A 54,983-nucleotide genomic window follows, 5' to 3' on the forward strand; every position below is an offset into this window, starting at 1 on the left:
ACCCCCGCCCCCGAAGGCTCCACCATCACCGTCTACTACTCCAGCGGCCTCATCGAAGTCCCCGAAGTCCTCGGCGAAAGCCAAGCAGTCGCCGAAGCACGACTAGAAGACGCAGGCTTCAAGGTCAACGCCGTTGGCCAGTACACCACCGAGGCGCCGGCCGGCACGGTGATCGAGCAGGTGCCGAGCTCAGGAACGCGCCGTGAACGTGGTTCCACGGTGACGATCGAGATCGCCCGCACACCCGAACCGGAGCCCACGCCGGAGCCGACGGAGACACCGACGCCGACGGAGACGCCGACGGAGACACCGACGCCGACTGAAACGCCGACGTTCCCGTTCCCGACGGACACGCCGACCGACCCTCCGGACGACGAGTGAGCCTCGCCCGAGTCACCCGACCCCGATGGCACACCTCGAAGGGAACCTAGGGGACGCTGGCGACGCGTACCCGCGGTCTAGCGGCTGACCACCGGAGCGAGGCCGGCCGACCGTGCCACGGCGTCGGCCTCGCCACACACCTGCAGCCAGTTGGCGAGCATTCGGTGCCCGCCTTCGGTGAGGACGGACTCGGGGTGGAACTGCACGCCCTCGCAGGCCAGCTCGCGATGCCGGAGTGCCATCAGGACGCCTGATTCCGTACGCGCGGTGACCTCGAGAACGTCCGGCACCGACCCGGGCTCCACGGCGAGCGAGTGGTACCGGGTCGCGGTGAACGGATCGGGTAACCCGGCCAGGACTCCGACACCGGAGTGGTGGACCAGGCTGGTCTTGCCGTGCAGCAACTCGGGTGCGCGGGTCACTGATCCGCCGTAGGCGACCGCGATGGCCTGCAGACCGAGGCAGACGCCGAACACCGGGATCCGACCAGCGGCGTGGCGCACGACGTCGATGCACACCCCAGCCCGCTCAGGGGTGCCCGGGCCCGGAGACAGCAGGACGCCGGCGAACCCGTCGACGTCGCCCGGCACCAGGTCGTCGTTACGTCGTACCTCGCACTCGACCCCCAGCTGGTAGAGGTACTGAACGAGGTTGAAGACGAACGAGTCGTAGTTGTCGACGACGAGGATGCGTGCGGTCACCAGGCCATTGTGCTCGGCCGACCTACTCGTCAGACGGCTGGGCGTCCTTTCGTTCCTCGGCGTAGTCGAGGTTGAGCGGCCCGTCGAAGGCGGGCACCTGGATGTTCGGGGAGGTCTTCAACGACCAGCCAAGGTGGTATTTGGCCGCATAGTCTCGATAGATGTCGACTTCCGGCGATTCGCCAAGGGCTTCGACCATGCCTTCGGCGTCACCGATCGCCTCGATGTGGTACGGCGGCGAATAGACCCATCCGTTGATCCGGACGGTGTTGCCGACGCAGCGGACCGCCGAGGTCGAGATGACCCGCTGGCCCTGCAGGGTCACGGCCTCGGCCCCGCCCGCCCAGAGGGCGTTGACCACACCCTGGATGTCCTGCTGGTGGACGACGAGAGCGTCCGGGTCGACATCCTCCGAACGGCTGCTCACGGGCGCGTCGTCGAGGGTGACGCTCACGCCGGGTCCGGAGAGCGCGGTGAGGCCGGCCGCGGGAGCGAGCTGCTCCGCCTGCTTCTGCATGCTGTCGGCGTTGACGCCGCCGAGTTGGCTGTTGAGGAGGTCGTTGACCTCTTCTCGGAGTTCGGACCGGTCCGCGTCGAGGGTGCGGTTGCGTTGGACCTGGGCGCGGGCGAGGTCGGCGACGTCGGTCTGGCGTTCGGCACGCAGGTCGGTGCCGTCGGCGCTGACGGCGCTGGTCGCACCGAGGAACCCCGCCGCGCCGAACGTGGCGGCGGCGAGTAACCGGGTCATGATGCGGGTGGATCGGCTGGTCGGGTGCGCCGTGGTCTCGCTGGACCCGGCGGCTGGACGTGCCGGTGGCCCGGCCCGTTGCTCACCCACGTGCCCTCCGTCGTTGTCGCGGCAGCCGTGGAGACTACGCTAGCGGACATCGCGGTCAACTGACCCGAGCCCAAGACGTCACATGCGGAGGTCGGCGACGTGCCTGAGTCGCGCAACCGTAAGAAGCAGGCGTTCACGCCTCCACCCCGGAAGGCGGCCCCCAGCAGACTCCACGGTGGCCGCTGGGTGGCGCCGGTCATGTTGTTCTGCTTCCTGGCCGGTCTTGCGTGGATTGTGACGTTCTATCTCGCCGGCAGCCAGATCCCGGGCATGAGTGATCTCGGCAACTGGAACATCCTGGTGGGCATGGGCCTGATCACGATCGGCTTCGTCGTCGCCACTCAGTGGCAGTGACCGTGCAATGACAACGGTGTAGTTCTCCACCGCGCCGTCCCCAGCTGTGGACAACCTCCCGCCAAGGCAGCGTTCGAGGCTTCGTCCACACTCCCGGCGTACACCGCCCATAGGTCGCTGACCTGCGAAGATGTCCTATGCGAAGACGTGGTCACCGCGAGTTATCCCCAGTTTCCACAGGCTCCTGGGGAGAACTCCGTCTCCAGGTGGATGTGCTGGTCAGGACGTGAGTTGGGCGGTACGCCAGAGGATGAGGGCGAACGACGCGAGCAGAACCGCCGACAGGCCCAGGCCACGCAGTCCCGGCCGCCTGGGCATGTAGGCCAGGACCGCCGCGACGGCCATCCCGGCGACGAAGCCACCCAGGTGTGCCTGCCAGGACAGGAAGCTCCGGAACAGCACGTTGAGGACGATGTTGATCACCAGGACGCCGACGAACCAGCTCATGTCGGCCCGCAGCTTGCGGGCGAGCACGACCATCGCCCCGAACAGTCCGAACACCGCACCTGAGGCACCGACGACCGGGACGCCCGGCGGCGTGAACGCGTAGGCGACGGCCCCGCCGGCGATCGCCGAGATCACGTAGAGGTTCACGAACAGCTCGCGACCCAACAACTGCTCGAGCATCGGGCCCAGGATCCACAGCGAGAACATGTTGACCGCGAGATGCCAGATCTCGAGGTGGACGAACGCCGACGTGACGATGCGCCAGTAGCCGCCACCCGAGACACCCGGGACTTCGCCGCCGTTGACGCCGACGAACGAGTCGCCGCCCAGGAGCACGAGCCACTGGGACAACACCGGACCGAACAACAGCACCGCGACGAAGACGGCGACGTTGATCCCGATGATGACCTTGGTGGCTACCGCACCTTCACCGCGGACGACGCCACCGAAGCGCGTACGCGGCGCCCGCACGGTCCGCGCGCCCTCGCGTACGCATTCGACACACTGGAACCCGACGGCGGCCTGTCGCTGGCAGTCCGGGCAGATGTGACGCCCGCACCGCTGGCACCGGATGTAGGTCTCGCGTTCGGGATGCCGGAAGCAGGCCGGCTGCTCCTGCGGCGCCGAACTGCCACTCTCAGCTGGCTCGTCCGGTCGCGGGTGGTCGGTCATGGGACCTCCTTCGTCGGTCCCACGACCAAGGTGCTCTGCCTATTGCTGACCTCACTTCGTTCGGTCATCGCAGGCCGTCACGCCGCGCGGTGTTCGATCTCGACCGACTCGATGACCACGGTCTTGATCGGGCGGTCCATCGGCCCGGTCTCCACGGTGCTGATCCCGTCGACGACTCCCTGGCTCGCCGGGTCGGTGACCTCGCCGAAGATCGTGTGCTTGCCGTTGAGGTGCGGGGTCGGCCCCACGGTGATGAAGAACTGCGAGCCGTTGGTGTTGGGTCCGGCGTTCGCCATCGCCAGCAGGTAGGGCCGGTCGAAGCGCAGGTCGGGGTGGATCTCGTCGGCGAACCGGTAGCCGGGCCCGCCGGTGCCCGTCCCGACCGGGCAGCCTCCCTGGATCATGAAGCCCGGGATGACCCGATGGAACGTCAGTCCGTCGTAGAACCGCTTCGTCGTCTTCTCACCCGTCGAGGGGTCGACCCACTCGCGGTCACCCTCGGCAAGGCCGGCGAAGTTCTGCACGGTCTTCGGCGCGTGGTCGGGTAGCAGCTTGATCTGGATGTCGCCCGCCGAGGTCCGAAGTGTCGCGAAGGTCTCGTCCGTCACGAGAATGTCCCCTTGTCTGCAGCTCATTGCCGTCGAGTGCGATCCTTTCACGGCAACGTACAAGGTGGTTTCGGGGTGCCCTTTGCGCGAGGCCAGGTGTGCGGTGCCTGTGCGGTGGTATTCGGTCTGTGCTGCATGCGTCGGACAAGGTCCCTCATGGAGGGGCATGATCGGGAAGCAACGTGGGAAGGCATCACGCACGGGGTACCGGTACAGGAACCGACGGACCAGCCCACACTTCCAGCTGCGGGACGAGGAGGCGCAACCTGATGGGACGCCACAACAAACGGGGCGGCAAGGCCCCGAAGGCCCTGAACAAAGCCAACTTGGCCGCCGAGCACGCGTGGGAGAAGGTCAACCCGGCGATGACGAACGCACGGCAACGGATCGCTCCGGCTGTCGACGAGGCCAGGACCAGGATCGCGCCCGCGATGGACCATGCGCGAAACATCCTCGCCGAGGACGTCGCCCCCAAGGTGAGCACCGCCATGTCCTCGGCGGTGGCGGCCAGTGAGCCCTACCGTGCCGAGGCGAAGAGGCGGGGGACCGCCGCGGTCGCCGCGCTCAAGGGCGAGGTGGAGACCCGCCGGCGCAGGCGCCGCTGGCCCGGGCTGCTGTTCATCGCGGCGCTGGGCGCGGGTGCGGTGGCGGCGTACCGATATCTCAAGGGCGGTACGGACCGGCAGTGGGAGCCGATGCCGTCGACCACGCCGCCGTCGCGTTCGGACAGCGCCGGGCCGTCCGGGCCGAGTCGGGGTGCGGCGCAGGAGTCCGATCCGGCCGGCGCGGCACCTGACGAGGCGGTCGCTGACGAGGCGGCTACGAACCCGCCGCCGACCCGGCCGACCACCCCTGACAATCCGACGACCCACACCGAGACGGCCACGAGCGGCTCGTCCGAAGGCGGGGCGGTTCCTCCACAGAAGTCGGGGGACAGCGGGAGTGGAGCGAGGTCGGGTACGTCGTCGCCGAGTCAGGCCGCACGTCGGCGTTCGCCCCGCTCGTCCGGTTCCGGCGGGTCCGCTGGATCGGGTGGATCAGGCGGCGCCGGTGGGTCGAGTGGCCCCGGCAGGTCCGGAGGATCGACCGGTACCGGCGGGCGTTCGGCCGGCAACCGGAACCGCCCGAACAACGGCTGACTCCGCCGCCGGGACCTGACGGCAACGACAACGCTCCCGGGGGACGCCTCGGCCCGGTGCGCACGGACCACACCCGGCCGACACAGTTCCCGAGTACGCGTCACGCGGGCGCGGGGATGGGTCCGTCGAGCAGCGGGTCACCGGTGGCGCGCTGCCAGCGGACGAGCGTGTCCGCCAGCTCGCGTTCGACATCGGCGACCTCGGGTTTCCCGGCGAGGTTGTCGCGTTCCCACGGGTCGGCCGTGAGGTCGTAGACCTCGACCGCGGCCCGCTCCACCAGGTGGGCGTCACCCATTCCGGCTCTGGTCGCGCTCGCTTCGATGTCGCGTGGAAGCAGGAGCCGTGGACCCGGCTCGGCGTTGTGGATGTACTTCCACCGATCCGTGCGTACGGCCCGCATCGGGTCGTACGCATCGTGGTAGGTCTTCTCCGCGAACACCTCCGCCCGCACCGGGATGTCGGAGCCCCGCAACCACGTCGCGTGGCTCACGCCGTGCAGGCCGGCCGGCTGCGCTCCACCGGCGAGGTCGATCAGCGTCGGCAGGACGTCGACGTGTGCGGCCAGCCGACTGGTGGGTTCGCGCCGGTACGCCGACCCGTCCGGTGGGCGCATGAGCAACGACACCTGGATGCCCGGGTCGTACAACGTCGACTTCGCACCCGGGAAGGCCATTCCGTGGTCGGTGGTGAAGACGATCCAGGTGCGGTCGAGCAGGCCTTCGGCGCGCAGAGTCTCGACGAGCCGGCCGACGGCCCGGTCGGCGACCCGGATCGATCCGTGGAACGCCGCGAGGTCCTCCCGGGTGTGCGGATTGTCCGGGAGGTACGCCGGGACGGAGACGGTCGCCGGGTCGTCCGGCGGATAGAGGTCGGCGGGGTAGGGGCGGTGGACCTCGAAGAAGCCCACGACAGCGAGGAACGGCTCGCGGCGCCGGTCGGGTGCCGCCAGCCACGTCGTCGCCTCGTCGACCACCGTGTCGGCGCGCTGCCAGCCGGTCGCGGGATCGCGCCCTTCGTACACCTCGTCATAGCCCAGTCGCGACGGGTCCTGTGACTCGTGCTGCATGCCGAAGTTCGCACTGTGGTAGCCGAGCCCACGCAGGTGCATCGGCATCGTCTCGATCCCGGGTGCGTACTCCCAGCCGAGATGCTGCAGGCCCATCATGCCGTTGGCGTGCGGGTAGCGGCCGGACATCAGCGCCGACCGTGCCGGGCTGCACAGCGGCGTGGCGCAGAACGCCCGATCGAAGCGCACGCCCTCGGCCGCGATCCGGTCGACGGCGGGGCTCGGAACGCCAGGCACGCCGTAGGTGCCGAGCCGGGTGCCGAGATCATGCCAGTGGACGAGGACGATGTTCGGTCGCTCGATCGAGGTCACGGACCGAGGCTAGCCGCCGGCGGCGGCATGGCGGCACCCCGGCAACGGGTTCACGGGCGCGTTCGATCAACATGGCCGGGTCATCGCGTGGTCGTGACCAGTCCCGATCCCGATCCGGGCGGCCGGATCGTCAGCGCGCGAGCCGGCCGAGCAGGGCGGACGCGGCGGTGATGCCGGCAACGGCCGCGACGACGAGCACCCCGAAGTCGAGCCAGAGGTTCGCGGGCGTACCGATCAGGAGCCCACGCAGGGCGTCGACCTCGTAACTCAGGGGGTTGGCGTGGGCGATCCAGCGCACCCAGTGCGGCATCACGTCGATCGGGTAGAGCGCGTTGGACGCGAAGAACAACGGCATCGTGATCGCCTGCCCGATCCCCATCAACCGGTCACGGTTGAGCACCAGCCCGGCGATCGTGAGCGACAGGCACGAGAAGAACGCCGCACCGAGGACCAGGGCGACGAACGCCCCGAGGATCCGCAGCGGGTTGGGGGTGAACGTCACGCCCAGCACCAGGGCGAGCAGCAGGACGATGACGCCCTGTACCGAGGCGCGAACGCCCGCCGCGAACGCCTTGCCGGTGACCAGCGCGGCCCGAGGCGTCGGCGTGACGAGCAGCTTCGCGAGGACACCCGCGTCGCGTTCCCAGATGATCTGGATGCCGTAGAAGATCGCGATGAACAACGCCGACTGGGCGAGGATCCCGGGGGCGAGATAGTCGAGGTACGGCACGTCCCCGGTGGGGATGACCCGCAGCTGGCTGAACGTCGTACCGAAGATCGTGAGCCACAACGCCGGCTGGATCACCCGCGTGACGAGCTCGGTGCGGTCGTGGCGGAGCTTCTGCAGTTCGAGCAGGCACAGGGTCGCGACCCGGCTGGGCAGCCGCCATCCGAGCGAGCGCCCGGCGATGCGGGCCTCAGCCGAGTCGGCGGGCGGTGCGGCGGGTGCTGCGTACGGCACGGAACCCCCCTTCCGGGTTGTCGTTGTCGGTGAAGGTGTCGCCGGCGTGGTGGCGGAACACGTCCTCGAGCGACGCGTCCGGACCGAGGGCGGCCTTCAGCTCGGCCGGTGCCCCGACGGCACGGAGCCTGCCCAGGTGCATGAGACCGAGCCGGTCACACATCTGGTCGGCCTCGTCCATGTAGTGCGTGGTGACGAGGACGGTCATGCCGGTGTCGGCACGGAGTTCTGCGACGCGCTCCCAGACGGTGCCGCGGGCGATCGGGTCGAGGCCGATGGTCGGCTCGTCGAGGACCAGCAGGCGCGGCCGGTTGATGAGAGCCTGGGCCAGTTCGAGCCGGCGGATCATGCCACCGGAGTACGTACCGGCGAGCCGGTCGGCCGCGTCCTGCAGACCCATGACCTCCAGCGACTCGTCGACCTGGCGGCGGCGGTCGCGGCGAGGTACGTCGAAGAGTCGGGCGAACAGCATGACGTTCTCACGGCCGGTGAGGGCGGCGTCGGCGGACAGCTGTTGGGGCACGTAACCGAGGAGCCGACGGATGGCGATCTTGCGGTGGCGCACGTCGTAGCCGAAGACGCTGGCCTCGCCTTCCTGGACCGGCAGCAGGGTCGTGAGGACGCGGAGCGTGGTGGTCTTGCCGGCACCGTTGGGTCCGAGGAGGCCGAACACTTCGCCCCTGCGTACGTCCAGGTCGAGGTCGGCGACGGCCACCTGCTCCTTGAAGCGGTAGGTGAGGCCACGGATGACCACCGCGAACGCGCCGTCCTCGTTTGTGGGGGCCGCATCGCTGGTGATGAGGGTGTCGTCGGTCACTGGCTGCCCCCTCGTATTGCTTCCTGGGCGGACTTGGTGGCTGCCTTCGTCACGCTGGTGGCGCTGGTGGCCGCCTCGAGGTGGTGGGTGAGGGCGGCGAGAGCGGGTACGACGGCGCTGAGGACGGCGCGCTGGTCGGCGGGCAGGGTCCGCAGGGCCGCCGCGACGGCATGGCTGCGGCGGTCGCGCCAGGCTCCGAGCCGTCCCTCCGCCGCAGCGGTGAGCTGAAGGCGGGCCACCCGACGATCGCTGGCGTCGGCGTCCCGGCGCAGTAGCTCGGCCGCGGAGAGCTGGCGGACGAGTGTGCTCACCGTGTTGGGTGCGACCCGCAACGTGGCGGCGGCGTTCGCGACCGAGATGCCTGGTTCGCGGCGGACGAGGCGTAGCAGTTCAGCCTGCGCGCCGGTCAGCGGCCCGAACGGCCAGTCGGGACCGCAGCGCAGCAGACCACGACGGAGTGCGCCGATGCCGCTCAGGAGCTCCTCGGCGAGTGTCAGTTCGGCTTCGTCCTCGAGGGTCGGGGAGGGCTCTCTCGAGGTGTCAGCCACCGCGGCCTGCTCGAGGGGAGTGCCCTCGATCGCTTCCTGGACCGGAGCCTCGTTGGGTACCGATGACACCACCCCCGCAGAATAGCTCTGTCGCAGAGGTATTGCGAGAGAACTGCGGGCCCATTGGCGCAGGGCGCTCCCCACGCGAAAGCGTCGGGTCGAGATCAGCGGGAGTCGAGTGCCAGGCGCACGGCGAGGCCACCGAAGATTGCCGCCGAGGCGCGGTCGAGCCACCGGCGGACACCGATACGCCGCAGCACCTGCTCGGAGAGTGCTCCGGCCGCCACTCCTGCCGACGCGTCGACGGCCAACCCGACCACGATGAACGTCCCGCCAAGCACCAGGAACTGCATAGTCGCCGGCCAACTGCCCGCACCGGTCGTGAGGAACTGTGGGAAGAACGCGAGGTAGAAAAGGATCACCTTCGGGTTCGCGAGGTTCGTCAACACAGCCATCGCATAGACGCGGGACACCGATCGGGGGCGCTCGAGCCGCTCGACCGTCATCGCCTGGCGCGTACGACTCGAACGCCACGTGGTCACGGCGAGGTAGACGAGGAAAACCGCGCCCGCGATGCGTACGCCCTCCAGGAGGGTCGGTGCCGCCTGCATCAACGCGCCCAGACCCAACGCGGCCGCCACCGTGTGGCACGCCAGCCCGGTCGACATGCCGAGCGCCGCGACCACGCCAGCCCGGCGGCCACCGGTGATGGCGTTGGCGACGATGAAGAGCATGTCGGGGCCGGGTACGAGACTGACGAGGGCGACGGCGACGACGAATCCGATGAGCAGCGCATGGTTCATGCGCCCATCCTCTCCGACTGCCCCGACAACCCGACTGCCCCGACAACCCGACTGCAGACAATGGCCCATGTGACCTCAGCGACGAACCGGAGGTCGGACCCGCGCAGCCGGAGTGGCTCACACAGGGCCGGTCGCTGCGGGCCGAAGTCCTTCTGGCGTTGGAGTTGTGGCGCGACAACCTGGCGTTCCGCGACGTCCTGCGTACGCATCCAGACGCCGTCACGGAATATGCGGCCGCCAAGCAAGCGGCCATCCGCCGGGAGAGCCGACTGCGGGCGTACGCGGCGGCCAAGGCCCGGACCGTGCGGGCACTCCTCGAGCGCGCACGGCCATCGTCTCGACGTTTCAGGCGGAGATTGCTTTCAGGCTGAGATTTGCCTCGTCGCTAAGGAAGGTGTGCCGAGTCGTCGTGTTCGATGATGTTGATGAGCATACCGCCAGGTGCCCGGACGAAGAACCGCACCCTGCCGTCCGGCTCATGCGTCAGCGGGTAGGCGATGTCGTAGTCACGGAACTTCGCCTCTTCGTACGCCTCGCGTGCGTCGGGCACGTGAATGGAGATCGCCGGTCCGTCGTCCTGTGTCAGTTGGACCTGCGCCAGAGGATTGTCGCGCGAGCGGAGGTTGACGACTCCACGATGGTCGAAACCCATGCGTAGGCCGAGGAACTCGATCAGGAAGTCCCGGGTCGCGTCGGTGCTGTCGACCCGCAGGTTGGGGACAATCGCGGTGACTTTCATTGGCGGATGCTATCCGCCGGAGGCACCCACGTCGGTAACGTTCCGACGCATGGACATCGGAGTGGCGGCGCTTCGCGAGGCAACCGAGGAAGCGGTGGAATGCTTCGCCCGCCTGTTGCCACAACTGTCCTCGTCCGCGCCTTCCCTGACCCGCGCCAGCCTCGAGAAGATCATCGCGTGTCCCACGAATACCGTGCTCGCGGCGCGAGGCGACGGACGCCTGGTGGGCGCGCTGACCCTGGTCATGATCCCGATTCCTACCGGGGTACGTGCTTGGATCGAGGATGTCGTCGTCGACACCGACATGCGCGGCGTGGGCATCGGTGCGGCTCTCACATCGGAGGCCGTACGGATCGCAGCGGAGGCAGGCGCCCGGACAGTCGACCTGACGTCGCGCCCGTCGCGGGCGTCGGCGATCCGACTGTACGAACGGGTCGGCTTCGTCCGGCGGGACACCAATGTCTACCGTCACTGTTGGATCGTGATTTCTGCTGTCGTACAAGGGGTTCTGCTAGCGACGCGGTTCTTCGCTCACCTGCTCAGGTATCGCTGACGGGCACCCCGCGACGACGGGAAATTGCCGTGTGGTCCCGAATCATCCCCGGCGAACCCTGTCGATCCGACGGCCCGCCGTTCGTATAAGAGGTGTGAGTAGGGCCGGCATCACGGCCACGAAACACGCCCAGCGCCTCAAGAGCGCGCCAGGCGGGTCATACGGCCCCGGACGAAACGGACAGCGCCGCCCACCCGGCGCCGAAGGAGGAGGACAAAATGGCGAAATACCTGCTCAGCATCTACCAACCCGATGGTGATCCACCGCCGCCCGAGGTCCTCGAGCCGATCATGCGGAACATCGAGGCGGTCAACGCCGAACTTCGGGCAGCCGGCGCCTGGGTGTTCTCCGGCGGCCTGCACTCTCCGGGCGCCGCAACCGTGGTGCGACTCCAGGACGACGACGTGCTCACGACCGACGGCCCCTACACCGAGGGCAAGGAACACATCGGCGGATTCACCGTCATCGAGGCGCCGGATCTCGACGCCGCGCTCGAGTGGGGCCGCAAGCTCGCCCGGGCGATCACGCTCCCGATCGAGGTGTGGCCGATGCGGTACGGAACCTGCACGTGAGATGCCGATGACGCCCGACCCACCGGACGCAACCGACCCACCGGACGCAACCGACCCACCGGAGGCAGCCGACCCACCGGTGTCCGCCGCCGAGATCGACCGCGTCTTCCGTGAGGGGCACGGCCGTGCGGTCGCCGTCCTGGTGCGCGTCTTCGGTGACATCGACATCGCCGAGGACGCGGTCCAGGACGCCTTCGCCGCGGCCGTCCAACGATGGCCGGACACCGGGCTCCCCCCGAGCCCCGCGGGATGGATCATCACCACGGCCCGCAACCGGGCGATCGACCGGCTCCGCCGGGAGTCCTCACGTGAGGACCGCCACGCCCAGGCCGCCCTCCTCCACGCCCGCGAGGAGTCTTCGGGCTACGCCGAGGAGGGACCAGTGCACGACGACCGGCTACGCCTGATCTTCACCTGCTGCCACCCGGCGCTCGCCACCAGCGTCCAAGTGGCGTTGACGCTCCGGCTGCTGGGCGGGCTCACCACGGCGGAGATCGCCCACGCGTTCCTCGTACCCGAGCCGACCATGGCGCAGCGACTGGTTCGCGCCAAAGGCAAGATCCGCGACGCCAGGATCCCGTACCGCGTCCCCCGCGATGCCGACCTTCCCGACCGGCTCCGTTCCGTACTCGCAGTCGTCTATCTCGTCTTCAACGAGGGCTACACCGCGAGCTCGGGCGACCGGCTCGTGCGCGAGGACCTCTGCGGTGAGGCCATCCGGCTCGGCCGGCTGCTCGCCGACCTCATGCCCGACGAACCGGAGGTCATCGGCCTGCTCGCGCTGATGCTGCTGATCGAGTCACGGCGCGCCACCCGTACGACAACGGACGGCGACCTCGTGCTGCTCGCCGCCCAGGACCGCGGACGCTGGGACCGTGAGCTGATCGCCGAGGGTCAGTCCCTCGTACGACATTGCCTGCGGCGCGACCAGCCCGGTCCGTACCAGATCCAGGCGGCGATCAACGCCGTCCACAGCGAGGCGACCACCGCCGAAACCACGGACTGGGCGCAGATCCTCCAGCTGTACGACCATCTGCTGGCATTGACCCCCACGCCGGTCGTCGCGCTCAACCGCGCCGTCGCAGTGGCCGAGGTCGAAGGGCCCGCGGCCGCACTCGCCCTGGTCGACGGCCTCGGTCTTGAGCGCTACCACATGTTCCACGCCATCCGCGCCGATCTTCTCCGCCGCCTGGGCCGCACCGTTGAGGCCGCGCAGGCGTACGACGCCGCGATCGCCCATACCCAGAACGCCGCCGAGCGCACCTTCCTCCAGCGCAGCCGGCAGACGCTCGCCTGACGGTCGCCTGACGCACGGATCCACGTGAGGTATGAAGGGAAGAGGGGGTGTCGCGGTATGCCTGGCGTGCAAAAGCGGTCAGAGGACCCGGCGGAACGAATCCGTGAGATCGAGGCGATGTTGGCCGCGATTACGGCATTCGAGGTCACCATGCTCGATATGTCCGGACGTATCGCCAGTTGGAGTGCTGGTGGGGAAGCCCTGACCGGCTACACGGCGGCGGAGGTCCTCGGCCAGCCCGCCTCGATGTTCTACGCCGATGACGACCGGCCCGAGATCGAGCGCCGCCTGCGGACCGCGCAGGACGTCGGCCGGTCGGAGTTCCAGGGATGGCGTTGGCGCAAGGACGGCGACAAGTACTGGGCCGGTGTGGTTCTCGCGCCGGTTCGCCGCGACACCGGTGAATTGACCGGGTTCGTCTCGGTCACCCGTGACGAGACCGAACGCCGCGACATCGAGGAACGCCAACAGCGGCAACGGGATGAGATCCTCGAGCTGTCGACGCCGGTCGTCCAGGTCTGGGACGACGTACTCGTCCTCCCCATCATCGGCACCCTCGACTCTCGCCGCGCGGCCCGCCTGACCGAAGGGCTGCTGGCGACGATCGCCGAGACGCAGGCGAAGGTCATCATCCTGGAGGTCACCGGCGTACCCACCATCGACTCCGTCCTCGCCCAGCACCTGCTCAACACGGTTCGCGCAGTCGCCCTGATGGGCACGGTGAGCATCCTGAGCGGCGTACGTGCGGAGGTGGCCCAATCCATGGTGAACCTCGGCGTCGACCTCGGGCAGCTCCGGTCGCGCTCGACCCTGCGTGACGCCCTGCAGTTGGCGTTGCGGTTGTTGGAGGACCAGCCGAGTACGCCCGGCAGCGGGCATCCGGGCGGCGACGACGCGGAGCGGTTCGGCCTCGGCCACAGCACAGAGCGGCCCTCGTGGCCGGGAGGCGTCTGATCCCAGGACGTTCGGGGGCTTATGTCGACTGGCGTCACCAGCCCCGTGGTCTGCCCATCCGGCGTACGCAGGACTGTCGGCGACCCGTGCCAGACTTCGCCGGCATGCGCACCGCGCTGGTTCCACCCCGCCTCGAGCACGGGGACCGCGTCCGCTTCGTTTCGCCGGCCAGTCCGCCGACCCGCGATGGGGTCAAGCGCGGCGAGGAACTGCTGACGGGCTGGGGACTCAGGGTCGAGATCGGCGAGCACGCCTTCGATCAGGTGGGTTATCTCGCGGGAGCGGACGAGGATCGTCTGGCCGACCTGAACGAGGCCATTCGCGACCCGGGCGTTCGCGCGATCTTCGCGACCACGGGCGGCAAGGGTGCCTACCGGATCGCCGGTGACCTCGACTTCGCCGCCGCCCGACGCGACCCGAAGCCCCTTGTCGGATTCAGCGACATCACGCACCTGCATCTCGCGTTGTGGCGGCGGTGCCGGCTGGTCGGCCTGACCGGCCCGTTCGTCAACTGGTACGACGAATACACCGGGCCGGCATCGGCGGAGTCGCTGCGGCGGGCTCTGATGACGACCGACCCCATCACGGTCCACCAGGACCCGGCCGAACCCACCGCCGCGGTCACGGTCGAGGGCAGCGCCAGCGGTTTCCTCATGGGCGGGAACCTCAGCGAGGTCCGCGGCGAAGTCGGCGTCGAGCTGCCCAGCCTCGACGGCGCCATCCTGTTCATCGAGGACGTCAAAGGCACGGGGCTCGGCCAGGTCGACCGGGAACTCACCCAGCTCATGAAGTCAGGCTCATTCGACGGGCTCCGCGGAGTCGCGGTCGGGCAGTTCCCGGGTTTCGAGGAGACGGTTCGAGGAGGGTGGACGATCATCGACGTACTTCGTGACCGGCTCACCAGGCTTGGCGTTCCCGTCCTCGGCGGGCTGCCTATCGGTCACGCGCACAACCCGCATCTGCCCACCCTGCCGCTCGGCACCAACGCCACCGTCGACACGGCGGCCGGCACCCTGACGGTCGCCGCAGGTGTGCGGTAGCCCGGACCACGACCTAACGAGTGGGCCGCTCGGCGGCGAGGGCGACCCTTCTGGTCGCGGTGACGTAGCGATTCGTCACCCAGTCCTGGATCCGTCGGATCACCGGGTCGCCGAAGCGGCTCAACGGATTCGCCGGACGGGAGAACGCCGTCACCTCCAGGACCACGGAGCCATCGGGCTGGCGCGACACCACGAAGGACTCCTCGCCGGACTCGGGATGGCCGGGCAAGGTCCCATAGGCGAAACCCCGCCGATTCTCCTCGCGTACGACATAGATCACCCGGCACGGCGCCACGACTCCGACGTTGCCGACGCCGAACACGACCGCGACAACGGCGTCAGGCTGCGCGACAGGATGGCTCGGGTGGACGCGAAGGCCCGCACCCCGATGCAGCTGCCAGGACAGGACGGCCTGCCCGCAGCGCTCGAAGACGTCGTCCCCGTGCCCCAGTTCTGCCCTCCGGACCACATGCCGGTAGCCGGCCGGTAGCTCGCTCGCGGTGGCGCCGACCTCCGGGTAGGTCACCTCAGCCTCGGCGAGTTCCGCGAGTGGTGGAACGCGCAGCATCACCCACACACCACCAGTCTTGCCGAAACAGGGTCGTAGGGTCTGGTGCATGGCATCTCTCGTACGACACGTGACCATCGACTGCGCCGACGCCTACCAGCTGGCGTCGTTCTGGGCGAAGGTCCTCGACAGTGCGGTTTCCGACGAGGACAAGCCGGGTGACTCTGAAGCGCTGGTCACCACGACGGGCGCCGCCTTGCTGTTCGTCACCGTGCCCGAGCCCAAGGGCGTAAAGAACCGGGTGCACCTGGATCTCCAGCCGCAGGACCGCACCCGCGACGAGGAGGTGGAGCGGCTGCTTGCCCTGGGCGCGACGCTGGTCGGCGACCACCGCGTGCCGGACGGCAGGGGTTGGGTGACCCTCGCCGATATCGAGGGGAACGAGTTCTGCGTGGAGCGCGGCGCCGCCGAGCGTTCTGGCTGATCGCTGCGTTCGACACCCTTCGGCGGCGACCTGAGGGAGTGGAGTCATGACCCTCACGCGGGGACACGTTGCTGGACTTCAGGGATCGCACCGGTAACACTCTCCCCGTGGCGATGATCCTTCCTGCCCAGGACGACTGCTCGTTCTGCGTCTTCCTACTCGGGCACCGCCCGTACACCATCCTGGAGCGCTCCGCCACGGTTGCCCTCCTGGTCACGAGGGAGCAGCGCGGTATCGGCCACCTGCTGGCGATTCCGACTGCTCACCGGCCCACCATGCTCGACCTCCAACCAGACGAGTTCGCGCCGCTGCTGGAACTGACCCAGCGGGCAACGGCCGCGATAGTAGGAGCCTTCGACGTCGAAGGCGTAGCCGTGTGGCAGAACAACGGCGTGTCAGCGCGCCAGTCCGTTCCGCACCTGCACATTCACGTGGCCGGGACGTTGCCCGGCGGAGGAACGGAGTGGGGCGAGGTCCCGAGACTTTCGATCGCCGAGACCGACGGCATCGCAGATCGGCTGCGCCCCCACCTCTCGCCGGGCACGAACTCACCGCAGCACAGAGAGTTCGCCGTCTGACATCTCGTCGGGAGAGTGCATGCCGGATCCCGTCATCGGTCGGCTGCTGCTGATCACCGGAGCCAGCGCCGCCGGCAAGACGATTGTGGGCCACGAAGTTGCCTCGTTGCTGTCACGAGCCGTGCACATCGACGGCGACGCCATACAGCGCTTCGTCGTCTCCGGCGCCGTTCCGATGGATGTGCCACCGCCACCAGGAGCCGTTGAGCAGTTGACGTTGCGCTACGCAGCTGCCATGACCGTGTCCAGCCTGTACCGCCGAGCCGGCTTCGACGCCGTGATCACCGACAACGTATTCGAAGCCCACCTCACCGGTCTACTTTTCGTGGCTTTCGCCGATGCACCGAGCGAACCGGTACACGTCGTCGTGCTCGACCCGCCACTCGAGGTCATCAGGAAGCGGTATGACACCAGGCCTGGTGGCGGATACTCCGACACCATCACACCGGAGGCGCTACAGGAGGCGGTCGCCCGTACGCCGAGGATCGGGCTGTGGCTGGACAACGGCCATCACACGCCGGCCGAGACGGCCGCCGAAATCGTCGACCGGCTTGACGAAACCGCAGTCACGCAACGCGAGCTGCTCGTGCGCGTGAACGCGCCCGAACGGACGACATCGTGACGCGGGCGATCACGCTGGGGAGATGTGAGTCATGGCGAGATCCGGGTCATGGTCGGGGGTCTCGATGCAGGCGGTCCACCATCGCCCCAGCGCACCCCCGCGAGCCACCTGGCGCGCATACACTTCGGTGCCAGGTCGAAGCTGGGGGAATCATGATCCGCCTACACAGGACACCAGCCGTCGAACGGCTGGAGTGGATCCTCGCAGGACTTGACGGCGCCGAGGACTGGGGCGCAGACGTGGATTCGGCGCTGGCACCGGAGTTCGCGGCGGTCGTGGCACCGGATGTCTTCGTGGACCGGGTACGAACCCGCACACAGACGTACGCGCCGGTGGTGGTCGTTGGTGTCGACGTCTCCGACCACACCGCCAAGGCTCGTTTGCGCCGGCCGGACGGCGACGTCGATGTCCTCAGCTGCGAGGTCGAACCTGAGCCGCCGCACCGCATCACGATGACGTGGATTCTCGGCATGGTTCCGGCCGGCCTGACGCCTCGATTGCCGATGGACTTTGCCGACTCCGCCGACTTCGACGGCCAGGACGGCGCGCAATCCGGGCGCCGGACCGCACTCGTGATCTTCTCCGGCGTACCGGGGAGTGGTAAGAGCACCATCGCAGAGGCCACCGGGCGGAAGCTCAACATCCCAGTCTTCGCGATCGACTGGCTGCTGGGTGCGCTCACACCCTTCGGTGGACGTCACTTCGCAGAACTGTGGGATATCGGAGTGGAACAGCTGACCACCCTCGCCCTACGCCAGCTCACGCTCGGACAGTCCGCGATCCTCGACACCCCCGTCGAGGACCACGCCACCCGCGTACGTTGGCGCAGCCTCGCCCGGCGCTCGAACGCCGACTTCAAGGTGATCGTGTGTACGTGCTCAGACCCGAAAGTCCATCGCGCCCGCGTCGAGGACCGCCAGCGTGGTATCCCCGGCTGGCACGATGGCGGCGACTGGACCAACGTCGCGCGACGCCTCGCGAAGTTCCCTTCTTGGGACGAAGAGGCGTTGATCATCGATTCGATACAGCCACCGGATCGCAATCTCGAGGCCGTTCTCGATCATCTTGGTCGTTAGGCGTCAAGGACCTTTCTGCTGGCAGTTGCTGTAGTGCTTTCCACGCAGATCATGGGATGCTACGGCGATGGTGAGTCTCGGATCGATCGTGCTGAAGGTTTCGAGTATCAACCGGGCTGCTGATTTCTGGAGCAATGCCCTCGGATACGTTCCCAACGGCAATCCAGCGTTTCTCATCCCTGCGAACGGCGAGGGCGCCCGCCTTCACCTGGACGAGGATGACAGGACCCACCTGGACCTGTGGGTGGACGAGGGAGAAGAGGTGCAGGCTGAAGTCGAGCGGCTCATCTCACTCGGCGCAAAGCGAGTGGACTGGGTGTATCCAGAAGGTGCCGACTTCGTGGTTCTCGCCGATACGGAAGGCAACCTCTTCTGCGTCATCGGTTAATAGCTGAAGGCAATCCCGTCGCGGTCCCGATCAATTCGGGCTCACCGCGGACAACGGATACACGCGCGGAGTTAGTTTGCCCGATCATGCGGTAACCGCGCCCCCAGGAATTTTGGTTCTTCCTGCCGGGTTGTGAGCGCCGTTCAGCGGGGGCGGCGCCGTCGTACACCGAGCACTACGAGCCCGCCGAGCAGGGTCAGCGCACCGACCGCGAACCACACGAATGATCCACCGGTCATGGGTCGGCAGTCAGCCACACACGCGATGGGCTGAATCCGAACGAGGTCGGCACCCTGAAGGACCCACAACAGGCCGAGCAGCGTCATAGCTACTCCCACGTTCACCCGGGCGGCCCTGCGCCACGTCATCGCCGGTCTCGCCCGCGCTCGGACACCTTCTGGGATAGGAGGTTCGGGGTATGACATCGCTCGACCTTTCGGTTACGGTTGATATATACAGGCGCCCTTAGAAGGTGAACTTATAAGGTGACCGAACAACCGGCAAGTGAGACTCTGTTCCTGCCCCAGCTCATCGGTCAGGTCTTCGACCGACTTCTCGACGACCTGCACCGCCATCTCATCGAGGCCGGGTATGAGGACTTGCGACCCACCCACTGCTTCAACGTCCTCCGACTCATGGACTGCGAGGGCACACGGCCGACGGAGTTGGCGCGCCGAGCAGGGATGACACCTCAGGCGATGAGCGATCTGGTCAGCCACCTCGAGCAACACGGCTACGTGCGGCGGGTCCCCGATCCTGTCGACCGTCGAGGCCGGGTCGTCGTCTACGCCGACCGCGGTACGAGCGCCGCCATGGTCGCGACCAGCTTCTTCGCCGACCTGGAGGCTCGGTGGGACGGCATCGTCGGACGTGACCGGTTCCAGGACGTGAAGGTCGCGCTGGCTGAGATCCTCAGCTCCTCTTCGACCGGCACGTCCACTACCAAGACGGGTTGACGGTGTGACTCCGGAGATCGTGATCTCGTTGCCGTTCGAGGGCCGTTGGCTTGCGAGAAACAGTCCTGCCCGGCGGGTTCCCAGTCACGGTACGGACCTGATGGGCGGGCGGTACGCCATCGACTTCATCGGTGTCGATCACCGCCATCGTGTCGCGGAGCGCCGTGACTGGCGAACTCTTCTCGCCACCGAACCGGTGGAGCGGTTCTTCGCCTACGGCCGACCAGTCCTGGCGCCCGCAGACGGCGTCGTCGTCCAGGTGCACCAGGGCGAGATCGATCACGTGGCGCGCCGGTCGCAGTTGGCCCTCGTGCCCTACGCGTTAGGTCAGGCTGCCCGCCTCCGCCAGGGTGTAACTGCCTTGGCCGGCAACCACCTGGTCATCGCGATGCGGCACGAGAGCGCATTCGTTGCCCTGGCCCACCTGCGGGCCGGTTCCGTTCGGGTGACGGTCGGCGAGAAGGTGACGGCGGGGCAGCGGGTCGCGGACTGTGGCAACTCCGGCAACTCGACTCACCCGCATGTGCACGTACAAGTGATGGACGGCCCGGACGCTTCTGCTGCTCAAGGCGTTCCGATGGCATTTCGGCGCTTCCGTGAGTGGTCGCGAAGGGCGGATCATTTCCAGATCCGCGAGTCTGGCCTCCCCGAGGAGGGCGCCGTGGTCGAACCGCTGCCCATCATTGCCTCGGACATGGGCACCTGATCGGCGCGTGGGACGCTGAGCGCAAGGTCTCAAGCAGGTGCGTGCGACGTCGGACGAGGTGCCTCCTCGCGTCCGGATGCGACGGCGACATCCACCTCGTTGCCCTCGGGATCGGCGAGGGTCCACCACGCGGGTGCTTCGGAGTCGTTGGCGATCCGGCCGCCGGCTGCCAGCGCGGCGTCGATCCGGGCCTGTGCCTGGTCGTCGGGGACGAACAGGTCGACGTGGATCCGGTTGCGCTGCGCCCGCCGCGCTTCGTCGTTGGCGTCCTTGGCGTCGATCTGTTGAAACCAGAACACCGGGTTGATCCGGCGTGGATCGTAGATGTCCTGAAGTAGACGCTGGTAAGGACCCTGCTGATATCCGAGTACTGCCATCCAGAACGGCCGCACCGCTGGAACGTCGACGGCGTGGATCGAGATCTGGAGGAACCGTCGGCGGGGAGAGGGATCGGCGGGCCGCCCCATCCCACGGGCCGCGGCCTGCGCCCGACGAGCCAGCTCTATGAACCCCTCGTCGAGGTCGAAGTTCTCGGTCTCGTGTTGGTCTTTGCCGGAGTCGAGCGTGATGCAGCCGGGACGCACGTCCACCATCAGCGCCTTCCCGGCATCGTCGGCGAGGCGGGCAACGGCCGTAGCAAGGTCGACCGACTCGCGGAAAGAGCCTGTCGGGTAGCAGGTAATCGCGCTGCCCATCTGCCGCCAGTCTTGAGTTTCCGGGTCGTCGCCCAGGGCTGCGGTCGGCCCGAGCGGGAGGCAGGCCTCGTTTCCCTCGGGGTCGTCGATCACCCACGGGCGCTCGTCGTCGACCACGTGACCACCGTTGGCCAGCACCTCCGCACGTCGCGTGTTGTCGATGTCGTCCGCCCAAGCGACATCGACGTGGATCCGGTTACGCAGCGGACGCAGCTGATCGGCCTGCTGGAACCAGATTCCCGGATCCCGGCGCAGGCTGTCGGTGAGGCCGTCCTGCGACTCCTCGTAACCGAAGACAATCCGCCAGAACGGCATCACCGCTTTCGTGTCGACAGCGTCGATCGCGAGCTGTACGGACTGGAGCGCCGCTGGATCGGCCCTGAGCTCCAGGCCCCGGGCGATATCCGAGATCGCACGGGCGAACGACACGTCCGCGGCCGACAGGCCGGTCGGGCCGGATGGAATCCGTACGTGGACTCCGCTCGGGCGCAGGTCGACGTCCGGCTGCGGTGCGCCATCGTCGACCAGAGCGACGATGCCGCGCAGCAGCTCCGCACCAGCCGCATGAGACGGCGCATCGAACCAGCTGCTCGCCCCGACGGCGAGCACGCGCCAGTCCTCCGTGCCACCAGCTTCCTGGAACTGCTTCGCGGTAAGTCTCACGTCGGGCATGGCCGCAGAATGCCAGCCCGTGACCTCCCGCGGAACCCCTTCGGGTTTGGCGCTTCGAACCGCAGGCGTATCCAGTGTGCTTCTTGCGGTTATTACCGCCCGGCTACGAGATCGATCCGGGAAGTCGAGACGTGTCGTCGTTCGGCGCCGAGATTGGCGCGTTGGCGATGGGCGCCGCCACCTACGAGTGCATGCCACGGCGTTCGTCGATGCCGGCTTGTTGGACGAGATGTTCATCGGTGTCGTGCCGGTGATGCTGGTGAGTGGCAAGCCCTTGTTTACTGGCCACCTCACCTCGTCACGGCTCTCGCTGTCGAACGTCGAACAGATTGGCCAGGTCGCATACCTGACTTACCACGTGCTCCCTGCCGATTGAGCGGCACGACCTCCTGGCCGGTGTCACGCCGTCCCTTCCGGTGCCGATGAGTTTCCCGGTCATGGGAGGTCGGTACGAGTGACAGCTGACAAGCAGAGGAGGCCCACGATGGACAAGGTGCTCACCCACATGACGATGTCGCTGGACGGGTTCATCGCGGATCCGAACGATCACCCCCGGGAACTGTTCGACTGGTACGAGGCCGGGGACGTGACCGTGCCCAACCCAAATGAGGACGTTTCCTTCCAGGTCGACGATGCCAGTGCGGAGGTGCTACGAGAGTTGACCGGAAACACCGGTGCACTCGTCTCCGGCCGACGCCTGTTCGACATCGCCGACGGTTGGGGAGACAAGCATCCGGTCGGCGCTCCCGTCGTCGTGGTCACCCATCGCGCACCCGAGGACGCCGCCAAGAGGTGGCCGAGAACGACGTTCGTCGACGGCGTCGAAGCCGCGATCACCCAGGCCAGAAAGATCGCCGGCGACCAGGACGTCACCATCGCGAGTGCGGCGATCGCCCAGCAGGCAATCGCCCTCGGTCTGGTAGATGAGGTGTGTGTCAGCCTCGTGCCAGTGCTGTTCGGCGAGGGGATCCCCTACTTCACGAAGCTGGAAAAGGGCCACCAACTCCTCGAGGACCCGATTGTCGTCCAGGGACGCCGTGCCCTTCACCTGCGATACCCAGTCCGGCGCTGAGCCCGCTAGGCTGCGAGCGGTCCGTCTGTGCGAGGGACCGCGGCGGTGGGGCCCGCCGCCCCGGCCATGTTCGGGAGAACTGCGGCGTATGCCGCCAACGGTCCCTGCCAGTGGAGAGCGCGTGTTGCTGGTAGGAGGCCCATATGCCCGATCCGATGCATTCTCGTCCGGCCACCGCCAGCGATGATCTACCGCTTCGGACCCGTCGGCTCCAGCGGTCGCGAGGAGCGATGCCGGTGCTGGCGGCGGTGTCGGCGGGTGGGGTGCTCGGTTCGTTGGTCCGCTACGGCGTGTCCGTCGCCTTCCCTCACAGGCCCGGCGAGTTCGCGTGGGCAACGTTCGGGATCAACGTCTCTGGATGCCTGCTCATTGGTGTGTTGATGGTGCTCCTCGAGCAGGTATGGACCGGCCGACGGCTGCTGCGCCCGTTCCTGGGGATTGGGGTACTGGGCGGGTTCACGACGTTCTCGACCTACATCCTCGACGCCATCCGTACATCAGCCGAGGCGCCGCGGACCGGGTTGGCCTACCTGGCCGGCACGTTGCTCCTGGCACTGTCCGCGGTGTGGATCGGCGCCACGCTCACCCACAAGACCATCGCCCGACGACGCCAGGAGTCCTCATGAAGCTCGAGGGTCAAGCCCTGCGGCTGACGATCTTTGTCGGCGACACTGACCAGTGGCACCACAGGCCGCTGTACCACGAGATCATCCACCGAGCTCACAAGGCGGGCCTGGCCGGCGCCACCGCACTCCGCGGAATCGAGGGCTACGGCGCCTCCAACCACATCCACACCACCCGGATCCTCAGCCTGAGCGAAGACCTTCCACTCATCATCGTCATCGTCGACGATCCCGACCGCATTCGGGCGTTCCTCCCTCAGCTCGACGAGTTGATCGGCGAGGGCCTGGTCATCGTCGAGCCAGTTGAAGTGATCCGCTACGTCGGCCGCGGGCGCGAGGCGCGATGACCATCCTGCTGGTCGCGCTCGGCGCCGCGATCGGTGCTCCGCTGCGCTATCTGGTGGACCAGGCCGTACGTGCCCGCCATGACAGCCTGTTTCCCTGGGGCACCTTCGCGGTCAACGTCGCCGGCTCCCTCCTCCTCGGCCTGCTGGCCGGACTTCCTGCCCCCAGCGGAGTCATGTCCCTTGCTGGCATCGGATTCTGCGGGGCGCTGACCACGTACTCCACGTTCGGATATGAGACGTTACGACTCACCCAGGACGGCGCGCGTCTGTACGCCGTCCTCAACGCGGCGGCCAGTGTCGCCGCAGGACTCGGCGCCGGCTACACCGGACTGCTCCTTGCCCGAGCCATCCATGGCTGACGCAGCGAGCGCACGTTGACTGCACCCGACCTAGCGGTCCGAAGTTCGCGCGGCGTCAGGTTCTTGTGACTCGGCCCTCCCGCGGTGATAGGCCGGATGCGTTGAGCGCTCAGATTCTGACCGCACGCACGGGTCCGACGGACGATGCGTTCACGCGCACACAGGTGGCGAGATCGCAGCCACGGCGCCTGTTTCTGTCACCAACGGTCTTCTCATGCCTGTCGGCCCCACATACTCTCCGGTCATGGTCACGAAACTCGGCATCGTCGGTGCGATCCTTCTCGGCGTCGGGCTGATCGCCGGGTTCGTGCCCTTCACAAGCGGCTTCTACGACTGCGGCTCCGCCTTCGTCCCGAGTAGCCACGAGCGCGAGTTTGCACGCGTGAACGACTTGGCTGACCTGCAGCCCGGCCGCCCGACGGTTGACCCGCCGGCGTCCCAATGCGACGACCTGCGACTGCTCGTGCGGATGCCAGCCTTCGGACTGGTCGCGGCCGGCGGAGCTGTGCTCATCAGCCGTTGGTATGTCGCCACACAGTCAGCCGGCAGAGCGCGTGCAGGCTGGCCGACAACTCCGACGTGAGCTCAGTCTGGTCCCAGTGGGCCGGTGTTACACCTCGTTGAAGCCACCGTTGCCGTTGCAGTCCGCGGCCTGAGGTGTCCAGAGGTGGGGATCAGCGTGGGTGTCGAGCGCGACGGTGGCGGCGAGCTGGAGAGGGTGGGTCACACCAGCGCGGGCTGCGCTGATCTACCTGCACGCAGTGAACGACCGGGACCGCGCCATTGCGGACTCGTTGAACGTCCACCTGGGATCCGGCCATCCCACGGTGCGGGCGGGGAGCGCGTGCCCTTCGGCTCCCCTTCCAGCACAGGGAGGACGCGCGAGGGCCGCGCGGAACGGTCGCGACGTCCGACACGTGGAAAGTCTCGGGAATCCATCCGGGCGTTGACCTGGGGATTTGTACGTGTGGAGACGAGGGGACTCGAACCCCTAACCCCTGCCTTGCAAAGGCAGTGCTCTGCCAGTTGAGCTACGCCCCCTGGGGGTGTGGACGCAGGGTACCTCGCCGCGCCCGGCTCAGCGCACGCCACCTGCCGGCGGGACCGTGTCGGTGGCTTCGGCCCAGAGGCTCTCCTCTGCCTTGTCGGCCTGCAGCCGCCGGTAGGCGAGCCAGCCGCCCAGGACGGCGAGTACGACGAGAAGCAACTTCTTGCTCATGAGTGGAGCCTCCTAGCGAACGGTCCAACAGCCCATCGCGGAAGCCTGGCTGGCCGACGCGGACCAACAGCCGGACATCCCGGGTGTGGCCGACGGCCAGGCGTCCCCACCCGCCGATCCCGCTCCAGATGACCGGCCTGTCCTGGACCGCAACCAGCGACCGCTTCCTTGTCAGGGTCGCTGCGAGCCTACCGTGACTTGTGGCTACGCAGAGGCTGCGGGTCGCTATCCGCCGTTGCCAGCTCAACCCCCGTCACCTGAGCCGCCTGCGCCTCCCGGAACGTCCTTCGGAGTCCGTTCCTCGATCAACTGGCTGACGCCGTGGATGATCCGGGCCAAGCCGAACGATCGGATGTCCAGCGTGGCGGGAGACTTGCTGGCCGCCAGGAGCGCCGGGTATTCGTCACCGTGGTCGGCGAGGACGGATGAGAATTCGGATCCGAACTGCGCCGGGTCAAGGCCGGTGCCGGCACGGCGGGTCGACTGGGTGTTGCGGATGTGGCCGCTGATCAGCCGGACCACCGCGAGCTGTTCGGCGTCCTTGAGGCCGGTACGGCCCAGGGAGCGAAGCGCCGCCTCGACCCACCCTGCTTCCTTTGGGCCCATCAGCCGGGCGCCTTCGGTGGCAGCGGGCAGCCATTGATGCCGGTCCCAGGTCTCCCAGAGCAGTTGGGCCCACGTCGTCAGCCTCTCCCGCCAGTCGCCGGCTACGGCACCCAGATCGGGCGGGTCGCCTACCGCTTCTTCGATCATCACCGCGATCAGCTCAGCCTTGCCGGCGACGTACCGGTACAGCGACATCTTGGTGAAGTCGAGTTCACCGGCGACTCGCTGCATGGAGACCGCGCCAAGGCCCTCCGCGTCGGCGATGGTCACCGCTGTCTGGGCGATCTGGCTCACGCTCAACGCCGGCTTGGGTCCGCGGGTCGGAGACTCCCGTAGCCCCCAGAGCAGCTGGAGGGTACGGCTGCCGTTCTGGTCCGCCATTCGTACTCCCGTCCATGTCGGGCCTTGCCAGTGTTCGAGAACCGTGTCTAGCATACACAGTGTCCATGGGACACAATTTACTCACGCGTCACGTATGGGGAGAGCGGTCGATGACAACGAACGAAGCAGTGGCAGGAACCCAGGCCATCAGAACCACCACGCCGCCTCGCTGGGCCAACATCGGAATGTGGGTGCTGCAGGCACTCCTGGCCCTCACGTACCTGTTCAGCGGCGTCAACAAAGTCGGTGGTGAGGCACAGACAGTGGCCGGGTTCGACGCGATCGGCTGGGGCGACTGGTTCCGGGTCCTGATCGGCGTGCTGGAACTCGCCGGAGCGGTCGCCTTGATGATCCCGATCCTCTCGGGCCTCGCCGCGTTGGCATTCACCGGGCTGATGATCGGCGCGGTGATCATGACCATCGCCGTGTACGGAGACCTTGCCCTGGCGGTCATCCCAGCGACGGTAGGCATCCTGGTCGCGATCGTCGCATGGGGCCGTCGTCACCGCACGACCCAGCTGTGGGCACTGCTGAGCAGCAGACGATCGTGAGGCCGATGAACATCCCCGGCTGCACGGAAGGATCTCCGAGCCCGCAGCGCTGTGATCCCTGACAAAGGTCAGAGTCGGACACCAGGAGGCACGGTACCGGCTCTGACCTGGGCATATACACGCTCCGTGTGCTCCGTCGCGGTGCACCCATGGGCCCTACTCCGCGGGCCGCATCTCGACCACAGTCTTGATCCGCTGGTTGTTGACCGACTGTTGACTCTGGTCAACCCCATCTGGACGACATGCTTGCCTACGGCGCGTATGGCAAGGGACCCAGCGGGACATTGCGTCCCGTAGGCTCCACCACAGGCCCGACTCCTTGACTGGTTCGGACGATGCCTCTAGCCCATTCCCCCATCGTGGTGACGTCGGGACGGAATGCACGATCATGCCTTCGGGTCGACCGCGCGCTCAGTGGCAGATCAGTGCGGTTGGACTACTCATAGCCGTGAAGATTTTGCCGGCAGGCTGTCGGATCCGAAGCGAGGCGTTCGTAGATCAGGTGAGAGGCTGCCGGAGGAGGCCGCCGGGACAAGGAGCAGACATGACCGAGTACCTCATCTACTTCAACCAGCAGTGGGTGGGCGACCACACCGAGGAGTGGTTCCGCGGGCGCGGGCCGCTCGCCATGGCGGTCGTGAACGAGATGAAGGCTGCTGGCGTGTACGTGTTCGCCGGGGGGCTGGAGGAGGAAGTCGAGGAGGCCTTCAGTGCTGACGCGACCAGCGGCACGTTGATGTTCACCGACGGGCCCTTCGTCGAGTCCAAGGAGTTCCTGGGCGGGCTCACCGTGGTGGACGTTGCCGACGACGATGCCGCCAAGATGTGGGCCGGCAAGGTCGCGGAAGCGTGCGGCTGGCCCCAGGAGGTTCGCCGATTCAAGCCGCGGCCCAGAACCCAGTGACGAGGTCGCGACTCGTCAACGGAGGGCTGAGCCAGGCGATGCCACTATCTGGGCTACGTCGCTAGCCGTGTCTACGATCACGTGACGCCGAACATGGAGCGTCACACGCTAGACGCTGGAGGAGCACTGGTCGGCCTCTCTAGGTGTGCTCTCGGGGCCAGAACGGTCGCAGCTCGTGGCCTGGATTCCTGGCCTGCGGTCCGCGGTCCAAGCCGAGCGTGAGTAGTCAGCCAAGACCATCCACTTGTGAGAGCGCGGAAGATGATCTACCAGATTCTCCCACCGGGATCGGTGGCCGCGCGCCGGTCAGGGGAGTGGATGGCTCTGACCTGGGGAAACACTGGGTGGGCCTAACTGGACTTGAACCAGTGACCTCTTCCTTATCAGGGAAGCACTCTAACCAACTGAGCTATAGGCCCCAGCGCGCCAAGGAACGCTACCTCAACCCTAGCGTCCACCCAAAACCGGGCCCGACCAGGGCGGGATCACAACAGCCGGGGGCGGGGACCGTGGCGGAAGGTTGGCGGGACCAGGTCAGAAACGATGTGCGCCGAGCGGTCAGTCCTCTTCGGCCAGGGTGACTTCCAGGCCGCCGAGCAGGCTGCCGGAAAGGTTGTAGAGGAACGCGCAGAGGGTGGAGATCGCCGTGATGAGTACGACGTCGACCACGCAGATCAGGGCGGTGAACCCGAGGACCCGCTGCAGTCCGATGTAGTCCTCGAGGTTGAAGCGGGTGTCAGACGCGCTGCCGAGCACATCGGTGATGGTCCGGCTGATCGAGTCATAGACCCCGGCGGCATCCAGGACGTACCACACCACCGTTACCGCGACGACGGTCACGATGGCGAACGCGATCGACAGCAGGAAGGCGGTCTTCATCACCGACCACGGGTCGACACGTACGGCGCGCAGCCGGGCGCGGCGGACCCGGGCACGATCCGGCGGCTCGGGACGAGGCGGGGCGGGGCGTTGCTGCCAGCGGCGAAGGCTGTTGTTGTCGAGGGCGATGGTGTCGCGCGGGCCCGCCTCACGGGACGCACCGGCGCCGGCGTTCGTGGGATCCGGTCGCTGCGGTTCCGGCCGCCGGACGTCCGGCCGCGACGCTGTGCTCCGCGGCTGGTGCTCCGCGCGCTCGGATCGTTCCGTACCTGCCGGCGCACCCAGTCCAGCGGACCCGGGTGAACCCGCTGACCCGGGTGAACCGGTCGGAGGGTGCGAACCACTTGCCCCGGAACTTCCGGACGTGGCCGAGCCGGTCGGGCCCGGCGACTTCCCCGAACCCGAACCCGTCGAACCCGCGGCCCCCGAACCTGGGCGAGTCTGTCCTGACTGCTGGCTACCACCGCCAGGCGCGGAGCCCGATCCGGAACCCGACGTGGAGATGACCTGGGTTGCGGATTCGTCAGGCCCGCGCTTCCCTGTCACGTGCTGTCCTCCTGGCTGTCGACCCGGGGCTGTTCATCCGGACCATCCGTAAGCCCATCATCTGCGGGCAGGTCCCCGTCCGTCTCAGGTTTCCCATCGTCCCCAGCATCGTCCTCGGTGTTTCGTGCGATGGCAACGACCGCGTCACCCTCCCGCACGCCGGCAAAGATGACGCCCATCGTGTCACGCCCCTTGACGGGCACGTCGGCAGCGGGACTACGGGTCACCTGCCCACTTGTCTTGACGCACAACACCTGATCTCCGTTGCTTACGACGATCGCTCCGACCAAAGATCCACGCGCATCGGAGATCCGCATGGCCTTGATTCCGAGACCGCCCCGCCCCTGGCGTCGGTATTCGGAGACGGCCGTACGCTTGGCATACCCGCCATCGGTGACGGTGAACACGTACTGTCCTTCCTCCTGCCCGGCGCCGATCACCGCCATGGCCAGAAGCTCGTCGTCGTCGCGGAACCGCATGCCAGTCACACCGGACGTGGCCCGGCCCATCGGACGCAGCTGGGCGTCGTCGGCCCGGAATCGCACCGCCTGGGCCTTGCGGGACACGAGGAGCAACTCATCGTCGGGGCCGACCAGTTCGGCACCGATCAACTCGTCGTCGTCCTCGCGGAAGTTCAGCGCGATGATCCCAGCCGCGCGGTTGGAGTCGTACTCGGTGAGAGGCGTCTTCTTGACCAGACCCTTCTTCGTCGCCAGGACGAGATACGGCGCCTGCTGATAGTCCCCGAGCGCAACGACCTTCGCGATCTCCTCATCAGGCTGGAACGACAACAGCCCGGCGACATGTCCACCTTTGGCATCCCGTGCCGCTTCGGGCAGTTCGTAGGCCTTTGCCCGATACACCCGGCCACGGTTGGTGAAGAACAAGATCCAATGATGGGTACGGGTCACGAACAACTGCCCCACCACGTCATCACCCCGCAGCGCCGCACCCCGCACACCCCTGCCACCACGCCGCTGGCTGCGGTAGAGATCGGCGCGGGTCCGCTTGGCATAGCCGCCGAGGGTGATCGTGACCACCACGTCCTCATCCGGGATCAGGTCCGCCTCGGTCAGATCACCATCGGCCGGGATCAGCCGGCTCCGCCGCTCATCCCCGTACTTCTCGACGATCGCGCTCAGCTCCTCAGCCACGATCGCCCGCTGCCGGGCCGGCGAGGCGAGAATGTCCTGCAAGTCCGCGATCAGCGCCTCGAACTCCCGCAGCCGGTCCACAATCTGCTGACGCTCCAGCGCCGCCAACCTGCGCAGCTGCATGTCCAGGATCGCCCGCGCCTGCACCTCGTCGATGTCAAGCAACTCGATCAGCCCGGTCCGCGCCTCCTCAGCCGACGGGCTCCGCCGAATCAACGCGATCACCTCATCCAACGCATCCAGCGCCTTCACCAGACCGCGGTAGATGTGCGCATCCTCTTCGGCCTTACGCAGCCGGAACCGGGTACGCCGCTGGATCACCTCGATCTGGTGGTCGATCCAGTGCGAGATGAACTGATCCAGCGACAGCGTCCGCGGAATCCCGTCGACCAACGCCAACATGTTGGCGCCGAAGTTGTCCTGCAACTGCGTGTGCTTGTACAGGTTGTTCAACACGACCTTCGCGATCGCGTCCCGCTTCAGCACCACCACCAGCCGCTGGCCCGTCCGCGACGACGAATCGTCCCGAACCTCGGCGATCCCCGTCACCCTGCCCGAATCGGCAAGCTCGGCGATCCGCAACGCCAGATTGTCCGGATTCACCTGATACGGCAGCTCCGTGATCACCAGACAGGTACGGCCCCGGGAGTCCTCATCGATATCGACGATGGCCCGCATCGTGATCGAACCCCGACCCGTCCGGTACGCATCCTCGATACCCCGCCGCCCGACAACCAGCGCACCCGTCGGAAAGTCAGGCCCGTGCACCCGCTCCATCAGCGCCTCGAGCAACTCCTCGCGCGACGCCTCCGGATTCTCCAACGCCCACAACGCCCCAGCCGCAACCTCACGCATGTTGTGCGGCGGAATGTTGGTCGCCATCCCGACCGCGATCCCAGCCGAACCGTTCACCAAAAGATTCGGAAACCGGCTCGGCAGAACAACCGGCTCCTGGCTACGGCCGTCATAGTTGGGCCGGAAATCGACGGTGTCCTCGTCGATGTCACGCACCATCTCCAACGCCAACGGCGCCATCCGGCACTCGGTGTACCGCATCGCCGCCGGCGGGTCGTTGCCCGGCGAACCGAAATTCCCCTGCCCCTGCACCAACGGATAACGCTTCGTCCACGGCTGAGCGAGACCCACGAGGGTGTCGTAGATCGCGGTGTCGCCGTGCGGATGGTACTGACCCATGACGTCACCGACGACACGCGAACACTTCGAGAACCCTCGGTCGGGCCGGTAGCCGCCGTCATACATCGCGTACAAGACGCGTACGTGCACGGGCTTGAGGCCGTCGCGCACGTCCGGCAGGGCTCGACCCACGATCACACTCATCGCATAGTCGAGATAGTTGCGCTGCATCGCGGCCTGGAGGTCGACCGGGTTGATCCGCGAAGGCGGCGGGAGGGCGGTGGTGTCTTCGGTCACTGGCTCAATTCCTTCACACGTGCGGTCAGCACGACTTCGGTCCCCGAAAGGTCTCTCTCAGTTCTCGACGACTGTGCTCGAACAGCAGGCTGTTTCCCAGATGTCACGGCTGCACTCGATATCGAGGCGGCTCTAGATGTCGAGGAAGCGGACGTCTTTGGCGTTGCGTTGGATGAACGAACGTCGCTCACCGACGTCTTCTCCCATGAGTACGGAGAAGATCTCGTCGGCCTGTGCGGCGTCGTCAAGGGTGACCTGCCCCAGGATGCGGCCGACCGGATCCATCGTGGTTTCCCACAGTTCGTCGGCATTCATCTCACCCAGACCCTTGTAACGCTGGATCGGGTTCTCCTTGGGAAGCTTCCGACCTGCCTCCTGGCCCGCAGCGAGCAGGCCGTCACGTTCCCGGTCGGTGTAGGCCAACTCGTGCGGCGCACCCGACCAACGAATCTTGAACAACGGCGGCTGGGCGAGATAGACGTAGCCGGCTTCGATCAACGGCTTCATGAACCGGAACAGCAACGTCAACAACAGCGTGGTGATGTGCTGGCCATCGACATCCGCATCCGCCATCAGCACGATCTTGTGATAGCGCAGCTTGTCGATGTCGAAGTCCTCGTGGATCCCCGTGCCGAGGGCAGCGATGATTGCCTGGACCTCGTTGTTCTGCAGGACCCTGTCGATGCGCGCCCGTTCGACATTGAGGATCTTGCCGCGAATCGGCAGGATCGCCTGGATCCGCGGATCACGACCACCCTTGGCCGACCCACCCGCCGAGTCACCCTCGACGATGAAGATCTCACACTCTTCGGGGTTGGTCGACTGGCAGTCGGACAACTTGCCGGGAAGCCCACCACCACCGAGCAGACCCTTGCGGTTGCGGGCCAGATCACGTGCCTTACGCGCCGCGATCCGGGCCGTCGCAGCCGCGATTCCCTTACGCACAATGTCTTTGCCCTCGCCCGGGTTCTTCTCGAACCACTCACCGAGCCGGTCATAGAGCAGCGTCTGAACGAACGTCTTCGCCTCGGTGTTACCGAGCTTTGTCTTGGTCTGACCCTCGAACTGCGGCTCCTCGAGCTTCACCGAGATGATCGCGGTCAGACCCTCCCGCACATCATCGCCGGAGAGCCGGTCCTCCCGCTTCTTGATCAGGCCCCAGTCCTCGCCCCACTTGTTGACCAGACTCGTCAACGCAGAACGGAAACCCTCCTCGTGCGTACCACCCTCATGAGTGTTGATCGTGTTGGCGAACGTGTGCACCGACTCGGTGAACGACATGTTCCACTGCATCGCCACATCGAGACTCATCCCGACGTTGGCGTCCTCGGCCTCGAACGACACCACACTGCGGTGCACCGGATCCTTGGTCGCGTTGAGGTGCTGAACGTAGTCCACGAGACCACCGTCGTAGCGGTAGACGACCTCGCGCACCTCACCAGACTCGCTCATCTCCGTACGCTCGTCGCGCAGCACCATCGTCAGGCCCTTGTTGAGAAAGGCCATCTCACGCAGCCGGGTCGAAATCGTCTCGTAGGAGAACGTCGTCGTCTCGAAGATGTCGGGGCTCGGCCAGAACGCCACAGTGCTGCCGGTCTCGTCCGTCTCCTCGTGCCGCTGCAACGGATGGTCCGGCTCGCTCAGATGGTAGGACTGCGTCCAGCGGTAGCCGGCGTTCTTGATGTCGACCTCGAGCTTGGTCGACAGAGCATTGACCACAGAGATACCAACGCCGTGCAGGCCACCCGACACCTTGTAGCCACCGCCGCCGAACTTCCCACCCGCGTGCAACACCGTGAGCACGACCTCGACCGCCGAGCGTCCTTCGCTCTCGATGATCCCGGTCGGGAATCCGCGTCCGTTGTCGACCACGCGAACGCCGCCATCAGCCAACAGAGTGACCTCAACCCGGTCGGCGTGCCCGGCCATCGCCTCATCGACGGCGTTGTCGACCGCCTCCGTGACAAGCTGGTGCAGTCCGCGTTCGCCGGTCGAGCCGATGTACATACCCGGACGCTTACGTACCGCGTCCAAACCTTCCAGAACTGTGATCGCGCTTGCGTCGTACTCTGTTACTGATGCTTGGGCCACCGGCGGCTGAGGCACTTCAGCAGTCGTCACGTGGGGTTGACCTCCTGCCAACAGGACACGAAAAGGGGCCGCTCCGTGTGGACGTCCGGCGCCTGACGGAACGTGGCGCCCCAGACGGCGGAGCAGCCGTTGAACTCCTGTTCAGTGTACCTGGCTCGGACTTCAAGACGCCCGCTGGCAGGCCGTAGAAGGGGTCCTCGCCTGAGAAGTTGCGGGACACGTATCCCCCATCATGCTCCTGATCTCCGAAGCGGCGTGCGGCGCTTCTGCCGGTCATGAGCGGGAGTACGTAGAAGTTGTCACAAATACGTCAAACCGGCAGATTTCGGGAGCTGGTCGCGTTGGATGAGGGGCACCGTCATCCAATAGGTTCGCGCAGGGGCACCCTTCACCAACCACCGTTCGCGACAGGGGCACCCCCCACCAAACCGGGCGCGTCGAGCGACCACCGCGATTTCCGCTGTGTGCGGAGCTGCTAACCGTACGTATCGCGAGGGCCACGGCCGTCCCGCACGCTGCGAGGACCGCGACGCCAGCTCGGCGCGGTTGGTCCGAGAACCGTCACTCGGCTGACGGTGTTGTCACCGAGTTCCTCGTTCAGTCGCTTCACCAGACTCGGGGCGAGAAGCCGGACCTGGGTCGCCCACGCGGTCGAATCGGCACGGACAGTCAGCTCGGTGTCGGCGTACCGCTCCGCGCGGCAGTGCGCCGCCACGTCCGGTCCGACGATCTGGTCCCAGCGCGCGATCGCGCCGGCGACGGCCACGTCGGTGGCCCACCCCCGATCGTTGACCAGCCGATCGATCGTGTTGTCCAGCAGCTGCGGATCGCGATCGTCGGGCGCCGCTCCGGACCGCGTCGAGCGGTCGCCGCGTGCGCGACCACGACCACGCGTGGCCCGCCCCCCGGACCTGGGAGTACGCCTGCTGCGGTCCTTCGCCGGGGCGCCGAAGGCGGCGGCCACCGCCCGGGCAAGCTCGACCCCGGCCGGATCCCACGCGGGTGCCGCCGGATCGCCCCCCGTTGCGTCGCCCGGGGCGCCGGCCGTCGGGTCGGCCGTCGAAGGATCCGAGGGACCGTCCGCGCTCCGGGATGTTGGACGATCGCGGTAGTCGGAGTCACGATCCCCGCGGTCACGGTTGCCACGCTCACTCGACACCGTGTACCTCCCCACCGGCCACGTCGTACCACAGCCCGGCCAGCTGCTCCGGGACATCCTCGCGCACCGCCGCCGTCACCAGGACCTGTTCGGCCCCGGCGACCAGGCTGGCCAGCCTGGCACGCCGACCACTGTCGAGCTCGGCGAAGACATCGTCGAGCACCAGCACCGGCTCGCCGCCGCCGTCGGCGCACAGCAGGTCGTACGCCGCAAGCCGCAGTGACAGCGCGATCGACCAGCACTCGCCGTGGCTGGCGTACCCCTTGGCGGGAAACTCGCCCAGGCTGAGCACCAGGTCGTCGCGGTGCGGCCCGACCAGCGAGACGCCGCGCCGGAGCTCCTCCTCCCTGCGTTCGGCGAGCGCGTCGGTCAGCTTCGCGGCGAGCGCGTCGGCGCTCGGCTTGTCGGCCGCGTCGCCGAGGTCGCAGTTGCTGCGGTAGTCGAGCCGGGTCTCGTCCTGGGCCGGGGACACATGAGCGTACGCCTTGGCGACCAACGGCTGCAGCAGGTCGACCACCGCCAGCCTGGCCGCGAGCAACTCGCCGCCGAGCCGGGTCAGGTGCGCGTCCCACGCGTCGAGCGTCTTGAGTGCTCCCGAGGAGGCCTGGGCCGCGGTCTTGAGCAGGGTGTTGCGCTGCTTGAGGACCCGGTCGTAGTCCTGGCGTACGCCGGCCATCCGGGGGGTACGGGCCACGAGCAGGTCGTCGAGGAACCGCCGCCGGGTGTCGGGATCGCCCTTCACCAGGGCGAGATCCTCCGGCGCGAAGAGGACGGTACGCAGGATCCCGAGGACGTCCCGCGGCCGCGACACCGGCGCCCGGTTGAGCCGCGCCCGGTTGGTCCGCCGTGGCGTGATCTCGATCTCGATCAGGGCGTGCCGTCCGTCGCGCACGATGTCACCGCGGACGATGGCGCGTTCGGCACCCGACCGCACCATCGGAGCGTCGTGGGGTACCCGGTGCGAGCCCAGGGTGGCGAGATAGCCGACGGCTTCGACCAGGTTGGTCTTGCCGTGGCCGTTCAGGCCGACGAAGACCGTCGCGCCCGGTGCCAGGGTCAGGTCGACCGCCGGATAGTTCCGGAAGTCGGTGAGGGAGAGGCGGGCGACAAACACGGTGGCTCCACGCTAGCCGGCCCCGCCGTCACCCGCCGCGCGGGCGCCTGAGGTTCTGCCACGGACACGGGATCTCGCCCACGGACAGGGGATCCAGGTCTCTGCCAGGGAAGTCGCCATCGGTCAGGGTGCTTCGGTATCCGGCCGCGCGGCACTCGAGTCCGGGAGGACCGCATGTCCCCCGAACTGGTTGCGCATCGCCGCGATCGCCTTCATGGCAGGCGAGTCGTCCTGCCGGGACGCGAACCGAGCGAAGAGGGCGGCCGCGATGGCGGGCATCGGGACGGCGTTCTGGATCGCGGCTTCGACCGTCCAGCGGCCTTCGCCCGAGTCCTCGGCGTACCCCTTGATCGCGGTCAGACCGTCGTCCTTCTCCAGCGCCGCGACGAGCAGGTCGAGCAGCCACGACCGGATGACGGTGCCTTCGCGCCACGACCGGAACACATCGCAGACGTTGTCGACGATCTCGGTGGCCTCGAGCAGCTCGTAACCTTCGGCGTAGGCCTGCATGATGGCGTACTCGATCCCGTTGTGGACCATCTTCGCGAAGTGCCCGGCTCCGACCCGGCCGGCATGGACGAAACCGAACTCGCCGTCGGGCTTGAGCGCGTCGAACGCTGGCTGGACCTTCGCGACGTTCTCGGCGTCGCCTCCGCACATGAGGGCGTAGCCGTTCGTACGACCCCAGACTCCGCCCGAGACCCCGCAGTCCACGAAGCCGATGCCGCGCCCACCGAGCAGCCGGGCGCTGTCGTCATCGTCGGTCCACCGCGAGTTGCCGCCGTCCACCACGACGTCGCCCGGGCCGAGCAGCTCGGCAAGGTCGGCGATCACCTGCCGCGTCGGCGCACCCGCGGGCACCATCACCCAGACCACCCGCGGCGACGGAAGGCGCTGGACGAGGTCGGAGAGGCTGTCTGCGTCCGAGGTGTCGGTGTGCGGGTCGAAACCGACGACGGTCTGGCCCTTGGCGCGCAACCGCTCGCGCATGTTGGCGCCCATCTTGCCGAGTCCGACGAGGCCGATGTCCATGACGAAGCGGTCCTTCCCCGGGCGTAGGTGCGGCTCCGCGATCAGCCCTGCAGGCGCACCGGCATGAGGAGGTAGCGGTAGTCGAGGTTGGGTTCGGCGTCGATGGCCGTGAGTCCGGTGAGGACGGCGGGCCGGGTCGGTTGGGTGAACGCGAACTGCGCCACCGGCGACTCGATCGCACCAAGCCCGTCGAGGAGGTACTGCGGGTTGAACCCGATTGTCAGCGCCTCGCCGTCGATGCCGGCCTCGATCGATTCCGACGCCTGCGCCTCGTCGCTGCTGCCGGCCTCGAGGGTGGCCATCCCGTCGCCGAGGGTGAGCCGGATGGGGGTGTTGCGTTCGGCTACCAGGGCGACCCGCTTGAGTGACTCGACGAGAGGGCCGGTCTCGACCCTGGCGACCGTCTGCTGCTCGGGTGGGAACAGGGTGCGGTACTTCGGGAACTCGCCGTCCAGGAGTCGGGTGGTCGTCCGCCGCATCGACCCACCGCTGGTCCCGGCGAACCCGACGAGGCCTTCGCCGGCACCGGTGCCGGGACTCGCGAGAGCGATCGTCACGTCGGAGCCGCTCGCGAACGCCTTCGCCGTGTCGGCCAGCACGCGGGCTGGGACGAGAGCGGTCGCCGAGAGGTCGGGCTGCTCGGGCGTCCAGCTGAACTCCCGGACCGCCAACCGGTAGCGGTCGGTGGCCGCGAGGGTGACCGCCGCGCCTTCGATCTCGATGCGTACGCCGGTGAGGACCGGCAGCATGTCGTCGCGCCCAGCGGCCACCGCGACCTGGGAGACCGCGTTGGCGAACACGTCGCCCTTGACGGTGCCCGAAGCGGTCGGCATCTCCGGAAGTGCGGGGTAGTCCTCGACCGGGAGGGTCTGGACGGTGAACCTCGCGCTGCGGCAGGTCACGACGACCTTGCCGCCCTCCGCGGTCAGCTCGACGGGCTGGGCAGGCAGGCTCCGGCTGATGTCGGCGAGCAGTCGGCCGGAGACGAGCACCACGCCCTCGACCTCGACGTCGGCGGGTACGGACACCCGGGCCGAGGTCTCGTAGTCGAAGCCGGAGAGCAGGATCTCGCCGTCGCGGGCGTCGACGAGCATGCCGGCGAGGACGGGCAGGGAGGGTCGGGTGGGGAGGCTGCGCGCCACCCACGCCACAGCATCGGCGAGGACGTCACGGTCTACGCGGAACTTCACCGCTCATCGCCTCCTCGACGTACGGCGGCCGGCATGGAACGAGTGCCGGGAGCACGACGGTACACCGGGGCGAAGCGACCTGGTGGAGCCGGGTGCGCGTTGTGGATTGTGGTGTTTTTGTCATTCACGTAAGGAGACTCGACATCGTCTTAGGTGCGGTGGATGTTGTGGACGACGGGCGTTTTTGCAGGTCAGTAGGTCTGGCGTTGTCCACGCCGGCTGTGGGCGAAGGGGGGCGTGCGCCGAATCCTCGGTGGAGGGCGAAGCGTCGTCCTTCGTCGTCCACAGTCCTTCCCACGACGACCCGGGCTTGATCCACAGAGTTGTCCCCAGCCTGTGTGGACCGGGTTCGGAGGTGCGCTGGGCCGGATTGAACGGCGCGATGGAACGGATCGTGGGCAGTAGACGTGGGGACGCGGGCCGTCATGGCCGGGCCTGTTGCTTGATCCGGTTGGTCAGTTCGGTGACCTGGTTGTAGACGCTGCGGCGCTCCGCCATGAGCTGGCGGATCTTGCGGTCCGCGTGCATCACCGTCGTGTGGTCGCGGCCGCCGAACTGCTGGCCGATCTTGGGGAGAGAGAGGTCGGTCAGCTCGCGGCAGAGGTACATCGCGATCTGCCGGGCGGTGACGAGGACGCGGCTCCGGCTCGACCCGCAGAGGTCGTCGAGCGACAGCCCGAAGTACGACGAGGTCTGGGCCATGATCTGTCCGGCGGTGATCTCCGGCTCGCCACCGGTCGGGATCAGGTCCTTGAGCACGATCTCGGCCAGGGCGATGTCGACGGCCTGCCGGTTGAGGCTCGCGAACGCCGTGACGCGGATCAGTGCGCCCTCGAGTTCGCGGATGTTGGTCTGGATCTTGCTCGCGATGAACTCCAGCACCTCCGGCGGGGCGGTCAGGCGTTCCTGCGCGGCCTTCTTCCGGAGGATCGCGATCCTCGTCTCGAGGTCGGGCGGCTGGATGTCGGTGATCAGCCCCCACTCGAACCGGTTGCGCAGCCGGTCCTCCAGCGTCTCCAGCCGCTTCGGTGGCCGGTCGGAGGAGATCACGATCTGCTTGTTGGCGTTGTGAAGGGCGTTGAACGTATGGAAGAACTCTTCCTGCGTCCGCTCCTTGTTCTCCAGGAACTGGATGTCGTCGACGAGGAGTACGTCGACATCGCGGTAGCGGCGCTGGAACGTCGCGGCCTTGTCATCGCGAATCGAGTTGATGAAGTCGTTGGTGAACTCCTCGCTCGACACGTACCGGATCCGCGCGTTCGCGTACAGATTGCGTACGTAGTGACCGATCGCGTGCAGCAGGTGGGTCTTGCCGAGCCCTGAGTCGCCGTAGATCAACAGCGGGTTGTACGCCTTGCCGGGCGCCTCGGAGACCGCGACCGCCGCCGCGTGCGCGAAGCGGTTGGACGAGCCGATGACGAACGTGTCGAACATGTACTTCGGGTTCAGCCGCGGCGGCTCGGTGTCGGAGCGCACCGGTTGGCCCGGTGGTGCCGAGGAGAGCGTGAACGCATCGGTGCCCTTGGACGCGACCGCGAGCCCGGACCGGTGGTGGCTGTCCGCCTCGTCTTGATCGGGAAGCGGTGCAGGATCGGCCGATGACGTGGAGTAGGACTGGCGCGACGCATCGTCACTCGACTCGGCCCTGTCGGTCTCGTCGGCATGGTCGAGGTCGTCGAGTGAGAGGGACGGTTCGACGGTGATGGCGAGGCGGACCGACTCGCCCAGGGCGGAGGACAGTGCGTCCTCGAGCCGGGGGCGCAGCTTGGTCTCGAGCTGAGTACGGGTGAAGTCGTCGCGGACGGCGACGATGGCCGTGTTGCCGTGCAACGTGACCGGCCTGCACTGTGCCAGCCACACCCGGTGAGTGGCCTGCAGGTCCTGGTCGAGGCTGTCCCGCACCTGTCGCCAGGTGGCGGTCAACGCGTCAGACTCCGCGACCACTGCGCTACTCCCGTTCTACTCAGGCGATGTCCTGACTCCCCGTGCGCCTGCGACATGGCTCTGCTACGGCGTCCATGAGCCACGTTGGTGGCTCACGGTGAGCGCCGCGGGGCGGCCGGCTGACGTCCACAGATTGTTCCACAACCTGTGCAAAGAGGTTGTGGATGACACTAGAAGGGCAGGACGGTAACAAGCTCACAAGGTGGCGTTCAAGGCGGGAGCGGGGTCGTACCCTCGAAATCGCCGTGCGGACTGGCGTCCTGTCAGCGTGTCGCGTCGACACGCCACGGCGCCATCCGAATGATGTGCGGTTTTGGTCCACCTGATCTGGTGGGGCAGTTTGACCGGGCGACCGGCCGGCCCGTACCGTAAGTCGGTCACGATGCCGTTCTCTCGGCGATCGCCGTATGCTCACGGACAGTCGCAACACTGCGCCTCAGGCGGAGTCGGTCCAGGGGGCCGACTTGAGGTCGTCGGGTGCAGGACGCGACAACGCAGCCGCGGGTGGACGGTGACGTCGAGGCGTCGGTGCCCGCGTCCTCATGATTTCTGATCGGGAGAATTCCTGTGAAGCGTACGTTCCAGCCCAACAACCGGCGACGTCACAAGACGCACGGCTTTCGCCTCCGCATGCGGACCCGGGCGGGTCGCGCGATCCTTTCCGCCCGGCGGCGCAAGGGGCGCCAGCGCCTCGCGGTCTGAGGCGCCACGCGGTCTCGCCCAGGTCGAGTGCGATGTCGTGGTGCCGGCCATTCACCGGATGCGTCGTTCGGTCGACTTCGCGACGGCGGTTCGTCGTGGCCGGCGCGCGTCCCGGTCGAGGCTGGTCGTCCACCTGGTACTCAGCCGCCGCGACGAACCCGCACGGATCGGGTTCGTCGTGAGTCGCTCCGTGGGCAACGCGGTCGTCCGCAACACGGTGCGCCGGCGGCTGCGTCACCTCATGCGTGAGCGGCTCACCGGCCTCCCCGCCGGAACCTTGCTGGTGGTCCGCGCGTTACCGTCGGCAGCGGAGGCGACGTCGGAGCGGCTGGGTCAGGAGATCGACGCGGCGCTCGAAGAGGCGCTTGCACGGCCGCGATACCTCGCGGTGGAGAGTGCGCGGTGAAAACGATCCTTGTGATGCTGCTGAAGGGCTATCGCCTGGTGGTGAGCCCGTTGTATGGCCAGGTGTGTCGCTACCACCCGTCTTGTTCCGCGTACGCCCTCGAGTCCGTCGAGACCCACGGGGCCGTACGCGGCAGCTGGCTCGCCGCCCGTCGGCTGGTGCGGTGTCACCCATGGACCCCTGGCGGATATGACCCCGTTCCGCCCGCCCGAACGCGCGCCGGTGTGGGCGCGCCAACCCACACCAGAGGTGCATAAAGCGTGGCCTGGTACGACAAGATCCTGTCGCCCCTCTACGACGTCGTGTCGTGGATCATGTGGGCGTTCCACTCTCTCTTCGCCCCGATCCTCGGACCTGACTCGGGCTTCACGTGGGCGCTGTCCATCGTCGGCCTCGTGGTGGTCATCCGGATCGTCCTGATCCCGTTGTTCGTACGGCAGATCCGGGCGAGTCGGAACATGGCCCTGATCCAGCCGAAGGTGAAGGAGCTGCAGAAGAAGTACGGCGGCGACCGGGAGCGGATGGGCCAGGAGCTCATGAAGCTCTACAAGGAGAGCGGGACCAACCCGTTCTCCTCGTGTATGCCGATCCTGTTGCAGTCACCGATCTTCATCGCGCTCTTCCGGGTGCTGGATGGCGCGGCGCACAAGATCGTGCGCGGTCGCGGGTTGAACCAGGAACTGGTCAACTCGCTGAGCGACGCGACCCTGTTCGGCGCCAAGATCTCGGACAAGTTCATCGGCGCCGACAGCCTGAACGTCCAGATCGTCACGGTCGTCCTGATCCTGCTGATGACGGCGACGACCTTCACGACCCAGCGGCAGTTGATGCGCAAGAACATGCCGCCCGAGGCGTTGACGGGTCAGTTCGCGCAGCAGCAGAAGATCCTTCTGTATGTGCTGCCGGTTGTCTTCGCGGTCGGCGGTGTCAACTTCCCGATCGGTGTCCTCATCTACTGGTTCACGACCAACGTGTGGACGATGGGCCAGCAGTTCTGGGTGATCCGCCGCAACCCCGCACCGGGGAGCCCGGCGTTCGAGGCGTACCAGAAGCGGAAGGGCGGGAAGGGCGCACGGAGTGGCCTGGCCGCATTGATTCCGGGGACGAAGGAGACGCCGAACGGCGCGACGCCGACTGTCACGGACAACGGTGAGGCGGCGACACCGGCGCCCACCGTCAAGCGAGTGCAGCCGCAGCGGTTGCCGCGGAGCAAGCGTAAGAGCCGTTGAGACTCTCGACCCGGCTGTGTGTCGTCGGGGCGAACGAACCTGGCTGTTGGCGTCCGATCGAGGGCGCGGGGAATGAAGGAGTAAGTCGTGGGTGATCGCGCTACCTCGTTCGTCGAGGACGACAACGACGGCGGTGAAGGCCAGGCGGTCGACGCCGAGGAGGCGGGGGCGGCGGCCCGCCAAGACTCCGCCGACCCGTCGCCGGAGGACGTGGCGCGCCTCGAGCGCGAGGGGGACGTGGCGGCTGACTATCTCGAGGAGTTGCTCGACATCGCCGACGTGGACGGCGACATCGACCTGGACGTCGAAGGAAGTCGAGCGATGGTAGCCGTGGTCGGAGGTGACCTGCAGCACCTGGTGGGTCGGGACGGCGAGGTCCTCGAGGCGCTCCAGGAGCTGACCCGACTGGCCGTTTACAGGGAGACCGGCGAGCGGAGCCGGTTGATGTTGGACGTCGCCGGATACCGGGCACAGCGACGCAGTGACCTCATCGCTCTCACTGAAAAGATCGTGGCTGAGGTCATCGCGAGTGGTGAACCGGCGCGACTGGAGCCCATGACACCGTTCGAACGAAAGATCGTCCACGACACGGTGGCTGCGAAGGGACTGACGAGTGAGTCGGAGGGCGAAGAGCCCGAACGACGGGTGGTCATCCAGCCGGCGTGAGCCTGAGGGTGTTTCACGTGAAACCGGGACGACGGTAGACGTTCCTTCCCCGCCGTTGGTCGCAAGACAGGTCTTCGGTGAACATCTCGAGCGTGTCGAGCGCTACGCCGCACTGCTGGCCAGCGCGGGGGTCGAACGCGGGCTGCTCGGGCCCAGGGAGGTGCCGCGGTTGTGGGACCGGCACCTGTTGAACTGTGGTGTACTCGCTCCGCTCGTCCCCGCGGATGCATCGCTGTGCGACGTCGGTACCGGAGCCGGACTCCCGGGGCTCGTCATCGCACTTGCTCGCCCTGACGTCTCCGTCACCCTTCTCGATCCGTTGTTACGTCGGGCAGACTTCCTTCTCGAAGCCGTCGCTGAACTTGGTGTGGCAAATGCCTGTGTCGTACGCGCGCGCGCCGAGGAACATGAGGGACGCTATGACGTCGTGACCGCGCGCGCCGTGGCGCCGTTGGGCCGGCTTGCTCGTGTCGCGATACGGCTTTGTCGGCCCGGTGGTTCATTGTGGGCGGTGAAGGGTGAGCGGGCCGAAGAAGAGCTTCGTGAAGCAGCGCCCGAGCTCCCGCGGTGGGGGGTGGCGACCTGGTCGGTCGAGAAGGTCGGTGAAGGCATCGTGTCGCCACCGACGACCATCGTCCGGCTCATCGCACGTTCCGCTGGGGCCAACCGCCGTCGGCGGTAGCAAGTGTCGAAGTGGCCGTCGCCCCCGAGCTTCGGCTTGGTGGGGAGGCTGAGTGTGACGGAGGTTCACGTGACCACTGGACTTGGATGGCCGCTCGACTGGCCGTCGACTACCGAGGAACAGGATGCCGAAGAGACTCGACCTCGTCGTCAGGCCGTGGGTGGACTGGGCTGGCCGGTCGAAGGACCCGCCGGACTCGGTTGGTCGGCGGAGGTCGGCACCGGCGAAGGGTCGGCCAGGTCGACCTCCACTGCGGTAGTGGAGGACGAAGGGCGCGAGGGTGGCACCCCTGGAACGTCGGCGTTGTCCGCGGACCTCGATGCGATTCCACAGGTGTCGTCAACGGTCGAGATGTCCACCGAGGAGCCGGCCGATCTGGGCGCCACCAATGCCGCGGCAGCGACCGTTTCACGTGAAACACCCGAAGATGCCGAACCACCGCCAACGGCCGGACTCCAGTCCAATGTGCCCGTCGTCTTCAGTCCCACCCTTCCCCGCCCGGTGCAGACCCGGGTCTTCGTGGTGGCGAACCAGAAGGGCGGCGTCGGCAAGACCACGACCGCCGTCAATCTCGCAGCCGCCCTGGCTGGTTCCGGTGCACGTGTCCTCGTCGTCGATCTTGACCCCCAGGGCAATGCGTCGACCGCCCTCGGCATCGACCACACCGAAGGTGTACCGAACATCTACGACGTGATCGTCGAGGGTGAACCGATGCGGAACTTCGTCTATCCGGTTCATCGCTTCCCGACGCTGTTCGGTGTCCCTGCCACGATCGACCTCTCCGGTGCCGAGCTCGAACTCGCGAGTGTCGTCGCACGAGAGGCCCGGCTCAAGAAGTTCCTCGATGCGTACCTCGACGAGCAGGCGGCCGCGGGCGAGCGGTACGACTACGTCCTGATCGACTGCCCGCCCTCACTCGGCCTCCTGACCATGAACGCCTTGGTTGCCGGCAGGGAGGTGCTGGTCCCGATCCAGTGCGAGTACTACGCACTCGAAGGCGTCGAGACGCTCTTCCGCATCGTCAACCTCGTCCGCGAGCTCAACCGTTCCCTGCAGGTGACGACAGTCATCCTCACGATGTACGACGCCCGCACGCGGCTCTCGGCCCAGGTGGCGGAGAACGCTCGGGAAAGCCTTGGCCACACAGTGCTCCGCAGCGCGATCCCTCGGTCCGTACGAATCTCGGAGGCGCCGAGCTTCGGGCAAACGGTCATGACATGGGATGCCGGTTCGCCGGGAGCTCTGTCCTATCTCGAGGCGGCGCGCGAGCTCGCGCTCCGCGATCCGGCGGCACCAGCCGCGGCCGGCGCCAACCGTTCGATCGCGGCACCCGACGTCGTTCGGCAGGAAGTACTAGGCTCGGCGACCGCGACTGGAGTCGATCGAGGGGATCTCAGATGACGGTTCGACGTGGCTTGGGGCGTGGACTCGGCGCCCTGATCCAGTCCGCTCCACCCGCCAGCGAGGTGGCCCCGCCGGAGCGCGGCGCTGAACCGGCGCATCGTGCGGCGGTGGATGTCGACCACCCCTCCCCGTCTGCTCCCGACGAGCCGGCACTGGTTCAGGGTGCACACTTCGCCGAACTGCCCATCGACGCGATCTCGCCCAACCCGCGCCAGCCGCGCCAGGTCTTCGACGAGGAGGCGATGGCTGAGCTGGTTCACTCGATCAAGGAGATCGGCCTTCTCCAGCCCGTCGTCGTACGCCGGCTGGGGGATGAGCGCTACGAGCTCGTCATGGGCGAACGGCGCTGGCGCGCCACGCAGCAGGCGGGCCTCGACGTCATCCCGGCGATCGTGCGCGACACCGGCGACGAGAACATGTTGCGTGACGCGCTGCTGGAGAACCTGCACCGCGCGCAGCTCAACCCGCTGGAGGAGGCGGCGGCCTACGGGCAGCTGCTCGACGACTTCGGCTGCACCCACGACGAACTCGCCCAGCGGATCGGACGGTCGCGCCCTCAGATCACGAACACGCTCCGACTGCTCAAGCTGCCACCAGCGGTGCAGCGCCGAGTGGCGGCCGGGATCCTCTCGGCTGGTCACGCGCGAGCGCTGTTGTCCGTCGCCGAAGAGGAGGCGCAGGAGAAGCTTGCGCACCGAGTCGTCGCGGAAGGACTCTCGGTCCGGGCGCTCGAAGAGATCGTCACGGTGAGCGCCGGCGGAAAGGAACGCAAGAGCAAGGCCGCCCGTTCACCGAAGCCGGTCGCCCCTCGGCTCGGCGATCTGGAGGCCCGGCTCACCGACCGTTTCGACACCCGGGTGAAGGTCGATCTGGGTCGTCAGAAGGGCAAGATCACGCTGGAGTTCGCGTCGCTCGAGGACCTCGAGCGGATCGTCGACCTGATGGATCCGCGCGGCGCCTGACGCTAGCCGGAGCCGCCCTGGTCCCCGCCGGTCCGCGACCGACCGACCCGGGAGGGTCGACCGGCGTCGGGTGACCGATCGTCAGGAACGTCGAATCTCGGACCGCTGGGCGGCGGCCTGGAGCAGGTCGCGGCAGAGCACCCCGAGATCCCGACCGGCCGACTCGATGGCGAGCGGCACGAGTGAGGTCTCGGTCATCCCAGGCGCGACGTTGACCTCGAGGAACCACGGGACCCCCGCGGAGTCCACGATCAGGTCGGTACGCGACAGGTCGCGCAACCCCAGCGCCCGATGCGCGGCGAGCGCGGCTTCCTCGCAGGCGTCGGCCGCCGAATCGGGGAGCCGGGCAGGAGCGACGAACTCCGTCGCGCCGGCGTTGTAGCGCGACGCGTAGTCGTAGATCCCACTGTCGGGAACGATCTCCACACCAGGCAGGGCGCGAGGTCCGTCGCCGACATCGATCACGGCCACGCTGACCTCGGTGCCAGCCACGTGGCGTTCGAGCAGCGCCACCTCGCCGTAGGCGAAGCAGCTCACCATGGCCGCCGGAAGGTCCGCGATCGTGTGGACCACCGTGCAGCCCAGCGCGGATCCGCCGCGGGACGGCTTCACGACCAACGGCAGACCGAGCCGGTCGGCGATGCGTTCGAGGACCGTCTGTGCGCCGAGTTCCCGGAAGGTGTCGTGCGGGAGAACGACCGACGGCGGAGTCCGCACACCGGCGGCGGCCACGATCGTCTTCGCCACCGGCTTCTCGAACGCCGCTCGGCACGCGACCGCCGTGGATCCGACGTACGGCACGTCGAGCAGGTCGAGGACCTCCCGCAACGCACCGTCCTCGCCGGCGGCGCCATGCAGGAGCGGGAAGACCGCCGAAGGTGGATCGTTCTCCAGTGCGGAGATGAGGCCTGCATCGGCGTCGCGTTCCTCGACCTCGACGCCGACCGCCCGCAGCGCCTCACTCACCCGCCGCCCGGACCGCAGGGACACGTCTCTCTCATGGGAGAGTCCGCCGGCCAACACCTGGACCCGTCCGAGATCGCTCATCTGTTGCCCCTTCACTTCCACCCGGGTCGCCGGCCACTCATCGCAGATCTGGCCCGGGAAACTCGACACCTTGACCTCTACCCAGATGAAGCGGTCCGAAGGTCTCCCGAAGTTCCATCTCATGTTCGACGACGGCGGCGAGCCTACGGATCCCTTCCCGGATCCGATCAGGTGGCGGGAAACAATACGACAGGCGCATGCACTGGCTGCCGAACCCGTCGGCGTAGAACGCCGTGCCGGGTACGTAGGCGACGCGAGCGGTTACAGCACGTGGTGACATGGCCTTGGCGTCGATGCCGTCTGGCAGTGTCACCCAGACGAAGAACCCGCCCTTGGGCGTGGTCCACGTCGTCGTGGCCGGCATCAGGTCGGCGAGTGCCTCGAGCATGGCGTCCCGGCGTTCGCGGTACATCTCGCGGAACGCCTTGATCTGGCCGTGCCAGTCATGGTTGGCGAGATAGGTCGACACGGCCATCTGGTTGAACGCCGGCGGGCACAGCGTCGCCGACTCCTGGGCGAGGATCAGCTTGTCCCTGATGGCATGTGGCGCGAGCGCCCACCCCACCCGGAGCCCGGGGGAGAACGTCTTGGAGAACGACCCGAGGTAGACCACACGTCCCGGGTCGTCCGCGCGGAGCGCGCGGTAGGGCTCACCGTCGAACCCGAGCAGGCCGTACGGATCGTCCTCCACCACCAGGACGTCGTACCGGTGGCAGATCTCCAGCACAGCAGCCCGGCGTTCGGCACTGAGGGAGACACCGGCCGGGTTGTGGTAGCTCGGGATCGTGTAGAGGAACTTGGCGCGCCGTCCGCTGGCCGCCACGCTGCGGAGAGCGGCATCGAGGTGCTCGGGGATCAGCCCGTCGTCGTCCATGGCGACGTGGACGACGTCGCATTCGTACGACGCGAACACCCCGAGCGCCCCCACATAGCTGGGCGCCTCGCAGATCACCACGTCGCCCGGATCGCAGAAGATCCGCGTGACCAGGTCGAGTGCCTGCTGGCTCCCAACGGTCACCACCACGTCGTCGGCCGACCCCTCGATGCCGACGAGCCGCATCACGTCGGTGATCTGCTCCCGCAGGGTCTGGTCGCCCTGCGCGGTGCAGTACTGCAGAGCCGTGGTGCCCCGATGCAGGACCAGGTCCCCGATCAGGGAGCTCACGACGTCGAGGGGCAGTCCGGAAATATTGGGCGAACCGCCCGCGAGCGACACCACCTCGGGCCGGTTGGCGACGGAGAAGAGTGCGCGGATCTCGGAGGCGACCATGCCGCGAGCTCGGGATGCGTACCGTGCGACGTCGGCGTCGAAACGCGTCTCACGGTGCAAGGGTTGACGATCCGGGCTCTCCTCCATGGGGATACGGCTCCTCTCCGTTCGAGAGCGGCCCAGCCGTTGTCACCAGGCGGGCCACCCAGCTACTACGATGCCTCATGAGGCGTCCCCTTGGGGAGTGGGTGCTCGCTGGAAGGGTTGTCATGCGGATCGTGTCCTGGATTCTGTGCGGAATAGGTGCCGGCGTTCTGGCCGGCTTTGCAACGGGTCTGCTCCGTCGTCGGCCGAAGCATCCGGAACCTCTCGTGACGAACTATGCGGGTGGATATTTCGCGCCCACGCCGTCTGACGATCACACCGCCGTCCAACCCGGTCAGTAACTATCGGGAATAGCACCCTTCGGCACCACATACGCGATATGAGTACGATGCGCCGCCTTGCCAACATCACTCTGGACAACCTCGACGATCTGCCGCGGCCATGTCGTCGTTGTGTCTTCTGGGAATTGGACCCGGTGGCGCGCCGTCGGGCCGAGGAGGCCGGTGATCCAGCCCTCGAGAAGGAGGCGTGGATCTCCGCCGTACTCCTCGAATGGGGCTCCTGCGGCAAGGTCTGCTACGTCGACGGGACGCCGGCCGGATTCGTTGTGTACGCACCACCGACGTACGTCCCGCGTTCGGTCGCCTTTCCCACCTCTCCGGTGAGCGGGGACGCCGTTTTGTTGATGACGGCCTACGTCATACCGGAGTTCGCGGGTGCCGGCCTGGGACGCATGCTGGTCCAGGGCCTTGCCAAGGACCTGGTCAAGCGTGGAATCCGCGCGATCGAGGCCTTCGGTGACGCGAAGTGGCGCAAGCCGTCGTGCGTCGTCCCGGCGGACTACCTGCTGTCCGTGGGCTTCAAGACGGTACGCCCGCACCACCGCTATCCCCGGCTCCGGCTCGAACTCCGCAATGCCCTTACCTGGAAGGAAGATGTCGAGGCGGCGTTGGAGAAGCTCCTCGGCTCGATGACACCCGAAGGTGCGTTCCGTCCGGTCCGGAGTTGATGTTCAGTTCTCCCGTGGGGGAGCGTACGCGCGGGGCAGCCGGAACCCTCGCTCTGTCATCACCGACCGCAGCCGGTCGGGGTAGTCGGTGATGATCCCGTCGACACCGTCGTCGATGAGTTTGTTCATGGTCGGTTCGTCGTCGACGGTCCAGGGGATCACCTGGATCCCACGTGCATGGGCGGCCGCGACCATGTCGGCGGTGACGTACGGCTCGTAGCCAGGGTCGGTGACCTTGCCGTTCTGAGGGAAGCCGTGGACCGGCGAGAAGGCGTCCGCACCGAACGACGCGATCGCCGCCAGCGGGTCACCGCCGAAGTCGTCGATGTCGAGACCGCCGAGCCACGGTGACGCTCCGGCCTGCCCGGTCTGCAGGAAGTCCCGGTTGGTCAGGGCGACGATCGGTAGCCGGGGTTCGACCTCACGCATCCGCATGAGGGCGCCCCAGTCGAAGCTCTGGATCGTCACCTGGCCGAGCATTCGGGCCCGCCGGATCTCCTTCACCGCCACCTGGACGAACTGCTCCCGCGGAGCCGTCTCGCTGGGTGCCCCGGCCTCGACCTTGGTCTCGATGTTGAGCGTCACACCGTATGCCCTGTACCGGTGGACGAGCGCGAACACCTCCCGAAGGCGCGGCATGCGCTCGCCGGGGAACGCCTGCTGACCGGGAAACTCCGGCAGCGTCAGCGTCCCGCAGTCGAGCGTCCTGACCTGGGCGAGGGTGAGCGTGTTGATGTACTTGCCGACGTACGGAAACTCCGGGTCGCCCGCCACCACCGGCGCCGTGTCCTGGCACTTGCGGTCGCTGATCCGCCGGTCATGGGTGACGACGGCCTCGCCGTCCTCGGTGATCTGGATGTCGAGCTCGAGGGTGCTGACACCGAGTTCGAGTGCGTGGGCAAACGCGGGAAGGGTGCTCTCGACCACGAGGCCGAGGCCGCCCCGATGCGCCTGCAGGTCGAAGGCCTTGCGCCCGTGCCCGGCGTCGACCTGTGGTGCCGCGGACGCAGGTCCGGCGAGCAGGAGCGATGTGGCGGCGACAGTGACCGCGATGGTGCGCCAAGACTTCATGTCGAGGAACCTCCCGCGAGCGGCGAAACGATGCACGACGACGGGAGAAAGAGATACCGGACGGCGAACGAATTGTCCTACGGAACGGCAAGGCTGGCCAGGTGACCTGGTGAGGGTGCAGGGGTGCGCGGCGGGGGCGTGTCCTCGATCAGCGGATGAGCTGGCCGAGTTGGAGAACCCCGGTCGGTGAGTCCATGTCCGGTGGGAGGTAGACCCGCTGGACGGCGACGACGATGGCCTCGGCGACGACGTCGCGGAATCCCGGATCGGACAACCGGAGTGCGTCGCCTGCGTTGGTGACGTAGCCGAGCTCGATGCGCACGGCCGGCATCTTCGTGTAGCGGAGCAGATCCCAGGTCTTGGCATGCGTACGGCAGTCCCGAAGGTCCGTACGGGCAACCACTTCCCGCTGCACCAGGCCGGCGAACCGCTCGCCGAGCGTCGACCGCATGTCGTCGTCGCCCACCGTGCCGTAGTAGTACGTCGCGACGCCGCCCGCCTCCGGACTGGGGTGCTCGTCGACGTGGAGGGAGACCACCAGGTCGCCGCGGGTCTCGTTGGCGAACCTGGCCCGCTCCGCCTCGTCAGGGCTGGTGTCGCGACCGCGGGTGAGGAAGACCCGTACGCCGGTGGCGGCGAGCCGACCCTCGATCCGGGATGCCAGGTCGAATGCGATCTCCGCTTCGGACAGGCCGTGGGAGAAGCAGCCGCGGTCGACACCGCCGTGGCCCGGGTCGATGACGACGACCTTGCCTGGGAGTTGCGGGCCGGCCCGGTGGATGCGTTCGGACTCGCGCAGGGCGTCGGCGCGTCCGCCGGTCACGATCGGGGAGAGGCGCGCCAGGGCCTTGAACGTCGCGGGGCCGCAGGTGCCGTCGGGCGGCGCCCCAACGCTGCGTTGGAACTCCTTGACGGCACGTTCGGTGGATGGACCGTAGACCCCGTCGACCCGGTCGACGCCGAATCCCAGCTCCAGCAGCCGCTGCTGCAGGGTCGCCACGTCGTCGCCGATCTGCAGGTGCCCGGCCTGGAAGGACATCAACCGGTCACCCAGGCGCCAGCGGGCCTCGTCGAGCACGCGATAGGTCTCGGCATCGACCACCCCGTGGGCAGTGAGGCCGCGCTGCTGCTGGAACTGGCGTACGGCCCGGTCGACGCTCTCGTCGAAGACGGCGGCGCCCGGGTCGAGATCCTGGTCGGGGGTGGCGGCCAGCAGGCCCAGTTGGGTGAGCTTGGAGCGGATCTCAGCCACCGCGGGACCGCGGTTGCCCAGCCCGTATCGATGCTCGGCCATGGGCGCCTCCGAACGACGTCGCGTTGCACGGAGATCCGGTCGTGGTCTTCCGGATCACCCACGCCATGCTAGCTGGGCCACCTCCCCACGCTCGCCCCGCGCCGCCGCGAAGCCCAGAAGACTGTACGGAAATGCCGAGCCCGGGCTCACCCATGCGGGTGGCCCGGGCTCGTCGGCTGGGGTGTGCGGCTGAGCAGCAGGCGGGTTGGTCAGGTGCTGTTGGTGCTCAGGCTGCGACGAGGGTGGCGAGTTCCGCCTTGATCGCCGCCTTTGGCCGAGCGCCTACCAACGACTTCACGACTTCGCCGCCGACATAGACGTTGATCGTCGGAATGCCGGTGACGCGGTACTCCAACGGCGTCTGGGGGTTTTCGTCGACATTCAGCTTGACGAAGGTGATCTTGTCGGCATATTCGGTCGCCAGTTCCTCGAGAACCGGCGCGACCTGCCGGCACGGACCACACCATTCCGCCCAGAAGTCGACGACCACCGGCTTGTCGCTCTGCAAGACAGTGGTGGCGAACTCGAGATCGGTCACGGGCTTGATCGCGCCCACGGGCTTCTCCTCTCCGCTTACGTACTCAGCACAACACCGAGGACGGCCTTCTTCATCCCGCCCCCATGGTGGGCGCTGTGGTCTGCGCGGCGGAGACTTCCGGGACGTCCTCCAGCGCGGCAAGGAACCGCTCGGCATCCAGCGACGCGGCGCAACCCGTACCCGCCGCCGTGATCGCCTGACGGTAGGTGTGGTCGACCAGGTCGCCTGCGGCAAAGACGCCCAGCAGGTTGGTGCGGGTGGTCGGTGCGTCGACCTTGACGTAGCCCTCGTCGTCGAGATCCACCTGGCCGCGTACGAGGTCGCTGCGCGGGTCGTGGCCGATCGCCTCGAAGAGTCCCGTGACCGGGAGGGTGGACTCCTCGCCGGTACGCAGGTTGGTCAGGCGTACGCCCTCGACCTTCTCCTTGCCGAGGACCTCGCTCACGGTGGAGTTCCACACGAACGAAATCTTGTCGTTGGCGAAGGCGCGGTCCTGCATGATCTTGCTGGCGCGCAGCTCGTCGCGCCGGTGGATCACGGTGACGGACTTGGCGAACTTCGTGAGGAACAACGCCTCTTCCATCGCCGAGTCGCCGCCGCCGACCACCGCGATGTCCTGGTCGCGGAAGAAGAACCCGTCGCAGGTCGCACACCACGAGACGCCGTGGCCGGACAGCAGGTCCTCACCGGGGATGTCGAGCTTGCGGTAGCGGGAGCCCATCGCCAGGATGACTGCCCGCGCGCGGTGCTCGGTGCCGGAGCTGTCGACGACCACCTTGATGTCGCCGGTGAGATCGACCCGCTGGACGTCGTCGGGGATGAGCTCCGCGTCGAAACGCTCCGCCTGCTTGCGGAAGGCGTCCATCATGTCGGGTCCCATGATCCCGTCGGGGAAGCCGGGGTAGTTCTCCACGTCGGTCGTGTTCATCAGCGCGCCGCCGGCTTCGACCGAGCCTTCGAAGACGAGGGGGTTGAGCCGGGCACGTCCGGCATAGAGGGCCGCGGTGTAACCGGCCGGGCCGGATCCGATGATGATGACATTGCGGACGTCAGTCACGGACCGATCCTCGCATTCGTCGGGGCAATCTCGAGCGATGTCACTGCGGTAACCGATCCTAGGTGCCCGACATTCCGTGACGGGGAGGGCGCCACGGGTGGCTACGAGGCGGGACCTTGGAGCCCTCGTCAGCGGGGGGCGATGTTCGCGGAACGGACAATGTTGGCGTTCATACCGCAGGCGATGGCGTACGCACGGACGACTCCGGGCTTGCCGGTCTCGGTGAGGGCGAGGGTGACCGGCTTGCCGTCGAGCTGTGCCGGCATCGTGGCGAGGAGCTTGCCGGCGTTCTCGGTCTCGAGCAGCTCCTTGACGCAGCGGTCCGTCCCGCCGCCGGGCGGCGCGATGCGGGGATCGTTGTTGACCTGGAACGACTTGCTCGGCGTGGGCGAGGGCGCCCGCCGACGTTCCAGCAGGCCGTCTATCTGGTCGGCGAAGCTACCGGCGGAGAGTGTCGCCTTTGTCCCCGCCCGGAAACCGACCGTGGTGTCGCCCTTCCGTGCCGGAGTGCTCGACGACGGACCCGGCTCCTGCGCCGTGGGCGTTCCGGCGCCACTGAGGGCGGAGTAGACGGCACCGCCGCCCAAGGCGAGCGCTGCCACACCGGCGGCCGCGGCGAGCGCTGGCACCCAGCGTGGATTCTTTCGTTCGGCTCTGCGGGCTCCAGGACGCGACATGCGCCTGACCCGTCCGAGGCTGGTTCCCGAGGGAGTGGCGGTGTCGGAAACGTAGCCGGGCTCGTAGGCTCCTGAAGCCTCCGCACCCCGTGCGGCGGCCTCGGCGCTGATCACCGCTTCCAGCCGGTCACTGACGACAACGGGCATCGGGGCGGGCCGGGTGCCGGCGTCGTGGAGCAGCAGGCGAAGCTCGCCCAGGCTGTCGGCGACCGCCTGGCAGGATCCGCAGGCCCGCAGGTGAGCATGCACCTGCGCCGCCTCATGATCGGTCAGCAGACCTTCGAGGAAGTCGGCGAGGAGGTCGTTGCGGATATGGGGACCCACCGTCACCTCGCCTCCCCTGCGTGTCGGTCCGTCGTCCGCCGGCGGCGTCCTCCGGGAGCCGTCGGCCAACCCGGATCCGGTAGCTGTCCCGGCCCAGGCACGCCTTGGACGTCAGATGACGCGGTCGGGTTCCCGGAAGAACCCGGATCCTGGTCCCGTTGCCCCCGCCCATCCCGCAGATGGAGGAGAAGGGGGACCAGCCGGGCACGCCCACGGGCGCAGCGGCTCTTGATCGTGCCCGGCGCGCAGTCGAGCATCGAGGCCGCCTCGTCGACGGAGTAGCCCTCCATGTCGACCAACACGATCGCCGCCCGCTGATCGGCGTTCAGGCTGTCGAGAGCGCTCATGATGTCGATCCGGAGCTCCTGCTGTTCGGCGGGATCCGGCGGGCGTACGGCCGCGAGCTCAGCCGCCCGGTCGTCCTCGGGGAGCGGATCCGCGGCGCGGACGGCGCGACGGCGTACCCGGTCGAGGCAGGCGTTGACGACCACCCGGTGCAGCCAGGTCGTGA

General features: G+C 67.5%; 64 protein-coding genes and 2 tRNA genes (1 of these 66 running past the window's edge). 33 read left to right on the forward strand and 33 right to left on the reverse strand.

Annotation, left to right across the window (positions count from 1 at the left end):
• The coding region (locus ABNF93_RS23400; RefSeq protein ID WP_349330299.1) for a PASTA domain-containing protein at positions 1-381 on the forward strand (381 nt) is incomplete at its 5' end.
• Between the two features lie 77 nt (positions 382-458).
• Here ABNF93_RS23400 and ABNF93_RS23405 read toward each other — a convergent pair.
• On the reverse strand, positions 459-1,082 hold the full coding sequence (locus ABNF93_RS23405) for an aminodeoxychorismate/anthranilate synthase component II (RefSeq protein WP_349330300.1): 624 nt from the start codon (positions 1,080-1,082) through the stop codon (positions 459-461).
• Between the two features lie 22 nt (positions 1,083-1,104).
• The gene (locus ABNF93_RS23410; protein ID WP_349330301.1) at positions 1,105-1,920 is read right to left on the reverse strand and encodes a DUF881 domain-containing protein; all 816 of its coding nucleotides are present in this window, start codon (positions 1,918-1,920) and stop codon (positions 1,105-1,107) included.
• A 99-nt stretch (positions 1,921-2,019) separates the two neighbouring features.
• Here ABNF93_RS23410 and ABNF93_RS23415 point away from each other — a divergent pair, with 99 nt between their 5' ends.
• The gene (locus ABNF93_RS23415; RefSeq protein WP_349330302.1) at positions 2,020-2,274 is read left to right on the forward strand and encodes a cell division protein CrgA; all 255 of its coding nucleotides are present in this window, start codon (positions 2,020-2,022) and stop codon (positions 2,272-2,274) included.
• A 219-nt stretch (positions 2,275-2,493) separates the two neighbouring features.
• Here the strand turns inward: ABNF93_RS23415 and ABNF93_RS23420 are convergent, their stop codons facing one another.
• Both ABNF93_RS23420 and ABNF93_RS23425 read right to left on the reverse strand, forming a co-directional pair.
• Positions 2,494-3,393 carry a rhomboid family intramembrane serine protease gene (locus tag ABNF93_RS23420; protein ID WP_349330303.1) on the reverse strand — a complete coding sequence of 300 codons (900 nt, stop codon included), beginning with the start codon at positions 3,391-3,393 and terminating at the stop codon, positions 2,494-2,496.
• Positions 3,394-3,470: 77 nt separating this feature from the next.
• Positions 3,471-4,001, reverse strand: a complete 531-nt coding sequence (locus tag ABNF93_RS23425; protein WP_349330304.1) for a peptidylprolyl isomerase — start codon at positions 3,999-4,001, stop codon at positions 3,471-3,473.
• 269 nt (positions 4,002-4,270) lie between these two features.
• On the opposite strand from ABNF93_RS23425, the gene ABNF93_RS23430 reads away from it, so the two are divergent.
• Positions 4,271-5,140 (forward strand): DUF5324 family protein, encoded by an 870-nt coding sequence (locus ABNF93_RS23430; RefSeq protein WP_349330305.1) that lies wholly within the window; start codon positions 4,271-4,273, stop codon positions 5,138-5,140.
• 100 nt (positions 5,141-5,240) lie between these two features.
• Here ABNF93_RS23430 and ABNF93_RS23435 read toward each other — a convergent pair whose 3' ends face one another.
• The 5 genes from ABNF93_RS23435 to ABNF93_RS23455 form a co-directional block, all read right to left on the reverse strand.
• Entirely contained in the window at positions 5,241-6,518 is a 1,278-nt protein-coding gene (locus tag ABNF93_RS23435; RefSeq protein ID WP_349330306.1) for a sulfatase family protein, read from the reverse strand.
• Positions 6,519-6,648: 130 nt separating this feature from the next.
• Positions 6,649-7,479 carry an ABC transporter permease gene (locus ABNF93_RS23440; RefSeq protein WP_349330307.1) on the reverse strand — a complete coding sequence of 277 codons (831 nt, stop codon included), beginning with the start codon at positions 7,477-7,479 and terminating at the stop codon, positions 6,649-6,651.
• Complete coding sequence (locus tag ABNF93_RS23445; RefSeq protein WP_349330308.1) at positions 7,436-8,296, reverse strand: ATP-binding cassette domain-containing protein; 861 nt, start codon at positions 8,294-8,296, stop codon at positions 7,436-7,438. The genes ABNF93_RS23440 and ABNF93_RS23445 overlap by 44 nt, the downstream gene beginning before the upstream one ends.
• Positions 8,293-8,916, reverse strand: coding sequence for a MarR family winged helix-turn-helix transcriptional regulator (locus tag ABNF93_RS23450; RefSeq protein ID WP_349330309.1), 624 nt, complete (start codon positions 8,914-8,916; stop codon positions 8,293-8,295). Before ABNF93_RS23450 ends, ABNF93_RS23445 begins: the two co-directional genes overlap by 4 nt.
• Before the next feature lie 92 nt (positions 8,917-9,008).
• Positions 9,009-9,647 (reverse strand): LysE family translocator, encoded by a 639-nt coding sequence (locus tag ABNF93_RS23455; RefSeq protein WP_349330310.1) that lies wholly within the window; start codon positions 9,645-9,647, stop codon positions 9,009-9,011.
• 164 nt (positions 9,648-9,811) lie between these two features.
• Here ABNF93_RS23455 and ABNF93_RS35005 point away from each other — a divergent pair, with 164 nt between their 5' ends.
• Entirely contained in the window at positions 9,812-10,018 is a 207-nt protein-coding gene (locus ABNF93_RS35005) for a GrpB family protein (RefSeq protein WP_502877617.1), read from the forward strand.
• 14 nt (positions 10,019-10,032) lie between these two features.
• On the opposite strand, the gene ABNF93_RS23460 is transcribed toward ABNF93_RS35005, so the two are convergent.
• Entirely contained in the window at positions 10,033-10,386 is a 354-nt protein-coding gene (locus ABNF93_RS23460; protein ID WP_349330311.1) for a VOC family protein, read from the reverse strand.
• A gap of 49 nt (positions 10,387-10,435) precedes the next feature.
• Between ABNF93_RS23460 and ABNF93_RS23465 the strand changes: the two genes are divergently transcribed.
• From ABNF93_RS23465 to ABNF93_RS23485, 5 genes are all read left to right on the forward strand, one after another.
• Entirely contained in the window at positions 10,436-10,939 is a 504-nt protein-coding gene (locus tag ABNF93_RS23465) for a GNAT family N-acetyltransferase (protein WP_349330312.1), read from the forward strand.
• Between the two features lie 218 nt (positions 10,940-11,157).
• Positions 11,158-11,511, forward strand: coding sequence for a YciI family protein (locus ABNF93_RS23470; RefSeq protein WP_349330313.1), 354 nt, complete (start codon positions 11,158-11,160; stop codon positions 11,509-11,511).
• 7 nt (positions 11,512-11,518) lie between these two features.
• Positions 11,519-12,808 (forward strand): RNA polymerase sigma factor, encoded by a 1,290-nt coding sequence (locus ABNF93_RS23475; RefSeq protein ID WP_349330314.1) that lies wholly within the window; start codon positions 11,519-11,521, stop codon positions 12,806-12,808.
• A gap of 57 nt (positions 12,809-12,865) precedes the next feature.
• Complete coding sequence (locus ABNF93_RS23480; RefSeq protein ID WP_349330315.1) at positions 12,866-13,762, forward strand: PAS domain S-box protein; 897 nt, start codon at positions 12,866-12,868, stop codon at positions 13,760-13,762.
• A 104-nt stretch (positions 13,763-13,866) separates the two neighbouring features.
• Positions 13,867-14,802 carry a S66 peptidase family protein gene (locus tag ABNF93_RS23485; protein WP_349330316.1) on the forward strand — a complete coding sequence of 312 codons (936 nt, stop codon included), beginning with the start codon at positions 13,867-13,869 and terminating at the stop codon, positions 14,800-14,802.
• Positions 14,803-14,815: 13 nt separating this feature from the next.
• Here ABNF93_RS23485 and ABNF93_RS23490 read toward each other — a convergent pair whose 3' ends face one another.
• Positions 14,816-15,421, reverse strand: coding sequence for a DUF1990 domain-containing protein (locus ABNF93_RS23490; RefSeq protein ID WP_349330317.1), 606 nt, complete (start codon positions 15,419-15,421; stop codon positions 14,816-14,818).
• Between ABNF93_RS23490 and ABNF93_RS23495 the strand changes: the two genes are divergently transcribed.
• The 5 genes from ABNF93_RS23495 to ABNF93_RS23515 all read left to right on the forward strand — a co-directional run bounded on the left by ABNF93_RS23495 (position 15,420) and on the right by ABNF93_RS23515 (position 18,458).
• Positions 15,420-15,794 (forward strand): VOC family protein, encoded by a 375-nt coding sequence (locus tag ABNF93_RS23495; RefSeq protein WP_349330318.1) that lies wholly within the window; start codon positions 15,420-15,422, stop codon positions 15,792-15,794. The genes ABNF93_RS23490 and ABNF93_RS23495 overlap by 2 nt on opposite strands.
• Positions 15,795-15,907: 113 nt before the next feature.
• Positions 15,908-16,372, forward strand: a complete 465-nt coding sequence (locus ABNF93_RS23500; RefSeq protein ID WP_349330468.1) for an HIT family protein — start codon at positions 15,908-15,910, stop codon at positions 16,370-16,372.
• Positions 16,373-16,391: 19 nt separating this feature from the next.
• On the forward strand, positions 16,392-16,994 hold the full coding sequence (locus ABNF93_RS23505; RefSeq protein ID WP_349330319.1) for an AAA family ATPase: 603 nt from the start codon (positions 16,392-16,394) through the stop codon (positions 16,992-16,994).
• A 152-nt stretch (positions 16,995-17,146) separates the two neighbouring features.
• Positions 17,147-18,070, forward strand: coding sequence for a P-loop nucleotide/nucleoside kinase family protein (locus ABNF93_RS23510; protein ID WP_349330320.1), 924 nt, complete (start codon positions 17,147-17,149; stop codon positions 18,068-18,070).
• A 67-nt stretch (positions 18,071-18,137) separates the two neighbouring features.
• Positions 18,138-18,458, forward strand: a complete 321-nt coding sequence (locus tag ABNF93_RS23515; protein ID WP_349330321.1) for a VOC family protein — start codon at positions 18,138-18,140, stop codon at positions 18,456-18,458.
• A gap of 143 nt (positions 18,459-18,601) precedes the next feature.
• Here ABNF93_RS23515 and ABNF93_RS23520 read toward each other — a convergent pair whose 3' ends face one another.
• On the reverse strand, positions 18,602-18,697 hold the full coding sequence (locus ABNF93_RS23520; protein WP_349330322.1) for an LPXTG cell wall anchor domain-containing protein: 96 nt from the start codon (positions 18,695-18,697) through the stop codon (positions 18,602-18,604).
• Positions 18,698-18,943: 246 nt separating this feature from the next.
• Here ABNF93_RS23520 and ABNF93_RS23525 point away from each other — a divergent pair, with 246 nt between their 5' ends.
• Positions 18,944-19,414: a MarR family winged helix-turn-helix transcriptional regulator gene (locus tag ABNF93_RS23525; RefSeq protein ID WP_349330323.1), complete on the forward strand. Its 471-nt coding sequence runs from the start codon at positions 18,944-18,946 to the stop codon at positions 19,412-19,414.
• A gap of 4 nt (positions 19,415-19,418) precedes the next feature.
• Entirely contained in the window at positions 19,419-20,120 is a 702-nt protein-coding gene (locus ABNF93_RS23530; protein ID WP_349330324.1) for a M23 family metallopeptidase, read from the forward strand.
• A gap of 29 nt (positions 20,121-20,149) precedes the next feature.
• Here ABNF93_RS23530 and ABNF93_RS23535 read toward each other — a convergent pair whose 3' ends face one another.
• On the reverse strand, positions 20,150-21,487 hold the full coding sequence (locus tag ABNF93_RS23535) for a 4a-hydroxytetrahydrobiopterin dehydratase family protein (protein ID WP_349330325.1): 1,338 nt from the start codon (positions 21,485-21,487) through the stop codon (positions 20,150-20,152).
• A gap of 187 nt (positions 21,488-21,674) precedes the next feature.
• Here ABNF93_RS23535 and ABNF93_RS23540 point away from each other — a divergent pair, with 187 nt between their 5' ends.
• The 6 genes from ABNF93_RS23540 to ABNF93_RS23565 all read left to right on the forward strand — a co-directional run bounded on the left by ABNF93_RS23540 (position 21,675) and on the right by ABNF93_RS23565 (position 24,471).
• Positions 21,675-21,863, forward strand: a complete 189-nt coding sequence (locus ABNF93_RS23540) for a dihydrofolate reductase family protein (RefSeq protein ID WP_349330326.1) — start codon at positions 21,675-21,677, stop codon at positions 21,861-21,863.
• A gap of 108 nt (positions 21,864-21,971) precedes the next feature.
• Complete coding sequence (locus ABNF93_RS23545) at positions 21,972-22,559, forward strand: dihydrofolate reductase family protein (protein ID WP_349330327.1); 588 nt, start codon at positions 21,972-21,974, stop codon at positions 22,557-22,559.
• Positions 22,560-22,789: 230 nt separating this feature from the next.
• On the forward strand, positions 22,790-23,185 hold the full coding sequence (locus ABNF93_RS23550; RefSeq protein WP_349330328.1) for a fluoride efflux transporter FluC: 396 nt from the start codon (positions 22,790-22,792) through the stop codon (positions 23,183-23,185).
• Entirely contained in the window at positions 23,182-23,529 is a 348-nt protein-coding gene (locus ABNF93_RS23555; RefSeq protein ID WP_349330329.1) for a DUF190 domain-containing protein, read from the forward strand. The genes ABNF93_RS23550 and ABNF93_RS23555 overlap by 4 nt, the downstream gene beginning before the upstream one ends.
• Entirely contained in the window at positions 23,526-23,888 is a 363-nt protein-coding gene (locus ABNF93_RS23560) for a fluoride efflux transporter FluC (RefSeq protein WP_349330330.1), read from the forward strand. The genes ABNF93_RS23555 and ABNF93_RS23560 overlap by 4 nt, the downstream gene beginning before the upstream one ends.
• A gap of 244 nt (positions 23,889-24,132) precedes the next feature.
• Positions 24,133-24,471 (forward strand): hypothetical protein, encoded by a 339-nt coding sequence (locus ABNF93_RS23565; protein ID WP_349330331.1) that lies wholly within the window; start codon positions 24,133-24,135, stop codon positions 24,469-24,471.
• Positions 24,472-24,856: 385 nt separating this feature from the next.
• Here ABNF93_RS23565 and ABNF93_RS23570 read toward each other — a convergent pair.
• The 3 genes from ABNF93_RS23570 to ABNF93_RS23580 all read right to left on the reverse strand — a co-directional run bounded on the left by ABNF93_RS23570 (position 24,857) and on the right by ABNF93_RS23580 (position 26,094).
• A tRNA-Ala gene (locus ABNF93_RS23570) sits at positions 24,857-24,929 on the reverse strand.
• Positions 24,930-24,966: 37 nt separating this feature from the next.
• The gene (locus ABNF93_RS23575; RefSeq protein ID WP_349330332.1) at positions 24,967-25,107 is read right to left on the reverse strand and encodes a DLW-39 family protein; all 141 of its coding nucleotides are present in this window, start codon (positions 25,105-25,107) and stop codon (positions 24,967-24,969) included.
• A 243-nt stretch (positions 25,108-25,350) separates the two neighbouring features.
• Positions 25,351-26,094, reverse strand: a complete 744-nt coding sequence (locus ABNF93_RS23580; RefSeq protein ID WP_349330333.1) for a TetR/AcrR family transcriptional regulator — start codon at positions 26,092-26,094, stop codon at positions 25,351-25,353.
• A 110-nt stretch (positions 26,095-26,204) separates the two neighbouring features.
• Between ABNF93_RS23580 and ABNF93_RS23585 the strand changes: the two genes are divergently transcribed.
• Both ABNF93_RS23585 and ABNF93_RS23590 read left to right on the forward strand, forming a co-directional pair.
• Positions 26,205-26,645 (forward strand): DoxX family protein, encoded by a 441-nt coding sequence (locus ABNF93_RS23585; protein WP_349330334.1) that lies wholly within the window; start codon positions 26,205-26,207, stop codon positions 26,643-26,645.
• A gap of 544 nt (positions 26,646-27,189) precedes the next feature.
• Entirely contained in the window at positions 27,190-27,549 is a 360-nt protein-coding gene (locus ABNF93_RS23590) for a YciI family protein (RefSeq protein WP_349330335.1), read from the forward strand.
• 345 nt (positions 27,550-27,894) lie between these two features.
• Here the strand turns inward: ABNF93_RS23590 and ABNF93_RS23595 are convergent.
• The 9 genes from ABNF93_RS23595 to dnaA all read right to left on the reverse strand — a co-directional run bounded on the left by ABNF93_RS23595 (position 27,895) and on the right by dnaA (position 40,089).
• Positions 27,895-27,968 (reverse strand) — tRNA-Ile (locus ABNF93_RS23595).
• Between the two features lie 139 nt (positions 27,969-28,107).
• The gene (locus tag ABNF93_RS35010; RefSeq protein ID WP_502877613.1) at positions 28,108-28,428 is read right to left on the reverse strand and encodes a DUF3566 domain-containing protein; all 321 of its coding nucleotides are present in this window, start codon (positions 28,426-28,428) and stop codon (positions 28,108-28,110) included.
• A 542-nt stretch (positions 28,429-28,970) separates the two neighbouring features.
• On the reverse strand, positions 28,971-31,493 hold the full coding sequence (gene gyrA, locus ABNF93_RS23605; protein ID WP_502877618.1) for a DNA gyrase subunit A: 2,523 nt from the start codon (positions 31,491-31,493) through the stop codon (positions 28,971-28,973).
• A gap of 198 nt (positions 31,494-31,691) precedes the next feature.
• A complete protein-coding gene (gene gyrB / locus ABNF93_RS23610) occupies positions 31,692-33,704 on the reverse strand; it encodes a DNA topoisomerase (ATP-hydrolyzing) subunit B (protein WP_502877619.1) in 2,013 nt (670 codons plus the stop codon).
• 421 nt (positions 33,705-34,125) lie between these two features.
• Positions 34,126-34,809, reverse strand: a complete 684-nt coding sequence (locus ABNF93_RS23615; protein WP_349330339.1) for a DciA family protein — start codon at positions 34,807-34,809, stop codon at positions 34,126-34,128.
• Positions 34,799-35,923 carry a DNA replication/repair protein RecF gene (recF, locus tag ABNF93_RS23620; RefSeq protein WP_349330340.1) on the reverse strand — a complete coding sequence of 375 codons (1,125 nt, stop codon included), beginning with the start codon at positions 35,921-35,923 and terminating at the stop codon, positions 34,799-34,801. The genes ABNF93_RS23615 and recF overlap by 11 nt, the downstream gene beginning before the upstream one ends.
• A gap of 123 nt (positions 35,924-36,046) precedes the next feature.
• Entirely contained in the window at positions 36,047-36,997 is a 951-nt protein-coding gene (gene gnd / locus ABNF93_RS23625) for a phosphogluconate dehydrogenase (NAD(+)-dependent, decarboxylating) (protein ID WP_502877620.1), read from the reverse strand.
• Complete coding sequence (dnaN, locus tag ABNF93_RS23630; protein ID WP_349330342.1) at positions 36,997-38,145, reverse strand: DNA polymerase III subunit beta; 1,149 nt, start codon at positions 38,143-38,145, stop codon at positions 36,997-36,999. Before dnaN ends, gnd begins: the two co-directional genes overlap by 1 nt.
• Positions 38,146-38,568: 423 nt before the next feature.
• Positions 38,569-40,089 carry a chromosomal replication initiator protein DnaA gene (gene dnaA / locus ABNF93_RS23635; RefSeq protein ID WP_502877614.1) on the reverse strand — a complete coding sequence of 507 codons (1,521 nt, stop codon included), beginning with the start codon at positions 40,087-40,089 and terminating at the stop codon, positions 38,569-38,571.
• 567 nt (positions 40,090-40,656) lie between these two features.
• On the opposite strand from dnaA, the gene rpmH reads away from it, so the two are divergent.
• The 8 genes from rpmH (at position 40,657) to ABNF93_RS23675 (ending at position 46,140) form a co-directional block, all read left to right on the forward strand.
• Positions 40,657-40,791 (forward strand): 50S ribosomal protein L34, encoded by a 135-nt coding sequence (rpmH, locus tag ABNF93_RS23640; protein ID WP_092883951.1) that lies wholly within the window; start codon positions 40,657-40,659, stop codon positions 40,789-40,791.
• Between the two features lie 58 nt (positions 40,792-40,849).
• Positions 40,850-41,197 carry a ribonuclease P protein component gene (gene rnpA / locus ABNF93_RS23645; protein ID WP_349330343.1) on the forward strand — a complete coding sequence of 116 codons (348 nt, stop codon included), beginning with the start codon at positions 40,850-40,852 and terminating at the stop codon, positions 41,195-41,197.
• A gap of 11 nt (positions 41,198-41,208) precedes the next feature.
• Entirely contained in the window at positions 41,209-41,454 is a 246-nt protein-coding gene (yidD, locus tag ABNF93_RS23650) for a membrane protein insertion efficiency factor YidD (protein ID WP_502877621.1), read from the forward strand.
• A 3-nt stretch (positions 41,455-41,457) separates the two neighbouring features.
• Positions 41,458-42,426, forward strand: a complete 969-nt coding sequence (yidC, locus tag ABNF93_RS23655; protein WP_349330345.1) for a membrane protein insertase YidC — start codon at positions 41,458-41,460, stop codon at positions 42,424-42,426.
• A gap of 87 nt (positions 42,427-42,513) precedes the next feature.
• Positions 42,514-43,092, forward strand: coding sequence for a Jag family protein (locus tag ABNF93_RS23660; RefSeq protein ID WP_502877615.1), 579 nt, complete (start codon positions 42,514-42,516; stop codon positions 43,090-43,092).
• Positions 43,093-43,147: 55 nt separating this feature from the next.
• A complete protein-coding gene (gene rsmG, locus ABNF93_RS23665) occupies positions 43,148-43,774 on the forward strand; it encodes a 16S rRNA (guanine(527)-N(7))-methyltransferase RsmG (protein WP_349330346.1) in 627 nt (208 codons plus the stop codon).
• 69 nt (positions 43,775-43,843) lie between these two features.
• Complete coding sequence (locus tag ABNF93_RS23670) at positions 43,844-45,175, forward strand: ParA family protein (protein ID WP_349330347.1); 1,332 nt, start codon at positions 43,844-43,846, stop codon at positions 45,173-45,175.
• Positions 45,172-46,140, forward strand: coding sequence for a ParB/RepB/Spo0J family partition protein (locus ABNF93_RS23675; RefSeq protein WP_349330348.1), 969 nt, complete (start codon positions 45,172-45,174; stop codon positions 46,138-46,140). Before ABNF93_RS23670 ends, ABNF93_RS23675 begins: the two co-directional genes overlap by 4 nt.
• A gap of 81 nt (positions 46,141-46,221) precedes the next feature.
• Here the strand turns inward: ABNF93_RS23675 and ABNF93_RS23680 are convergent, their stop codons facing one another.
• Complete coding sequence (locus ABNF93_RS23680; RefSeq protein WP_349330349.1) at positions 46,222-47,187, reverse strand: D-alanine--D-alanine ligase family protein; 966 nt, start codon at positions 47,185-47,187, stop codon at positions 46,222-46,224.
• A 37-nt stretch (positions 47,188-47,224) separates the two neighbouring features.
• On the reverse strand, positions 47,225-48,544 hold the full coding sequence (locus ABNF93_RS23685; RefSeq protein WP_349330350.1) for an aminotransferase-like domain-containing protein: 1,320 nt from the start codon (positions 48,542-48,544) through the stop codon (positions 47,225-47,227).
• A 337-nt stretch (positions 48,545-48,881) separates the two neighbouring features.
• Between ABNF93_RS23685 and ABNF93_RS23690 the strand changes: the two genes are divergently transcribed.
• On the forward strand, positions 48,882-49,511 hold the full coding sequence (locus ABNF93_RS23690; RefSeq protein ID WP_349330351.1) for a GNAT family N-acetyltransferase: 630 nt from the start codon (positions 48,882-48,884) through the stop codon (positions 49,509-49,511).
• Positions 49,512-49,514: 3 nt separating this feature from the next.
• Here ABNF93_RS23690 and ABNF93_RS23695 read toward each other — a convergent pair whose 3' ends face one another.
• From ABNF93_RS23695 to sigM, 6 genes are all read right to left on the reverse strand, one after another.
• Complete coding sequence (locus ABNF93_RS23695; RefSeq protein ID WP_349330352.1) at positions 49,515-50,582, reverse strand: glycerophosphodiester phosphodiesterase family protein; 1,068 nt, start codon at positions 50,580-50,582, stop codon at positions 49,515-49,517.
• A 148-nt stretch (positions 50,583-50,730) separates the two neighbouring features.
• Positions 50,731-51,876: an N-acetylmuramoyl-L-alanine amidase gene (locus ABNF93_RS23700; RefSeq protein ID WP_349330353.1), complete on the reverse strand. Its 1,146-nt coding sequence runs from the start codon at positions 51,874-51,876 to the stop codon at positions 50,731-50,733.
• Positions 51,877-52,102: 226 nt separating this feature from the next.
• Positions 52,103-52,432, reverse strand: a complete 330-nt coding sequence (gene trxA / locus ABNF93_RS23705; protein ID WP_349330354.1) for a thioredoxin — start codon at positions 52,430-52,432, stop codon at positions 52,103-52,105.
• Between the two features lie 52 nt (positions 52,433-52,484).
• Positions 52,485-53,471, reverse strand: coding sequence for a thioredoxin-disulfide reductase (trxB, locus tag ABNF93_RS23710; protein ID WP_349330355.1), 987 nt, complete (start codon positions 53,469-53,471; stop codon positions 52,485-52,487).
• Positions 53,472-53,599: 128 nt separating this feature from the next.
• A complete protein-coding gene (locus ABNF93_RS23715) occupies positions 53,600-54,478 on the reverse strand; it encodes an anti-sigma factor family protein (RefSeq protein WP_349330356.1) in 879 nt (292 codons plus the stop codon).
• Positions 54,475-54,983 carry the 3' portion of an RNA polymerase sigma factor SigM gene (gene sigM, locus ABNF93_RS23720; protein WP_349330357.1) on the reverse strand. It continues 244 nt past the right edge of the window, so 509 of the gene's 753 nt are visible here — the last part of the coding sequence; its start codon lies beyond the right edge, outside the window; the stop codon is at positions 54,475-54,477. The genes ABNF93_RS23715 and sigM overlap by 4 nt, the downstream gene beginning before the upstream one ends.

Origin of the sequence: Actinopolymorpha sp. B9G3 (assembly GCF_040120725.1) — a bacterium.
GTDB lineage: Bacteria > Actinomycetota > Actinomycetes > Propionibacteriales > Actinopolymorphaceae > Thermasporomyces.

What these genes read in the sequence shown, in the direction of transcription:
- ABNF93_RS23420 (WP_349330303.1), bottom strand. Translation starts at nt 3,393, where the DNA reads ATGACCGACCACCCGCGACCGGACGAGCCAGCTGAGAGTGGCAGTTCG.
- ABNF93_RS23430 (WP_349330305.1), top strand. Translation starts at nt 4,271, where the DNA reads ATGGGACGCCACAACAAACGGGGCGGCAAGGCCCCGAAGGCCCTGAAC.
- ABNF93_RS23455 (WP_349330310.1), bottom strand. Translation starts at nt 9,647, where the DNA reads ATGAACCATGCGCTGCTCATCGGATTCGTCGTCGCCGTCGCCCTCGTC.
- ABNF93_RS23460 (WP_349330311.1), bottom strand. Translation starts at nt 10,386, where the DNA reads ATGAAAGTCACCGCGATTGTCCCCAACCTGCGGGTCGACAGCACCGAC.
- ABNF93_RS23465 (WP_349330312.1), top strand. Translation starts at nt 10,436, where the DNA reads ATGGACATCGGAGTGGCGGCGCTTCGCGAGGCAACCGAGGAAGCGGTG.
- ABNF93_RS23470 (WP_349330313.1), top strand. Translation starts at nt 11,158, where the DNA reads ATGGCGAAATACCTGCTCAGCATCTACCAACCCGATGGTGATCCACCG.
- ABNF93_RS23475 (WP_349330314.1), top strand. Translation starts at nt 11,519, where the DNA reads ATGACGCCCGACCCACCGGACGCAACCGACCCACCGGACGCAACCGAC.
- ABNF93_RS23480 (WP_349330315.1), top strand. Translation starts at nt 12,866, where the DNA reads ATGCCTGGCGTGCAAAAGCGGTCAGAGGACCCGGCGGAACGAATCCGT.
- ABNF93_RS23485 (WP_349330316.1), top strand. Translation starts at nt 13,867, where the DNA reads ATGCGCACCGCGCTGGTTCCACCCCGCCTCGAGCACGGGGACCGCGTC.
- ABNF93_RS23495 (WP_349330318.1), top strand. Translation starts at nt 15,420, where the DNA reads ATGGCATCTCTCGTACGACACGTGACCATCGACTGCGCCGACGCCTAC.
- ABNF93_RS23490 (WP_349330317.1), bottom strand. Translation starts at nt 15,421, where the DNA reads ATGCACCAGACCCTACGACCCTGTTTCGGCAAGACTGGTGGTGTGTGG.
- ABNF93_RS23500 (WP_349330468.1), top strand. Translation starts at nt 15,908, where the DNA reads ATGATCCTTCCTGCCCAGGACGACTGCTCGTTCTGCGTCTTCCTACTC.
- ABNF93_RS23505 (WP_349330319.1), top strand. Translation starts at nt 16,392, where the DNA reads ATGCCGGATCCCGTCATCGGTCGGCTGCTGCTGATCACCGGAGCCAGC.
- ABNF93_RS23510 (WP_349330320.1), top strand. Translation starts at nt 17,147, where the DNA reads ATGATCCGCCTACACAGGACACCAGCCGTCGAACGGCTGGAGTGGATC.
- ABNF93_RS23515 (WP_349330321.1), top strand. Translation starts at nt 18,138, where the DNA reads ATGGTGAGTCTCGGATCGATCGTGCTGAAGGTTTCGAGTATCAACCGG.
- ABNF93_RS23520 (WP_349330322.1), bottom strand. Translation starts at nt 18,697, where the DNA reads ATGACCGGTGGATCATTCGTGTGGTTCGCGGTCGGTGCGCTGACCCTG.
- ABNF93_RS23535 (WP_349330325.1), bottom strand. Translation starts at nt 21,487, where the DNA reads ATGCCCGACGTGAGACTTACCGCGAAGCAGTTCCAGGAAGCTGGTGGC.
- ABNF93_RS23545 (WP_349330327.1), top strand. Translation starts at nt 21,972, where the DNA reads ATGGACAAGGTGCTCACCCACATGACGATGTCGCTGGACGGGTTCATC.
- ABNF93_RS23550 (WP_349330328.1), top strand. Translation starts at nt 22,790, where the DNA reads ATGCCGGTGCTGGCGGCGGTGTCGGCGGGTGGGGTGCTCGGTTCGTTG.
- ABNF93_RS23555 (WP_349330329.1), top strand. Translation starts at nt 23,182, where the DNA reads ATGAAGCTCGAGGGTCAAGCCCTGCGGCTGACGATCTTTGTCGGCGAC.
- ABNF93_RS23560 (WP_349330330.1), top strand. Translation starts at nt 23,526, where the DNA reads ATGACCATCCTGCTGGTCGCGCTCGGCGCCGCGATCGGTGCTCCGCTG.
- ABNF93_RS23565 (WP_349330331.1), top strand. Translation starts at nt 24,133, where the DNA reads ATGGTCACGAAACTCGGCATCGTCGGTGCGATCCTTCTCGGCGTCGGG.
- ABNF93_RS23575 (WP_349330332.1), bottom strand. Translation starts at nt 25,107, where the DNA reads ATGAGCAAGAAGTTGCTTCTCGTCGTACTCGCCGTCCTGGGCGGCTGG.
- ABNF93_RS23580 (WP_349330333.1), bottom strand. Translation starts at nt 26,094, where the DNA reads ATGGCGGACCAGAACGGCAGCCGTACCCTCCAGCTGCTCTGGGGGCTA.
- ABNF93_RS23585 (WP_349330334.1), top strand. Translation starts at nt 26,205, where the DNA reads ATGACAACGAACGAAGCAGTGGCAGGAACCCAGGCCATCAGAACCACC.
- ABNF93_RS23590 (WP_349330335.1), top strand. Translation starts at nt 27,190, where the DNA reads ATGACCGAGTACCTCATCTACTTCAACCAGCAGTGGGTGGGCGACCAC.
- ABNF93_RS35010 (WP_502877613.1), bottom strand. Translation starts at nt 28,428, where the DNA reads ATGAAGACCGCCTTCCTGCTGTCGATCGCGTTCGCCATCGTGACCGTC.
- gyrA (WP_502877618.1), bottom strand. Translation starts at nt 31,493, where the DNA reads ATGCAGCGCAACTATCTCGACTATGCGATGAGTGTGATCGTGGGTCGA.
- rnpA (WP_349330343.1), top strand. Translation starts at nt 40,850, where the DNA reads ATGCGTCGTTCGGTCGACTTCGCGACGGCGGTTCGTCGTGGCCGGCGC.
- ABNF93_RS23675 (WP_349330348.1), top strand. Translation starts at nt 45,172, where the DNA reads ATGACGGTTCGACGTGGCTTGGGGCGTGGACTCGGCGCCCTGATCCAG.
- ABNF93_RS23680 (WP_349330349.1), bottom strand. Translation starts at nt 47,187, where the DNA reads ATGAGCGATCTCGGACGGGTCCAGGTGTTGGCCGGCGGACTCTCCCAT.
- ABNF93_RS23685 (WP_349330350.1), bottom strand. Translation starts at nt 48,544, where the DNA reads ATGGAGGAGAGCCCGGATCGTCAACCCTTGCACCGTGAGACGCGTTTC.
- ABNF93_RS23690 (WP_349330351.1), top strand. Translation starts at nt 48,882, where the DNA reads ATGAGTACGATGCGCCGCCTTGCCAACATCACTCTGGACAACCTCGAC.
- ABNF93_RS23695 (WP_349330352.1), bottom strand. Translation starts at nt 50,582, where the DNA reads ATGAAGTCTTGGCGCACCATCGCGGTCACTGTCGCCGCCACATCGCTC.
- ABNF93_RS23700 (WP_349330353.1), bottom strand. Translation starts at nt 51,876, where the DNA reads ATGGCCGAGCATCGATACGGGCTGGGCAACCGCGGTCCCGCGGTGGCT.